Source organism: Hungatella sp. SB206 (assembly GCF_051132295.1).
Lineage (GTDB): Bacteria > Bacillota > Clostridia > Lachnospirales > Lachnospiraceae > Hungatella > Hungatella effluvii.
This window is the reverse complement of the sequence record NZ_CP096603.1, coordinates 572844-630514: the sequence shown is the minus strand read 5'-3', so window position 1 is coordinate 630514 and position 57671 is coordinate 572844. Positions and strand designations below refer to the sequence as shown.

Sequence of the window (57671 nt, the reverse complement as noted above, 5' to 3'; positions counted from 1 at the left end):
CATGATCGCCTTGACGGCCAGATTCGTATTATGAGCCAGATGGCCGGCAAAATCATCGGTACAGAGCTGTTCTCCCGGGTCCGCTCCGTAGGTGAGCAGATACTCCGTCCACGTCTTAAGAAGCCCCTGATACGGCTTTGCAAACTCCGCATTTTTGTCTATTTCACAGCAGGCAGCCGTCATGATCAGCATATTTCCGCATTCCTCTACGGGCATCTGAAACTTCAGATCGTAGACATCACACGGCGGATACTGGTAATAGGGCGGAAATACGGCTCCGTTGGCCTGAAGGTACTGCTTTCCCTTTTTCTCCGGATTCAGTCCGTAGACCTGTCCCCACGCATACGGATAGCGGCCCACATCATGCGGCGCGAAGTCATACTCCCACACGTCACAGGAGGCAAAGCGGAACACCGGCCGCAGCATCCCTTTTATGTAATCCGTGCTGTACATGAGGAACAGCGGCACTGACGGATAGCTGACATCGGCGGTACCGATGCATCCGTTGGAATCATTTTCCTTGGACAGAAAAATCAGATTTCCGTCCTCGTCCTCAATCAGCTTATGGGCCGCCACCGCCTGGCGGTAGCTGAGACAGCACAGGAGCTCATAGTCCTCTCCGCCCATCTCCCTTGCCCGCTCGGTCAGGCTGCGGTCCAGAGCCTCGCTCTTTTTCAGCACATCCTCCCGCTCATCAAGGCTGGCTCCGATGGCGTCGATAATCGTGGGATATTTCTTTGTCCAATAAGCCTTTCTCCACTGGCCGAAATAGTTGATGGAGACAAGGTCGTCGTAGGCCGCCACGATTCCGCCGCTCTCCGACTCCGTTCCCAGTTCGACGATTCCATCCAGCCGCTCCTTTTCGCTGTCATAAGCAAATCGGGCCTCCGGGCCACGGCCGGCCAGATATAAGTATCCCCAGTCAATGGTCGTGTGGTCTCCGCTGTGCCCCAGTGGGGTCTGGAATGCCTTTCCCATGACGCCATATCGGAATTTCTCTGTCTGCTGCACATCGCCGTTTACCGGTCCGTCCGTAAATTTCACAAGATCGGAGGAAAAGGCAAATACCACGCGGACGCCGGCCGGCTTCTTCCGGGAAACGGTGACATCAAGATACGTGCACGGACGCGATACCAGCAGCAGATCGTCAAGCAGCAGCGGGGAGGTAAACCGTACCTGCATGGTGATCCATTCATTTTCAAACTGATATTCCGTGGACGTCGGTGTGATGGACAGCCCGGTCTGGCCGATCGTCTGACTGAATTCCGGATCACCCATAAAACAGTAAGGCGTTCCGTCAATCACGACGTAACCGCGGACCGCCTGGCGTGCTCCGCTCCAGTGGGAGGTATCGCAGTTATTTAAATGGTCGCCTCCCGACCAGATGCTGAAATATGGATCGTGTACAATCAGCGGTACACTCGCTGCTCTCTCTATTTTCATAATTAAAGTTCCCCTTTCGCTATATGGTTGCGGTATGTCTGATGATTCTGTCTTCTACCCAGTGGTCCCGGTAGTAGGTATTGCTCTCAAAACGGTCTCCGACCGCCTCCATTCTGGAATACATCTGCCTCTTTAAGTCCTCCAGCCGGCCGCGGTATTCCGGATCTCCGGCCAGATTATTCCTTTCATACGGATCATTCTCCAGATCGAATAAAAACTCCTGTTGGTCGGAGCGGTATACGGCATACTTATACCTCCGGGTCCTAAATGCCCTCCATTCCTGCCCGTCGCCCCAGGCCGCGGTAGGCCCGGTACACATCATAAGCGCGCCGTCGTCTCTGACCTCCTCTCCCTTTACCGCCATGCTGAAATCCTTTCCCTCCGCCCCCAAAGGAACGGGAAGGTCCATGAGCGACAGAAGGGTCGGCATAATATCCACCGTGTTCATGACACAGTCTCTCCTGACATGTTCCTCCAGATGTCCCGGCCACCGGATCAGCATCGGCACCCGGACTGCCTCCTCATAGAAAATATTCTTCGCCCTCCTGCCATGGGCCCCAAACAGCTCTCCGTGATCGGAGGTAAAGACGATGATGGAGTTCTCTTCCAGGCCAATGCGGCTGACCGCCTCCTTCAGACGGCCGATGTTGTCATCTAAATTGGCAGTCATGGCATAGTATACCCTCATCCATTCAGGGAGGCACTTCCTCTCCTCTTCGCTTAAGCGGGCCCACTGGTCGGCGTGCGGATCGTTTTCCGGAAGGTAATTGGGCGGATAATCGAAATCCGTATGTGCAAACCGCCTTAAGCACTCCTCGGGCACATTATCCGGTTCCCACGGATCGTGGGGCGTGCCGATGGATAAAAACAGCGCAAAGGGGGAGTCCCCACGGGCCAGCCGCTCCAGCTGCTCTATGGCCATGTCGGTCTGGGCGTCCGGCTCGTATTTGTCGTAGTAAATCTTTTCCGGACTGTCCAGATGATAGTAGGCCGTCCCCACGGAATACTCATGGCGGAAATTATAGGCTGCAAAATACCCGTTAAAGCCCAGCCGGTCCCTGCCCTTTGGAATATAGGAGTTTTTCGGATCGTAATGGTTGCCCAGCTCCGACGCATACATATGCCATTTTCCGATGTATGCGGTCTCATAGCCATTTTCATTTAACACGTCCGCAAAGGTGTGATGGTTCGGATTCATCCGGATCTCATTGATCACCATCCCCGTACTCGTCGTATATTTTCCCGTAAACAGTGAGGCGCGGTACGGCGCGCACACCGGATGGCCGCTGACCATCCGGCACATATCCGTGCTCTTCGCACACAGCGCGTCAATGTTAGGAGTCTGGGCTCTTAAGTCTCCTGCATAGCCCAGGCTGGAGTAACGAAGCTGATCTGCAAAAATGTATATCAGATTTGGCTTTTTACTTTCTCTGCTCATTGGAACCTCTTTCCTGTGTCATTTTTCAGTTCTGACTCTATTTTAACAGGATTTTTTATGGAATCCAGAACACTATTTTTACTACTTTCTCTACTATTTTGCTTCCTCCGGCGAACTGCTCTATTTCACTTCCTTCGCCATATAGGCATCGAGTCCATCCTGCTTTAACTGCAGCGCTTCGTCAATTCCCATTGACTTGATGGTCACACGGAAATTATTGAAATTATCCAGCGGCTCCGCGCCCGTGATAAATTTAAGTGTCATCTCATCGATATAGGTATTGACCGGAGTCATAATTTCACCCAGTCTCTGCTGCTCATCCTCCTCCAGCTGGTATGGCGGAAGCTGAAGGCTGCTGTCGATCTTATCATCATCCGACCATTTCATACGGATTGCCAGAGCTCCCTCACTCTTTAAGAGGTTCGCATGACACTCGACATCGGGGTAGTTGATCTTCGGCGCAAAATGTACCTTGTAAATAAAACTGGCTTCCTCTGTTCCAAACTTTGGATTGTTCAGCATGGTGTCGTTATACACCCGCTTGTCTCCCTGCCAATTCCAGTTGACACCTTCCACGCCCCAGTTGTAGAGATTGGCGCCCTCCTCCGTGTAGCCGTAATTTAAAAATTTCATGGCGGCTTCTACGTTCTGACAGTCCTTGCTGATGACCACCGTGGACTCGTGCTCCCGCGTTCTCGGCCATACATTGTATTCCTCCCAGTGGAGCTGCTGTCCCTCTTCCAGCCTGATATACGGAGCCGACACGACTTCAAAGCCCTGCCTCTCGCCGCGGTTAAAGGTGGCAACGGTTGGAGCAAGATAGGTACCGATCTGATCCGTGTCAAACAGCGTATTGGCCTCCGCGTCCTTGATGCTGCTGAAATCCTTGGAGATATAACCGCTTGAATACCACTTGTTAATCAGGGTCAGATAATCCTTAAATCCGTCCTCCAGAGGCGCACACTTGACGACGCCGTCTTTCTGGAAGAAGTTATTATCTTTATTGTAATAAACATCAAACAGACCTTCCAGCTGTACCTCATATCCAAACTTATCCAGGAGGTAAGGAGTCATTCCCTTCGCCTTGATCTTTTCAAACATGGCCTCGTAATCCGCCACCGTTTTCGGTATATCACAGTCCAGCTCGCTCAATAAGTCCTTCTTGAAGACCCATCTGCGGAAAGGCGGGTCGGCAACGGGCTTGCAGTTGTTGAAGCTCACGATATGGCCGTTGTTATCGGTGGACTCCCTGTAAAACTCTTCATTTTCCGTCAATACCTTATAGTAGTCCGGCGCATACTGAGGAACCAGCTCTGTCAGATCTTTAAACACCCCGTCTCTCATTCCCTGAAATTCACCGCCCGCATAACGATCCGCATAGGCGATGATATCGGGAAGCTTATCTCCCAGGAACAGCAGGTTAAATTCTTCCTGTTCCTGTCCGATCGCCGGATGGATAAACTCAATGTTGATCCCCAGACGTTTCATGGCCTCCTGATACGCCACATTGTCATTGTCACCGGTCACGTATTTTGACGCGCTGCTGCCAAATGGAACCCAGTAAGTCAGGGTAACCGGCTCACTGCTGTCCCCGTCTTTTCCCGCTTCCGTGGTCTCCGTACTCTTCGTCCCCTCTGTTCCTTCGTTTTTCGCTTTTTCAGTTGATGCCGCGGTACCTGCGCTCTGTGCATTTCCACATGCGGTAAGACCTAACAGAGCAGCCGCCAGTGTCAAACATACGATTTGTTTCTTTCTCATTTTTGATTACCTCCCAATCAATAATTTTAACTTTTTTACTCTTTTACAGACCCCATCATCACACCCGACATAAAGTATTTCTGCGCAAACGGATAGATAAACAGAATCGGGACCGTCGCAACCACAATCGTGGAATATTTTACGATTTCCTCCAGGAACATCGCATCCGTATCCATCATGCTGTTTCCGCCGGATGAATTGGCGATCAGAATCTCCCGCATGACAAGCTGCAGGGGAAATTTGCTCTTATCTCTCAGATAAATCATGGCATTAAACCAGGAACTCCAGTGCGCCACCGCATAGAACAGCACCATAACCGCCATCGTCGCCTTGGACAGCGGCAGGATGATCTTAAACAGAATCACGAAGTCGTTGGCGCCATCCAGCCTGGCGGACTCCTCAAGGCTGACCGGGATCGACTGAAATGACGTCTTCATAACGATTAAGTTCCATGTGGAAATGGCACCGGGAAGAACTAACGCCCAGATCGTATTATAAAGGCCCAGCCCCTTCACCAGCAGGAAATTCGGTATGAGTCCCGCATTAAAATACATGGTAAATACGATCAGCAGCGTGAGCGGCTGTTTCAGCATGAACCCTTTTCTGGACAGCGCATACGCCCCCAGAATGGTGAGAAACATGTTAATGGCCGTTCCCACCAGCACATACACAATTGTATTGAAGTAGCTCGGCAGTATATTGGGGTTCTCGATCACCACCCGGTACCCCTCCAGGGAGAATCCCAACGGCTTCAGGATCACCCCCGTGTGCCTCATCAGCTCGATGGGATCACTGAAGGACGCCATGACCACGTGCCACATGGGGTAAAGGCAGATCAGCCCCATGAGTCCCATCAGGACATATACCATAGAAATAAAGATTCTGTCTCCCGGAGATTTCTGTTTCTTCATTCCTCTCTCCTTTCCGGAAGCCCGCCCTACCACAGGCTTTCTCCTGTCGCTTTTCTGCTCAGACGATTCGCCAGCACGAGAATCAATAGGTTGACCGCCGAGTTAAACAGCCCCACCGCCGTACCATAGCTGTAATTGGTCAGTTCCAGGCCCTGGCGGTAAATATAGGTGGAAATAATATCCGCCGTGTCGTATGTAAGCGGGTTGTAAAGGAGAAATACCTTTTCAAACCCCATTGTCAGGATATTTCCGACTCTCATAATCAGCTGTACGATAATAATCGGCACCAGTCCGGGAAATGATACGTAAAGCATTCGCTGGAACCGGCTGGCCCCATCGATGGTGGCGGCCTCATATAAGCCGGGATCAATGGTGGAAAGAGTGGCCAGATAGATGATGCTTCCCCAGCCCGCCTCCTGCCAGATCCCACTTAAGACATACATCGGCCGGAACAGCTTTGCATTTGCCATCAGATTGCTTCGCTCTACACCGAAGAGGGCAAGGAAGTCATTAAAGATTCCATCCGAACGGCTGAACGTCAGGAGCAGGCTGCACATGACGACAAGCGATATGAAGTGAGGCATATAGCTGACCGTTTGCACCAGCTTCTTGTAGGGGCGGCACTGTATCTCATTAATAAGAAGCGCCAGGATAATCGGCACCGGAAAGGCCAGAATAATCTGCAGTATATTCAGAAGCAGCGTATTCCGGATCAGTCTCCACGCGTACGGCCCGGTAAAGAAATCAATAAAATACTTCATGCCTACCCATTTGCTCCCGGAAATTCCAAGCGCGGGCTTAAAATTCTGGAATGCAATGACGATTTTGCTCATGGGACCGTAGCAGAATACCGCATAGTAGATGACTACCGGAAGGAGCATCAGATAGATATAGCGGTATCGGATAAAGTCCTTTTTCAGCCTTACGGCAAATGCTTCCTCCTGCTTTCGTTTCTTTTCCCTCCTCATAATACTCCCCCTCTCATTTCCTGATCTCTCACGTTTCACTCCTCCTTTCTGCCCACAGTATAGAGGATTGCCTTCTTCCTTTCAATTTGTGATTCCGTTTCCATATGTAGCCCTGTACCAGCAAGGATATGTGCTTTTTAAGCAGTATGTCATATTCTCATCTTTTCCCTGTACTGTCCCGGCGTCACGCCCTCATATCCCTTAAACTTTCTGACAAAATTAGCAACATCGATATATCCGATCTCCGCCACGATCTCCTTGATCTGTTTATTGCTGTTCACCAGCAGTTCCCTGGCCCGGTCCATCCGGATCATGGTGACATACTGAATAAAAGAGCAGCCTGTCTCCTGCTTGAAAAACCGGCTGAGGTAATTGGAGGATACGCCGAATTCGTCTGCGACGCTCTCTAATCCCATGCTGCTGTCGCCGTAATGGCAGTTGACATAATCAAGTATTTCTGATTTGCGCTCATTGTTTCTGCTGTCCTTAAATTCGGCAAACTGGCGGCACATCTCGATCGTAAGGCCGGCCATCTTTTCGCGGAATTCCGGCAGACTCTTAAAGGTGATCAGCTTCTTTAAATCCACATTCTTCAGTTCAAAGCCCTTTAGCTGGTCCAGCGTCTTGATCGTAATATTGATGATATCGAAGCAGAGGCACTGTGTGATGACAAACGATTTCAGCGGTTCGATCTCCCCGATCATATTGTCCAGCGCCTTTAAAGCCGCCTCCTCGTTAGCCTGTTTCAGACACTGGATAAACAGGGCCTGTTCCAGAATGGGATACTGGATATTCTGTTCCTCGTAACCGATCTCCTCAAACAGAATTACCTTTTGATTTCCCAGCATATGGTAATCCGAAGCGATGGCCGCGGACTCCAAGAAAGAGCGGTTTATATCCATGACATCTTCGTAGATTCTTCCCATATAAAAGGGGATGGAAATCTCATAACGGGTCTCCAGTTCACGGCATAGGTGGTCCGCCACGGACAGACGGATATCCACATTTTTCTCACCCGCGGTCCGCTCCCCGCAGTTGACAATCACCGCGCTTCCGTTGTCCTTCAGCATGTCGAGGCCGTAGACGTGGATAAATGGCTGCATAAAACCGGCCAGAACCGTCATAATACGAAGATTTTTATCTTCCTCGAAGCTGTCCTCCACGGGAATCGGAAGCAGGATCACGAAATTATAGCGGTAGCTTAAGTTAATATTCGCCGATTTCAGCGTCGCCTCCATTTCCTCCGAGGTCTTAAACTTGCCTTTTAGAATCCGCCTCAGACAGGAGGCCACCACCATGGGCCTCTGACGGTTTAAAAGTGCGCTCAGCTCTTCATTTTTATTTTGGACATCGGTCCATTTATTTGTGATGATCTCAAATTCATTAATTCCTTCCTGCTCCTGATCTGCCATGGTGTCCTGATCCACAATTTTCTGGACCAGCTTCTGAATCGGCTTGTAGTTGCTCCGTGACAGCACGAGGGATAGCAGAATTCCACCTATAAACAGGACGGCAATCAGGAAAATATACCAGGAGGCAAACTCACTGCCCGACTGATAGAATTTCTTACTGTCCGTGATCGACACCACCGACAGCCCGGAATTTGCCGAAATCTCCCTCATAATGATGAAGGAACCTCCATCCACCCGTTCTTCTACCAGCTTCCCTCCGGTTCTTCTGTACTTTATGGCCAGATTGTCAAGCGACTCCCGGCTTAACCCGGAACAGTTCTCCTGCCCGCATTGAAACAGCGTTAAATACCGTTCATTGAAAATATAGATGGCAGAATCCGCCGTATAATACGTTTTTATCAGCTCATTTAGAGAATCGGAGCCAAACCCAAAGCCAATCGTGGCAATCGGAATATTATTCATATACGGAATCGGGTACAGAAAATAAACGATGGACGATTCTTCCCCCGCCTGCTTCTCCTCCCCAATCTTGAGAGAACGGTCATCCTTAACCGAATTTATGGTTCCGAAAAACGAAGCCTCGTTTAAGTCTCCGTACTGGTTCATGTCCTTTTCAAATTCGGAGTAAGGAATCTTCCCATCCATTGTGTAAACAGATTTATCCCCTCTTAAATAGAGAATTGGCTTCACATCATTTTCCGTGTCCCCCACGATTTCTGAATATGTCATCAGCTGAGAGGCCACCAGTCCCTCATCGATCTCCGCCCGCTCGTACCTGACATCATTTAACTGTTCCTCTATCTCACTCCCTGAGAAATGATACGCGGCGCTGTTCATCTTTTCCGTCACATAATCCAGCTTCTGGAGTACCTGCGACAACATGGCCGAATTGGATTTCTCCAGTTCTTTCCTCTCCGTCATGCGGTTTCCATAATAAAAAAACGCCCCCAACACCAGAAGCGGAATCACCCCAATAAAAATATAGGAATAAAACAGTCTCTTTCTCCAGCTCATTTTTTTCATAGTTCCCCTCCTATCCCCCCACAGCCCAATATCAGGCCAATACCGACGGAATCATATGTTCAAGCATCTTCTCTTCCAGATGCGCTGCCTCTGCCTGATATTCCGGCCAGCTTACCCGGTTATCAAACTCATGAGGATCTTTCATCAAATCGATCAATTCTCTTTTCTTTCCATTTTGACGCTGCAAATGGATGTATTTTCTCAGGCAGTCGGTTTCATCGTAGGCACATATGATTTTTCCCCATAGCCCGTGATTGCCCAGCATCTCCCCGTGGTCTGCCGTAAACAGGATGACCGCGTTGTCTCCATATCTCTCCCTGACCGCGTCCTCTAAGCCAGAATGGCCGGAATCACATGTTCGATCATCTTTTCCCGAAGCGCCGCCAGGGCTTCCTGGTATTCGGGCAGTGCGATCCGGTTTTCAAACTCGTTCGGATCTTCCCGCAGATCCAGCAGCTCTCTTCCGTGTTCCCTGCCCTTCTGTACGTGGACATACTTATATCTCCCGTCCGTGACAGCCAGATACCCCTCTCCCTCCGCAAAGGTATAATCCCGTTCCCAATCCGGATCGCTGAGCGGTCTGCCGTCGCAGACCGGTATCACGGCCCCCGCCGCCTCCAGGCACGTCGGCAGGAAGTCCACGGAGTTCACGAGCCGCCGGTCCGCCGTCCCCGTCTTTTGGCCCGGGTACTTTACCAGAAGCGGAATATGCCACACCTCGTCGTACGCGCAGTTATGTTTTCCCCACAATCCATGATCTCCCAGCATCTCCCCGTGGTCAGTGGAAAACAGGATCAGGGCATTGTCCCCGTATTTCGCTTTGACGGCTTTTATAATCTCTCCGACCTGGTCGTCGATCAGCTTTACATTTCCGCAGTAGCTTCTTCTGAGCCGGTCCCAGTATTCATCGGTATAATTTTTGCACGCATGGCCGTCAGCATGGCCGCAGCCATCGATGTTGCTGTTTGGGCCTCCAAAGTAGCTGTCGTGATGAATACGGTCTTCCCCGTCCAGTTCTCCTTCCCGCTTAATAAGCGGCGGCAGCCCGGCCATGTCCACCTGACTCAAATACTCCTCCGGCGCATCGAAGGTATAATGGGGGCCGCTGAAGGATATCCAGGCAAACAGAGGCTTTTCCTCCTCATAGCTGTGAATATACTCCACCGCCTTTCTGCCGGTCCAGGCATCCGGATGCCAGTCTGCCGGTCCAGGGAACGGGAAGACCTTCCTGTAGTCCGGATTCCACACCGCATCCCGGTATGCTTTCAAATATCCGGCCTGATCCAGCTCTTTGCTGTAATCATCGCAGAACCAGACGGATACCTGTTTGTCATCCTCCAGTTCCAGATGATCGATCCCCAGACTCTCGTAATATGCTTTGAACTCCTCATACGGCAGAGTCCGGTCCGCCCGCGTCTCCGAGTAGGGAACCGGTGCAAAATGACATTTTCCAAACACGGAAGTGCGGTAGCCGCTTTCCCTCAGCGACTGGAACAGGTTGCTGATTCCCGTATCCAGCGCGCACTTGCGGAAATTGCTGTAGGCGCCGCTGTTGTGCGGATAACGGCCTGTAAGGATCGAGCATCTGGACGGCAGGCACCAGGGGCTGACGGTATAGCAGTTCTCATAGTTTGTGCCCTCTTCCGCCAGACTGTCGATATGCGGCGTGGTAATTGCTTTCCCTCCGTAACATCCCAACGTCTTCCGGTTCAGTTCATCACAGGTAATCATCACGATCGCCGGTCTGTCTTGTCTTTCGCTTTTCTCCATCTCTGCATTTTTTTCCATATCCATCGTTACCATTCCTCCAGTCATCTGACCAATTGTATTACTGTTATCTTAACAAGGAAGAATTGCGCTTACAATTTGTAACTCCCTGTCAATATGTAGGATGCCGGTCCGTGGATATGTAGTTTAATTTCAATATGTATTCTTTGTTCCCCGCCTCCTTTGCTGTTTTGTTTCTGCAGCAAGGGATTCACTGTCGGATATCTGTGCGGCAGCTCAGGATTCCAGGGATATGGGCTCCTTTTTAGCAAGACAATTTTAAGAATACCATACTATTATTTGAAAAAGTTATTTCAAATAAAATCTTTCCGTATTTTTCCTCTTTCCCCCATATCTTTCCGTTATCCACACTCTTCATTCCCTTTTTTACGTTTTCCACATACCAGTTCACACAATTTTCAGATATTAACAATTAATCCACAGACATTTCCACATTATTGTGGATAACTTTGTCCGCCATGTCGATAAGTGGCTGAAACATTTTTTTCCATCCTTTGCAACTTTTTACTTCTCTTTCACGTCTAATTCTCTGTAATAAAAAAAACATCATATGGAGGAATATTATGAAGAAGAAATTATTAATCATCGCAGCTGTCCTGGTATTCGCATTATCTGCGGCCGCATGCTCATCGAAAAAGGAAGCTGCTGCCCCGACTACATCTGCAAAGACGGAAACTTCCGCCAGCACAACCACCAGGGACGAATCCGGTGCTGCCGATTCCGGCTCCGATTCCACAGGAGATTCCCAGAACAGCGAAGGTACTGTAACCGGAGTTGTAGAGGAAAACAAAGGCTTTATGATTACCATTGTTGCGGAAGAAGGCGAGGAAGCGTACGTCTTCCCACTGGATGAAACACAGAGTGAAGAGTACAAAGATATCAAGTCAGGAGATAAAATAACCGTGAGCTATACCAACGGACTGCCCACCCCGGACAACCTCGATACCGTTGTCACCGATATTCAGCCTGCAAAATAAACGGATTTTCCAGAACAGAGTTAATGCTCCGCCAACCGGTTTTACTGCCGGAAGGGCGGAGCATTCGTTTTATTCCATGAAAAGTAAATTAATAACAGTCTTTCTCCCCGTCCTGTTAAAATCCGTAGTGACTTAATGGCCAAAAAGTATTATACTTAATTTATCATATCGAACGATACCTAAAGATCAATAAAAATGGAGAATCACAATGACTCATTCCCTTTATTACAAGTTTATTCTCGGCTACCTGGTATTCGGCCTTTTAGGTTTTGCCTCAATTGCCACCCTGTCTTCCCGAATGACGGAGCGCTACCTGATCCGCGAACAGGCTGATTCGCTGTACGATGAAGCCAATCAGATCGCCTCCACCTACAGCGGTATGTATCATGGAAAAGACATGGATCTGATCTCATCCTACCCTCAGCTGGTGGGATCCGCCCATTACCTTCACGCCCAGATCTGGATCATCGACCGCCAGGGAAAGATTGTGGTGGACAGCGACCAGTCAGAGCGGACCGGCCGGGTCATCGACCGCTTCGATCCCACGGCGGCCGGCAACAAGTCGTATACCATCGGCACATTCTATGACCAGTTCACCTATGATGTACTGAGTGTCCACGCCCCCATTACCGGGAATTACACGACTTACGGCTATGTGGTCATCCATATGCCGCTCTCTGTTCTGCAGAATACGAGAGATGGCATTTTGAATATTGTATACATTACACTCGCCGTGGTATTCGGCCTCTCCCTGATCATCCTTCTCGTCTTTACAAAGACGGTATACTTCCCGCTGAAAAAGATCACGGCGGGCGCCAACGAATACGCTCAGGGGAATTTAACGTACCACATTGATGTGAATACCAGAGACGAGATGGGATATTTAGCGGCCACCTTAAACTATATGTCGGATGAGCTGAACAAGATGGAGGAATACCAGAAGACATTTATCGCCAATGTGTCTCATGATTTCCGCTCCCCGCTGACATCCATCAAAGGGTACTTGGAGGCCATTCTGGATGGCACCATCCCTCCTGAGATGTATGAAAAGTATTTAACACGGGTGATTACAGAGACCGAGCGGTTAAACAAGCTGACGCAGGGAATGCTGACGCTGAACACGCTGGACAGCAAGGGCTATTTAAACCGGACGAATTTCGACATCAACCGGGTAATCAAGGATACGGCGGCATCCTTTGAGGGAACGTGTGAGGAGAAGAATATCAACTTCGACCTGACCTTCTCCAACAATATTCAGATGGTTTACGCCGATCTCGGAAAGATTCAGCAGGTCATGTACAACCTGATCGACAATGCCATCAAATTCAGCCACCATGATTCCACCATCTACATCCAGGCTTCCGGGAAATACGAAAAGATCTTTATCTCCGTAAAGGACACCGGAATCGGTATCCCGAAGGACAGCATAAAGAAAATATGGGAACGTTTTTACAAATCTGATTTATCACGCGGAAAAGATAAGAAGGGAACCGGCCTTGGCCTGGCGATCGTAAAGGAGATCATCCAGTCTCACGGTGAAAACATTGATGTAGTCAGCACAGAGGGCGTTGGAACAGAATTTATATTCAGCCTTCCGAAATCTACTATTCTTTAATAAAACAGAAAAAAAGGAGGGCTGAATGACTCAGCCTTCCTTTCTGTTTATCTTACCTGTTCTTATCCTGTACACGCTGTCATACTTACTCTTTCCAATGCAGATGGTGCAGCTGCCCCCGCATGGTCATCTTCTCAAAACCGTTCTGTCTAAGCGCCTCATACAGCACAATCGACACCGAGTTTGACAGGTTCAGCGAACGTATGTCTCCCCACATGGGAATCCTCACACACTGCTCCTGATTCTCCAGGAGAATATCCTCCGGAATTCCAGCGCTCTCTTTCCCGAACATCAGGAAACAGTCCGGCTCATACTCCACATCTGAATAAACATGAAGCCCCTTCGTCGTAGCCATATAAATCTTTGCTCCCGGATTCCTGTCCAGGAAATCCTGGTAATCACAGTAAACCGTCACATCCAGCTTATCCCAGTAGTCCAGTCCGGCCCTCTTGATCAGCTTGTCATTCAGTTTAAATCCCAGCGGCTCGATGAGATGAAGCTTCGTCCCCGTGGCCACACAGGTTCTTCCGATATTGCCGGTATTGGCCGGCATCTCTGGTTCCAGTAATACAACGTTCATAATGATTCTATGCCTTTCCGTCCAGTCTCTTTACAAAGCGTTCCATACGTCCCAGCGCCTCTTTTAAGCTCTTTAAGGAGTATGCATAGGAAACACGCAGATATCCCTCGCCGCAGTCGCCGAACGCCGTTCCGGGAACGACGGCCACCTTCTCCTCCTGGAGAAGCCTTGTAGCGAACTCATCGGAGGTCATGCCGAAACGCTTAATGCTGGGGAATGCGTAAAATGCGCCGTTTGGCTCAAAGCATTCCAGTCCCATCTCCTTAAACGCGTTCATGAGAAAACGGCGTCTCTGGTCGTATGACTCTCTCATCATCTGCACGTCCTTGTCCCCGTCCCGCAGAGCCGCGATGGCAGCATACTGGCTGGTGGTCGGCGCGCACATGATGGCGAACTGGTGAATCTTCAACATCTGTTCCAGAATAACAGCCGGTGCAGCCAGATAGCCGAGACGCCAGCCCGTCATGGCATAAGCCTTTGAAAATCCGTTAATCAGCACAGTACGCTCTTTAAGGCCCGGGAAGGAGGCGATGGTGGTATGCTCCATTCCATACGTCAGCTCCCCGTATATCTCATCTGTCAGTACAAAAAGATCCTTCTCGATGACGATCTCCGCGATAACAGCCAGCTCCTCCGCTGTCATTACCGCGCCGGTTGGATTGTTCGGGAACGGCAGAACGAGAATCTTAGACTTCGGGGTGATATACGAAAGCAGTTTTTCCTTTGTCAGCTTAAAGTTATCCTTTTCCTCCAGCGGAATCGGAACCGGCACACCGCCCGCCAGAATGGTGCACGGCACATAGGAGACGAAACAGGGCTGCGGAATCAGCACTTCGTCGCCCGGATCCAGCATAGCGCGCAGAGCCACGTCAATGGCTTCGCTGCCGCCCACCGTCACCAACACCTCATGGTCCGGATCGTATGTAACATCAAAGCGTCTCTTTAAGTAGCTGCTGATCTCAACCTTCAATTCCCTCAAACCGGCGTTGGACGTATAGAATGTGCGCCCTTTCTCCAGAGAATAGATTCCCTCTTCCCTGATATGCCACGGAGTCTCGAAGTCCGGTTCACCGACGCCCAGGGAGATCGCGTCTTTCATTTCACTTACAATGTCAAAAAATTTACGGATTCCTGATGGCGGAATTTCTACGATTTTTTCAGATAATGGGTTTCTCACGGGGTAATCAACATCCTTTCATCCTGCGTCTCTTCAGCGAGTACGGTGCCATGATCCTTGTATTTTTTAAGTACAAAGTGAGTTGCTGTGCTTAATACGGAATCCATCGGGGAGAGCTTCTCCGAGACAAACTGCGCTACCTGTCTCATGGTCCTTCCCTCGATAAACACGGTAAAGTCATACGCGCCTGACATCAGATAAACCGCTTCCACCTCGCTGTACTGATAGATGCGCTCCGCAATCTTGTCGAATCCCATGCCTCTCTGCGGTGTTACCTTAACTTCGATTAAGGCAACCACTTTTTCATCACTGGTATTGTCCCAGTTAATCAGGGTATGGTAACCGCAGATGATATGCTCTTTTTCCATCTCGGCGATCTCATTGGCGACCGCGGCCTCACTTTCCCCTAAAAGAACCGCCAGATCCTTCAAGTCGATTCTGCTGTTTTTTTCAATAACCGCCAATATCTTCTCTCTCATAACCTTACCTCCTGATTAAAATGATTTATTATAATGATTGCTTATAATACTTTATGAATCTCATCCTCCGCGGGCCGGTCTAAGTAACCGGAGCTTTCTCCGTGGCGGATAATTCTTCCGATTCCTTCCGTCACCCGTCCAATCACCGCGGCGTGGATTCCTTCCCGTTCCAGGGCCAGAACCATCTCACCGCCGTTGTCTGTGACAAAGAGCAGGCAGCCATCTGAATAAAGCCGATACGGGTTTAAATCGTACCGCTCGCAGACCTCAATTGTCTCCTGTTTGACAGGAATCTGGCGCAGTGAAAATTCGATGCCCGTCATGTATGCCCCGGATAAATTCCAGAGGGCGGAAAGTATTCCGCCCTCCCCTGCCGGTTCACACTCCGTGGCTCCCAATGCTTTCCACCGTTCCAGATTCCCACTCAGTATTCCATCTTCATTTTCCATAATCCGATCTAAGTAGCCTTTTGTAAACCACTGAAGCAGCTCTTCGCGCTTCTGCCTCACGATCGCAATCGTACCGGCATATCCCGCGTACCCTGCCACCACCAGATTCTGTCCCGGCCGCATAAGGCCGGTGTTATCTCTTTCAATTTTTCTCATACCGGACTCCCGTTACCCGGCAGGAGCCGGATCAACTGCTTCAGGTACTGGTACAGGGGCTGCCGCTGCTTCTGGCGCCGGAGATGAATCTGGAGCCGGAGACGGACTCTGCGTCCCTGCTTCCGGCAGAGTCACGCCCGGTCCTCCGTCCTCGCCTTCCACCGGTGCCGGCGGCGTCTCTGGTGTCGGTGTCTCCACCGGCACTGTCGTCTCCTCCGGAAGCGGTACCGTCACAGCAGGAGCTGCCGGACCGACCTTCACAATCGCCTTGGACGCATTATATGTGTCTGTATGCAGAATCTCCTTGCTCTGCTCTACTCCGTCAATATAGACGTATTTCCACAGTCTGGACTTATAGCCCCTGTGAGCAGACTGCACCTGTTTTCTGGCGCCCGGCGCCATGGTCGGATCCACCTCTTCCTTTGGCGGTCCCGGATCCACCGTTCCAAGGGTCTCGGACACAAACTTAAATGTCCGGTTGGCAGGTCTCGTCTCTTTCCCATAGATGGTAAAGGTCAGCGTTTTCCCTGACGTATAGCCCTCCACGTAAATCGGAGTGCCGTAGTTATTTGTAATCTTCAAATCCTTATAAGTACCGGCGATAGCCGCGTCTTCCGAGGGTTTTACATACGTAACGATCATCGAGTGGTTCTGTCTCTGCGTAATCTCCAGTTCTGCGCGGAGAGACGCGTTGTAAAGCGTCGTGGAAATCTGGCATACGCCGCCTCCCACACTGTCAACCACCTGACCGTTTTCATAAGCGGCCGCAGTGGCATAGCCGTTGGCTGTCGTAAACGGATGCATGCATTCGTAACCGGACAGCGTCTCGCCCGGCATCAGCACATGGCCATTGATCTTGCCCGCTCCCACCCGTAGATTGGTGGCACGGGAATTACCGCTGCTGGAGAAATCCGTGGAAAAGGTTCCCAACACATCCTGAATCGTTGAAAGCGCTTCCGTTGTAATGTTGGGCTGAGCCTCCGTCACTGCTGCAGTCACTGTCACCGGTTCCTTAAGGCCTCCGGAGATCGCCTCATCGAGGGCTGCTTTCGTCGCCCCTGCATCCACACTCTTTCCAACCACGGCGGGAGTTACGACAAACGCCCCATTCTCTCTCGTGATCGACGCATCCTTTGGCTCTGCTACGACAGAAGCACATTTTTCCTCTACGAATGCCGCCACCTTACCATCGTCAAAAGCTGTCTCCAATGGAATAACGACATGGTTATGTTCGATGTCTTTCAAGTTTAAATAACGGTGGATTAAATTCCCTCCTGTTACGGATGCCGCGGCCTGGTTTACTGCGTCGGTATTGGACCAGTGAAAGCCCAGTTCCTTCGCCGTAGTATCCACGGACTCTCCATCCACTACCAGCGTAATCTTCTGATTCTCCATCTCGCCCACAAGGCTCTGGATCTTTTCGCTGGCTTCCTCTTCTGTCATTCCCCCCAGACTGTATTCTCCTACATAGAGACCCTCCGGAAGGGTATCAGCCCGCGACGGTGCCGGAAAGGCCAATGTAAGTCCCACCGCCAGCGCCATGGCCGCAAGGCCTGTTGCCAAGTTTTCGTTTTTCATAATCATTCCTCAATTTTCAAGTTACTGCCTGCTGCTTCCTTCTCCTAGCGGACCAGCATCATCGGCAGTACCATAGCTACGATCAGCAGAATTACCACTGCGATAAGGACTATGGAAACTACCTTCCTGTTTTTTTTATCGTTAAAGTTAATCATGATATTCACCTCTCTTATATTCTTCCGTACTGTGCTATGATTTTATCCGTAATTCTGGAGATTTCATTGCGGGTTAAGTGGTCAATTTGCACAGTTAAGCCTATTTTATGATATTTTATTAAATCCTGCAAGTGTTCTTTTTGCCTTTTTGAGGCTGGCTGCTCCTTTTTTACCCTATAAATAAGATTTTCTTCGGAAAATACGTCCGGGCGCTCCTTTCCGTACCTCTTTTTCATCGCCTGATAAAGCTGGTGCGCCGCCATGGCGTCGGCCATGGCGCGGTGCGTTTCCTTCTGTTCCACCCCAAACCACCCGCAGGCCGCCTTTAAATTCTTCTTCTCATCCTCCGGCATAAACAGCCGGGCAAGTGTCAGCGTATCGATGCCGGCCCGGGCAAATTCTTCTCCCTGATTGACCGCCGCCCTCTTTAAGAAACTGTAATCGAAAATAATCCGGTGCCCCAGAAGCGGCAGTTCCCCTGCAAAGTTCAAAAAGCCGGGAAGCACCGCATCGATTCCCCGTGCATCTGCGACATCCCGGTCACGGATTCCCGTCAGTGACTTCGTCCTCGCCTCCAGCAGACGGTACGGGTTTACAAACGACTCAAAATCCGCCGTTATCTCGCCCGCCTCGACCCGCACAGCCCCTATTTCTATAATTTTATCCCGTTTCGGATCCAGCCCTGTCGTCTCCAAATCCACTGCCACATAGGAATTTACCATCTTATCCCCCTACTGATCCGCACTGGGACAGTACTCCCGAAGGAAGCATTCCTTACACTTCGGGCTTCGCGCAAAACAGATACTCCGTCCCAGCGTGATAATCTGGATATTCCAGAGAATCCAGTGCTCTTTCGGCAGTACCTTCATAAGCTCCATCTCGATCTTCTCCGGATCCTCCGCCTTCGCAAATCCCAGCTTTCTGGATATCCGCTTTACATGAGTATCCACCACGATACTCGGCTCATTGTAAATATTTCCCCGGATGACGTTCGCCGTCTTCCTGCCCACGCCCGCCAGGCTGGTCAGTTCCTCCATGGTTCCCGGCACCTCGCCGCCAAACCGCGTAACCAGATCCCGGCAGCAGGAGATAATATTCTTCGCCTTCATGTGGTAAAAGCCGATGGAGTGGATATCATTCTCCAGCTCCTTTAAATCCGCATTCGCAAATTTCTCTATGGAATCATACTTTTTAAATAAATCCGCCGTCACGATATTTACTCTGGCGTCCGTGCACTGCGCACTCATAATAACCGCAATCAACAGCTGCCACGGGGTCTCGTGGTTCAAATAGCAGACGTATTCCGTTCCGTATTCCTGGTCAAGGGCCGCCAGCACATGATCCACACGCGCCTTAAGTTCCGCTTTTGTCTCTCTCTTTGCCATATTCATCTCCTTTTTGCATCAATACACGGTCAGTTAAAGAAATCCTCAATTACATAAGCCGCCGCATTATAGCTCAGTGGATCCCGTTTCCTATAGTCAAACAGCACCGCGGTCTTCCCCGCAAATACCTCAAGATGAGCCATTTTAATCAGCTGTCTCGCCTCAAAGCCCTCGTATCCGTCGCTTAAATAGCGGTGCTTCACCGCCTCTTCTGCGAAGAATTCCCGCACCTGCTCCTTGAACGGAGTCTGATCTTCAGCGAAATCCGGGCGGCTCTTTAAATTCTCCCTGAGATACAGGTCATATACCATGAGCCGTCTGTACACTGCCGCTTTCCCCGGAATGTGTTCCGCCACAAAGCCGTCTAAAATCTCATATCTTGCCATACGGCTGTGGCTGGCCCCCGTCAGCGTGTGCGTCTCATAATACTCCGCCAGATCAGAGAACAAGTCAAAGGTTGTATTAAATTCCTTCACCAGTTCCTTCATGGTGACGGTAAACTGTCCGCTGTTCTTATAGACCTCCACCATCTCTTCCACGCCCTTTAGTTTAAGCAGGCTCCCATAATCGAGCCATTTCGTGCCCAGCACCTCGTAGGGCTGCTTAGCGCTGTAGACCAGGCCGTAGGCTTTTGCATTTTCAGCCATAAAAGAACCCTTCAGGACCTTTAAAAAGCCCAGCTGCAGCTGATCCGGCTTCATCTCATAGACCTCGTTAAAGGAATTCCGGAAGCTCTCATAGCCCTCGTAAGGCAGACCCGCGATCAGATCGAGGTGGCAGTGGATATTGCCAAACCCGTGTATGCGTTCCACCACCGATTTGAGGCGGTTTAAATCCGTCTTCCGCCTGATCTCGCGGATGGTATCCGGATTCGTACTCTGTACGCCGATTTCCAGCTGAATTAATCCGGGACGCATCCCCGCCATCAGCTCCAGTTCCTCCTCATCGAGCAGATCCGCGGATATCTCAAAATGGAAGTTTGTCACCCCATTATCATGCTCTGTAATGTGGCGCCAGATCTCCATGGTATGCTTCTTGCTGCAGTTAAAGGTTCTGTCCACAAACTTCACCTGGGGAACCCTGCGCTCCAAAAAGAAATCCAGTTCCCGTTTCACCAGCTCCATGCTTCGGAACCTGACCGACTTGTCCAGAGAGGATAAACAGTAGCTGCAGGAAAACGGGCACCCCCTGCTGCTCTCATAATAAACAATCTTATGCTCAAAATCATCTAAATCTTCATACGGAAATGGAATAGCGCTCATGTCCACCGCTTTTTTCAGGGGCCGGATAACCGGCTCCCCCTTCTCATTCCGGCAGGCCACTCCGTCGATCGAAGAAAAATCCCTCCTGCCGTCCGCGTAAAGCTTAAGCACCTCCAGAAAGGTTTCCTCCCCTTCTCCCATCATAATACCGGTAACTCCCGGCTCCCTCCGAAGGACATCTGCCGCATCATAAGAAACCTCAGGACCTCCCAGCCAGATCTCCACTTCGGGGAGAACTAACGGAAGGTCCCGCACCAGCTCCATAACCCAGGATATATTCCAGATATAGCAGGAGAAGCCGACCATATCCGGCTTTCTTAAGTAGATGTCCTTTAAGATATCCCCCATCTGGTTGTTGATCGTATACTCTCCCAGCTCCACCGAGATTTCCCGCTTCCTTAAGGCGTCAGAGGGATCGCGCTCCATCTGTCTCTCCGCATAGGCCTTCAGGCTGTAAATCCCGGGGTTGGAATGAATATATTTGGCATTCAGCGCCGCTAGCAAAAACTTCATAGTTAATCTAAACCTCGATTTCTATCTTCCGGCCTGTCGGCTGATACTGGTAATACCGCACCCCCGCCGCGTTCAGCATGCGCTTGGAGGCATTGACCGCCGGCGTCCCGTCGTACTTATCACTGCCGTAGACGATCGTCTTTATTCCCGACTGGATGATGGCCTTTGCACATTCATTGCACGGAAACAGTGTGACATACAGCTTGGATCCCTCCAGACTGCCGCCTCTGTAGTTTAAGATGGCATTTAACTCGCTGTGGGTGGAGTAAAAATATTTTGCGTTATACGGATCGTCCTTCTCGTGTTCCTTTCCCCAGGGAAATTCATCGTCGGAGCATCCCTTCGGAAATCCATTGTATCCCATGGACAGGATCTTGTTGTCCTGGCTTACGATACACGCTCCCACCTGTGTGCTGGGGTCCTTGGAACGCTTTCCGGATAAAATGGCAACTCCCATAAAATATTCATCCCATGTAATATAATCTTCTCTCTTCTCAGTCACTGACATGATCTCCTCCTTGTAATGAGCACTTAGCGGACGTCTTTTGGCCGCTTACGTGCGATACATGTCACTGGCACTTAGTGAGGTCTTTTCGAGCTTAGTGCAGTGACTTTAATCATATGGTATCCCGCCGCCTTCTTCAGACGGTTCATAATCGCCTGTCCCAGATGGTCGGCCGAAAAACTCTCTGAATAGATGTAATCCGCCTCCAGATCATCAAATTCCCTTAAAACAGCGTATAAATTATGGGCAATGGTCTCCTCCCTGGCGCGCAGCCCCAGGCTTCTCACCATGCCATCCGGGTACAGCTCCATGGTCTCGTCCGTGCAGATAATTCCCACGCGGTACCCCGCCTCCAGCTTCTTCCCGGCCAGATGGTTGATGGTGCGGACCACATCGGCGGGCGTCCCCTCAACCAAGGTCAAATCAGCCTTCGGCGCATAGTGCTTATACTTCATCCCAGGCGCCTTGGGCTTCACATCGGCGTTCATCGGGCCGTCACCGGTAATCGCCGGATCGAGGCCGATCTCCATGCCCAGCACCTCGCCGGCCATCTCCTGTGTGATGGCTCCCGGGCGCAGAATCACCGGATACTCCCCGGACACATCGATAATCGTGGATTCCACACCGATTCCCACAGGTCCGCCATCCACGATCATGTCGATCTTTCCGTTCATGTCCTGCCATACGTGATCCGCCGTCGTAGGGCTGGGCCGTCCAGACGTATTGGCGCTGGGGGCCGCTACCGGTACACCGGCAAGACGTATGAGCGTCATGGCCACCGGATCGCTGGGCATGCGGACCGCCACGGTATCCAGACCTCCTGTCGTGCCGTATGGAACGGCGTCACTCTTAGGAAATATCAAGGTCAGCGGCCCCGGCCAGAATGCCTCCATCAGCTTCCCCGCCGCCGCCGGAATCTCCGCCACCAGGGGCTTCAAATCAGAAAAATCCGCGATATGTGCAATCAGCGGATTGTCCGAAGGTCTTCCTTTTGCTGCGTAAATCTTCTTTGCCGCTTCCTCATCGAGGGCATTTGCCCCGAGCCCATACACGGTCTCTGTGGGAAATGCCACCAGACCGCCCTCCCTTAAAATCTCCGCTGCTCTCTCCAGCTTTCCCGCATCTATCCTGTGCGTATCTTCTATTATAATTCGTTCCGTAACCATCTTTCTACGCTCTCTTTTCTCCAGTACTGCGCTGCGTAATTAACGGTGAATAGCGGGTGCTATATTCACTGTTAATTGCGCAATGCAGTACTGGCTTCTCTCAGACAGGGGCTTTCCCCCTGCATACTTACTGCTTATCATAGCACAACCCTAAGTCGCATGCAACTTTTTACTTGACTTTACAGCTTTGGTTCAAATTTACTTTTTACTGCAATTCATCCTTGTAATACTTGCGGAATCTCTGTAATAATGATACCATAAAAGGGATATTATACCGGGAGGACAATGAAATGGCACTCATCATACCAGAAAACTATGACCCCCATCTCACCGTACGTGAGACGCAGGAGGCCATCAAATACATACGTGACACCTTTCAGAAGGAATTTGGAAGGGAAATGAACCTGGAGAGAATCTCCGCCCCCCTCTTCGTGGAGAAGAGCAGCGGTTTGAACGACAACCTAAACGGCGTAGAGCGCCCCGTCCAGTTTGACATAGCTGGAATTCCGGGCGAAACCGTCGAAGTCGTACACTCTCTTGCAAAATGGAAACGAATGGCTCTTCACGAATACGGCTTTCTGCCGGGCGAGGGCCTCTATACAAACATGAACGCGATACGGCGCGACGAGGACCTGGATAATCTTCATTCCTGCTATGTAGACCAGTGGGACTGGGAAAAGGTCATTACGAAAGAGGACCGCACCATCAAAACATTAAAAGAGACGGTCCGCACTATTTTCAAGATTATCAAGCACATGCAGCATGAGGTCTGGTATAAGTACCCGAACGCTGTCAACCATCTTCCAAAGGAGATCACCTTCATCACGTCCCAGGAGCTTGAGGACCGTTATCCCGACAAGACTCCGAAGGAGCGGGAGAATTTAATCACCAAAGAGTACGGCTGCGTCTTTTTAATGCAGATCGGTGATAAGCTGGCCAGCGGCGAGCCCCACGACGGGAGAGCCCCTGACTACGATGACTGGCAGTTAAACGGAGATATTCTCTTCTGGTTCGAGAACTTAAACTGCGCCCTGGAGATCTCCAGCATGGGCATCCGTGTAGATGAGAAATCCCTGGAAGATCAGCTCCAGAAGGCGGGCTGCGAGGACCGCCGTTCTCTGCCCTACCACCGCATGCTCTTAGAGGGACAGCTGCCTTACACCATCGGCGGCGGTATCGGCCAGTCCCGTCTGTGCATGCTTCTCCTAAACCGCGCCCATGTAGGCGAGGTACAGGCAAGCATCTGGCCAAACGACATGATCGAGGAGTGCCGGCAGCATAAGATATTCCTGCTGTAACCGGATACATACGCTTTCACTCCCTGCCAAACAGGAAGAGCGGGCGACAAGGAAGGAAATTGGCTCACGGATATAATGGAGTCTCCTTCCGGTTGCCGGCCCTTCTTTTTTTTGGAGCCATATTTCCAGGCTCTAAAACAGGGCTTGTGTCAAAAAACCTCTCCGCTGAATATTATGATATTGTAAGTAAATATTTTAGGGGCGTAATTTTATCATGAATCTACAGGGACAAGATTTAGAAGTATTGAAAGAAGAGGTATTAAGATCTCTTGAAGGAAAATCCGACTATGAGAAACTCGAACTGTTACGAAAAAATTTTAATATTGATTGGGACATGCCCAGATGTGGAGAGCGCAGATCGTGCAAAACGTGGTATGCTCAGGTTTTCACTTATTGCAGTACAAGCGAGTTAGAGGAAGAACTGAATTTTTTCTTATTCCTGATCAACCTTTTTGGCCGTATCTTCGGTTTTTGCTTCAACCATGAGAGTACCGTATATTTGGGCTGTATCTGCCCATGTGGAAATAAACAGACCATCTTGTATTATACAATTGCATTTAGAGACTGATCCTTTTCCGTCATTGGACAGACATTTAAAGCGGGTTCAAACTATCTGAACCCGCTCTTTTCCATGACCAATTTCAATTACCATTATCTTCCGTTCAAATACTCCATAATCCCCATATGTATCGTCCAGGCCAGCCGGTCCTGATACTCCTCGGAATTCAGCATGGCCGACTCATTCCAGTTCGACAGGAAACCGCACTCCACAATGACAATCGGTGTCTTCACATGGAGCAGGAGGAAATAGTTGTCGTTGGCCTTGGCTACTCTCGTATTCTTGTCACCCAGGACGAAGTCAAACCGCTTCTGCAGCGTCTCCGCCAGCTTCTTTCCTTTCTCTGATCCCTTGTAGTAGAACACCTGGCCGCCTGAGATTCCCTCCTGATGATAGCTGTTCTGATGGATGCTCACCGTCAGCGCCGGACTCGTCTCATTGATAATCTGACAGCGCCGGTTCATGTCCGCCATCTTTTTCTTGCTGTCCTTTTCCGTATAGAGCCCCTGGTCGTCTTCACGTGTCAGGACCACCTGGACATCGGAGGATTCCAGATAGGCCTTCACCTTCCTGGCAATCTTTAGATTAATGTCCTTCTCGAGGCTGCCATCCACTCCGATCTTCCCGGGGTCATTGCCTCCATGGCCCGCATCGATCACCACAACCGGCCGCTCTTTCCCGGAGATTACGTTGACTCCCGCCGCCATCCGGCCTGCCTGGCGGGATACGACATAGACCATAACCAGCAGCAGTACCGCCAGATACGGTTCCAATTTTGATAGTTTCACTTTGCCTGCCTGATTCGTATTCTTATTGAATTATATCTCCCGGCAAAATAAAAAAGAACCAACTTTATTCCACTTCCAGCGAATTATAGTCTTTTGTGGCATCCCTGACGATCGATTCTAAGTACTGGCTTAAGATACTGGGGTATCCATTCTCCCCCCACAGCTTGTATCCGGCCTTTTCCGTAGCCTTATCCTTTATCTCCACGGCCTTTCCCGCATAGCAGGCAGCGTTGATCTCCGCGTATACCTTTGCCATCTGATCCTTCTGGTGCTTCGTGAGGCCGTCAAAATTATTCATGCGTTCAAATTCATCCTGAGCCTGATTGTAGAATACCCGGTTCAGGAACTCTTCCGAGTACGCTTTAAAATTCAGCAGGTTCTTATCCGTACTCCCCTGCTCCTTCGCCCAGGCTTCCATATCGAGGGGCACTGTATGATACTTAAAGCTTCCGTCATCACCGTAATCCAGCATTCCATACTGGCACGGCGGTGTCGCCAGCGAGCTGGTGACGATCTCATAGATCCCGTAGTCCTCATCTTCACGCATAAAATGCTGCACATGGAGATGGCCGCTTAAAAATAAAGGCACATCCCAGCTGTCCAGCTGGTCGATCAGCTGCTCGCTGTGCTCGATGGTACAGTCCTCCACATAGACCTCGCTCTCATCCAGCAGATTATGGTGCCCCACAGGTATCACATTCATGCCCAGGTCCCAGGCATCCTCCATCTGATCTTCAATCCAGTCGTACGTCTCCTCCTGAATCATGCCGCCGACCTGATTATATGGCGTATACTGACACGTATCCAGCATCAGCGCCCGGTTATAGTCATCAATCTGATATACATAGCTGAGCGACGCAGAATCGCGGCTCACCGCTTCATCATATCCGAAATCCTGGTAAATCTCCGCGAAGTCCTCCGGGCCGATATGCGCCGTTCCCAGAGCCTGCGCTCCTGTAAACTGCGCCGCCGCGGTGTTGTTGATATCGTGATTCCCCGGGATCACAATGACGGGGATCCCCGCGTCCTCGATCTCCTTCAGCTTCCTGGCGAAATCGAGATGGCTGTCCCTCTCCCCGTTCAGTGTTAAGTCCCCTGACAGGATCACGAGATCCGGATCCTCTTTCTTCACCGCTTCAATGAACGCATCTGTGATCTCCCATATGTAGTTTACGACTTTTCCGTCCCCATGTTCCACCTTATACTTGAATCCGTCTCCAAAATCCGTCAGTCCGCGGGAGAGATAATGGATGTCTGAAGCCAGAAGAATCCGGCAGCCTTCCTCAAATTTCTGCTCCGGAGGTTTTGCAGTGGGGTCATCCACTTCGTGGGGAAATTCCTCAATGGTAGGAGGCACCGTCGTCTCGGCCGGTGTCTGAGGAATCTCCTCACTTTCCGTCTCTGTCGTACTCTCCGGTTCCGTCACCGTCTCCGACACCGGGCTTTTTAAGGAACACCCGGTCATAATCGTACAGATCAGCGCCGCATACAATGCTGTTCTCTTTTTCATAACTCTGAACCTTCCTGTCTCTTTGCGATGTTCTACTCCTGATCCATCCGTATCTCATCCCACAGTTCGGCGGGCTCGAAGCCAAGCTTCCAGCAGGCAACTCCAGCCAGATCATACTTCCTGATCAGGTCCATCTTAAGCCCTATGGAACGTTCTTCCTCCATCCAGACTTTTTTCGTCCCCTCCTCAGTTTTCAGTTCCCCATAATATTGTCCCAGCTCCTCCTGCCAGTACAGTTCCACGTTGTTCTCCACGGCCCATTCTTTGGCTTTGGCGATGCCAAGAGCCACTGATGATGTCTTTCCATCCGCAGCCTCAGTCCAGACTCTCGTATACAGCGGAATGGCATTGATCAGCTTTTCCTTCGGAACCTGTTTTAACGTATTGGCAATGCCATCATTCACATAGCCGACCGAAGCTACCGAACCCGGCTCGCCGCCGGCGTAATGCTCGTCGTATCCCATAACGATGACATAATCGGCCACAATTCCCTGTTCCTTCCGGTTATAGAACTCATTGCCGGCATAGGGAACGTAATTATCCACGGACAGCACGATCCCCTCTTTCCTGCAGGATACAGAGAGTTCTCTGATAAACTGGATATAGTGAACTCCGGCTTCCTTCTTAATTCCCTCGAAATCCAGATTCAGCCCGTCCAAATCATACTTCTCCACCTCGGCCATCAGCTTCTCAATCAGCTTCTGCCGCGTGGAGGTCTTCGAAAGCAGAACCTCCGTCTGCACGTTGCCGCTGAAATTATTGATAAGGGCCCACACCTGGAGCCCCATGTCATGGGCTTTCTGTACATACGAAGCATCTGCATAGGAATTGAATCCGCCTTCGTTGTCGGTCAGCTCATACCAGGTCGGAGAAATAACATTCAGTCCCTTTGTATTGGCGATCAGATTATCAAAGGAGGCGTTCCCCTCCGGTTTCGTAACCTGGTGCCATGCCATGCATACCGGCTCATCGAGAGAAATATTCTTATAGACCGGAGCCACAAATGTGCTCACCGGCGCCTCGCTCCGGCTCTCGCCCAGACGCTTATGCTCCACGTACCCGATATAGCCGTCCGGAGTCCGCACCTTATCCCACTTCTCCATGGTCTCCAGCACGGTCACCTCAGACCCTTTCTCAACCCTGGTAACGATCGGGCTCTTGATTCCGCCCTTTTCCCGGACATTCCCCTTGCCGTCCGCCACGGCCTTCGTCTCCTCCGACCAATCGTTATTTACGAAAACGCGCTTGTAATCGGCCAGATCGAAGACGTCAAGCCGAATATCCGTATAGTTGGCAATGAGTCCCAGCGACAGATAGACGCCCTCATCATTCACCCAGATCAAAGGCTTTCCCGTGCTTCCCTTTGTCGAATGATCCGCATAGACAATGGACTCCGGAAGCGCGTAAACCAACAGCTTTTCATGATTATCCCAGTAAAATCTTTCGTTGAGTTTTTCATTTACCCATTCGATCGGAAGATACGTCTGTTCTTCTATATAGATTCCTTTTGCTTCCTGAAGCTCATTATTCAGAAACACCGCCACATTGTCACCGCTTACACCCAGCAGCTTTCCGATGTCGGCCTGTTCCTTTGATGGTGTATATCGTTCAACCAGCCGGATGCCAAAAAAACCGGCAATTACCAGAACAATCAGTCCCAGTGCCACTAGAAATGGCACCACTCTCCTTTTCATTTGCATTCCTCCTGTAATGGATGTAAGTCATAAAAACCCCTTTGGAATATACTATACCACACTTCAACGGGAAATTGCTTACATTTTCATTACATTGCAAAAATTCCCCTGTCCCGCCCTGGCGCGCCGTTTCCCTGGCTGATGGCTGAAGATGGTATCCGCGCGCCCCATGTTTGATTCATTTGTGGTAGACCCTGTCAAACCGGATCTCGGTCAGTCTTCCCGTCTTGTCATCTGAGACAAAATCGGCCATATAAAAGGAATTGTCCTCCCTCGCCTCAAAAATACGGTTCCAGTCCGGCTCGGTGCATACCTCGCCGTCTATTACGATGGGAATTCCCCGTTCACGGTAACGTTTCAGGCCTGCTATGTAACTGTCTTTTCCATTTTCATTCATACCGCCCTCCGTGTGCAGAAGCGGCAGGTTAAGCTTCCACAAGGCTTCTGTTCGTGACACATCCTCCTCCTGCCGCTATAAAATCTGCTGATAAAATTCCATGACAGTTTCTGTGACAGTAAAGGCATCTACTGAAACCGGAACCCGCCGGATTGAAAGTCCAAGCTCCTTTTCCATATTTTTTCTGGTCTCCTCGCTTCCAAACACTGCAAGAGTCTCCCAGCCCGTACCGGCCCTCTTCCATGCTCCGGCGGTTTCCAGAAATGCTCCTGTCTGCCACTCACTTAAGCCTGCGAGAAGAAATTGCCTGTCACATCTGAAAAATTCCTCCTGATTTCCTCCGGCAGCGGCCCCATAATCCACAATTACCTCCTGATAACGGAGTTTTTTGCACAATACCAGGGTCTCTGTCCCCGCATTCCGATAGTAATCCACGTCCAGAATGCGGAAGCTTCCGCGGCAGCTGCTGTTCTTTTTTCCAAGACAGCTCTCCTCCAGCCGTTCAAACGCCCCATGGTCATTCCACTCGAGCACCGCACAGCGCCTGCGGCAGATACCGGTCAAGTACCCGGCCATCGTGACCGCAGTGTGGGTCACCCCCACAGCCGGTCCTGCCCCGATCAGCCCAATCAGACGCTGTTCTGCGAATGCCGCGCCTTTTCGGGACGCCTTTGTACGAATGAAATGTTTTTTATGACTCGTTCTCATGTGCTTTCCCCCTGGCTTTTCCGGCTGCAGTCCGCAGAAAATCGACTGTTTTCCGCAGCTCCCCACATACATGGTTCCATGAAGAAACCAGCAGACTTCTCCGTCTCCCCGCCGCGTACTCTCCTACATCCAGCGCGAGTTTCAGCGATTCCAGCACCTGGCAGTAAAATCCTCTCGTGCCTTCATACGCTCTAAACGGGTCTGCAAAATACGGCGCCCGGAAGCAGCGGCTCCGTTCGATCGCCTCCGGCGGCTTTACCCTCGCAGATTCTGCCAGGTGATTATAGACCGCCGCATAAGGTATCCGGCATTCCGACACGCGCTTCAGAGCAGACGATGCCGCTTCCCGGCTCCACTCCCGGCCGTCGCAGACCAGGATCAGCGCGTCCGGTTCCGCAGCCAGAGCCGCCTCCACCTCATGCCCATAGTCGGCAATCATAAGGCCGCAGGAGGGCATGGAAAGCTTGACACTCGGTCCGTAGGCCGGCTTCCACACAAAGCCATGGTACTGCATCAGGCCGCAGCGGTCTCTCAAAGCACCCGTAAAGGTACCGAGCTCCGCTCCCATGCCGGATCCGTTTCTTTCTTCATACAGATTGGGATAACCAAGATTTCTAAGACAGACTGACAGGCCGACGGCTATATGAGTCGTTCCGGCCCCCGCTTTGCTTCCCGCAAGCGCGATCATAAGAGGTGATGGTTGTAGACAGGCGTTTGCAGCGGCTCCCCTTTGCTCCAGCTGCTTTAACCGTTTGTTCAGTTCTGATGCCGAGGAAAAACGCCGTTCCCGCTTTTCTTCCAGGCAGGTCCGGATGATGGCGGCAAGCTCCGGCTTCATCGCAGGCACCGGTTCATAGGGCACCGCTGGAAATGCACCGGTATAAAGATAATGGAGGATCACACCAATGGCATATAAGTCTGTCCGTTCATCCAGCTTTCCGTTTTTTTCGTACTGCTCCGGCGCGGCGCATCCGACGGTTCCATACCGGTCCGCGGCCGCATTCGCCTCATCCGTAAAGGCAGCATGGTCAAAGTCGATCAGCTTCACGCTTCCATGGCACACCAATAGATTCCTCGGCTGTAAATCCAAATATAACAGGGGGGTTGTTCCTGCGAGATGCAGGTAATTCATGATGTCAGTAAGCTGGATTCCATAATGGATGACCAGCCTCTGCGGCAGATAACCCTGGCTCTTTACCAGGTCATAGAGAGATTCTCCTTCCAGATACTCTTCGATTAAATAACTGTAATTCTCGTCTTCTTCTACATCGTATACAATGGGGATTCCCGGATGGCGCAGCTCCTTCAGAATTAATGCTTCACGCCTGAACTGATCATATTCCAAAAAACTCTTCGGCACGCGCTTGATTGCGCGGTATTCGGAAAGTCCAAGATGAACCGCCAGAAAAACGGTTCCAAGACGGCCGGTCCCAAGGATACGGTATAGCTGATATTTTCCAAACAAAACGGTGTTTAATTTTACCACCTCCTCTTTGCCTGTCCAATATCGCCTCTTAAAGCCTATTCTAATCTATCATACCCAATTTTTCAACCATTTTTCATAAATCCCTTAAATTTATATAAATTTTTTCACATAGTAATTGCCTTTTGGTTATATTATATAGTATAGTTATGTTGAGGAAGTATGTAAACAATCATTCAACATTTTTAAAAGAACAGGAAGTGATCCTATGAAGATAGAACGTATTAATGAAAATCAGATTCGCTGTACACTGACCAGTTTCGATTTAAGTGTCCGAAACTTGAATTTGGGCGAACTGGCTTACGGCAGTGAAAAGGCCCGCAGTCTGTTCCGCGAGATGATTCAGAAAGCATCTAACGAAGTGGGATTTGAAGCCGAAGACATTCCTCTCATGGTGGAAGCGATTCCGCTGTCCAACGAAAGCGTCATGCTCGTCATCACCAAGATTGAAGACCCCGAGGAGCTGGATACCCGTTTTGCCAAGTTCTCCCCTATGACCGACGATGATCAGGACTCCATGTTAAACGATCTGGCGAGCGAGCTCTTAGAAGGTGCTGACGGTCTCCTGGGACTTTTAAGCGCAGACAAGAAAGATAAGGAAGAAGCTCCCGCTCCAAAAGAGGAGGCAGCAGCCAGGACCATGAGGATTTACTGTTTCCAGAGCCTGGACCAGATATCGGAGGCGGCCCGTGCCGTTGGACAGGTCTATGATGGAGAGAATACATTATATAAGAAACCGGAAGTGAGACAGTATTACCTCGTCGTAAAGAATACATCGGAGAGCTCACTCGACTTCAGCCGTGTCTGTAATATTCTTGCAGAATACGGTACCAAGATCCGGCAGGATTACGCTTCTGAAGCGTACTACAGGGAACATTACGAGGTGCTGATTGAAGGCCATGCCCTTCAGTCTCTTGCAAAGCTCTGACCCGTCCCCTTTGATTCATAGTACTTCATCACACAAAGAATAACCCGGAGGCACATCGTGTCTCCGGGTTTTCTTTTATTCAGCCTCCAACGCCTCCTGGAAGAAGCCGGCTATGAGATCCAGTGTCACATCGGTTTCCCTGCACGGAATCAGAATCCAGTCGTGGCACATGCCTGCCGCCTTCCGATAGACGAACTCCGTACCGCTTACCTTCTCCATCTTCTCTGTGAGCAGTTCGCAGTCAGGCGTCAGTATCTCCTCCTCGCCGGAAAACATCAGAACCGGTCCCAATCCATCCATGGTCCCGTAGATGGGGGATACGAACGGGTCCTCTATATCGAGGCCCCCGCAGTAGCGTTTTCCGGTCTCCATCAGCTCTTCCACCGGGAGTATATGCTCCGTCTTTCTGGCGATCTTGATCTTCGGGTTCGTCAGGCTGATATCCAGCCAGGGAGACACCACCGCTGTTCGTAACGGCATGGGGCAGCCGCCCCGATCGCGCAGCTCCTGTAAAAATGCCAGGGCCAGTCCGCCTCCGGAAGAGTCCCCAAACAGGAAAAACAGATCGTCCGGATATTCACTCACCAGCCTCTCATAGGCTTCCATGAGAATGATCCGGACATCCACCGCCGTATATTCCGGACAGAGGGGATACTGGAAAACAGATACCTTCATGTGATCGAGAATCGCGAAACGCTCCGCGATTCTCCGGTGGTGTTTCCCCGGTTCCAGGGAATACGCACCGCCCGGAAGCATCAGGATATGACCCCTTCCCGGGTAGCTCCCATTGATGGTAACGCCCTTAAATCCCCTGATATCCCAGTTTTTCACCCGCACCTTCTTCGTAAAGCGTACTATGTCCAAAGCCCCCGTGTTTCTGGGTGGATTATGAAGATTTTCCGCCATATTTCTGTCCGCCTTACAAAGCCGTGCCAGAAATCCCGCCATCGATGCCTTAAAACTCATGTTCTTCGTCTCCTTCGTAAACGCGCGTCCGTCACGCTTCCGACGCGCTGCACACCTTGTTCAACTTTCTCAGCTCATAGACAACAAACAGGCTCACAATCACCGCTGATGCAACGTCTGCGATTGGTCCCGCATAAAGGATTCCGTCCAGGCTGAAGGTCAGCGGAAGAATCAGGATCAGCGGAATCAGCAGAAGCAGCTGGCGCAGCATGGACAGGACCGAGGCCTTGAGCGGCTGTCCCGTAGACTGGAAATAGCTGGTGGATACAACCTGAAATCCAGCCGTAAAGATACCCAGCATGTATATCTTCAGGCACTTAATTGCAAACTGTGTAAATTCTATATCCTGTGTTCCAAAAAGACTCAGAATCTGACCGGGGAATATCTGACAGGCCAGCCAGCCAAGTATGGAGACCACGGTTGCCGCTGATATTGCCAGTAAGTACGTTTTTCTCACACGCTTCGGCTGGTTCGCCCCCTTGTTAAAGCCGAGAATTGGCTGGGATCCGATACCGATACCGATACAGATGGAAATCAGGATCATGCTGATCTTGTTGACGATACCCATAGCGCTTAAGGCCACGTCACCGCCGACTGTCGTCTGGTTTCCATAATACACCAGTGAATTATTCATGACAACCTGTAAAATAGTGGATGCCACCTGAGTGATTCCACTGGAAATTCCCAATGGAAGAGCCCGGACACAGATTTCACGGTCGAGGCGGAAGGTCTTCCTGCGCAGGCGCATATTTTTCCCCTTTTTAAGGAAATAAACGACCAGAACGACTGCGGAAATAATCTGCGAAGTGATCGTTGCTACTGCCGCGCCGCTGACTCCCCAGTGGAAAACGAAGATGTAGATCGGATCAAGGATCGTATTTAAAACAGCTCCCACCAGGAGGGCATACATGGAAAGCGCCGGACTGCCATCCGTTCTGGACATATTGCTCAAGACAACGGAAAGCATGTTAAACGGAGTACCGATCAGGATGATAGAGGTGTACTGTCTCGCATACTCCATTGTATTGACCGTAGCGCCGAAGATCTTCAGCATCGGTGTCATGAACAGGAATCCCAGCGCCATGACAACCGCACTGGATATCAGGGTCAGGATAAAGACTGTTCCCAGCGTCTTTTCTGCATCCTCTTCCCTCCTCTCACCCAGCTTGATAGCCGCGTACGCACTGCCGCCGGCCCCCAGAAGAGTGGACAAGGCTAAAACGATCGTTACAATCGGGAAGGCGATGGTTGTCGCCGCATTGCCGAGATAACCGATTCCCTGTCCGATAAATATCTGGTCTACAATATTATAAATGGAGTTTACCAGCATCGAAATGATGGCGGGCAGCGCAAACTGCCCAAGAAGCGCTCCAATTGGGCGGTATCCCAGTGGATTGCCCTTTTTTTCTACTTTAGTCTGTTCCATAAAATTAAATCATTCCTTTCCTTTGTTCGCGATAATATGCCTGTATGAATTATCCGCCATGCGGATCAAAAATGCCTCAGCCGAGTCGCGTTCCTCTTCTGTAAATCCCTCCAGCATAACCTCCGTCAGAGAATCCACGCTGTTTCTGGTTATATCCACGACCGTTCTCGCCTTTTCGGTCGCGTAAATATGGCGGACACGCTTGTCCTCACCATCGGTTTCCGTCCGCACGTACGCCTCTTCTTCCAGCTTCTTCACCGCCCTGGTCGCAGTCGCCTTGTCGAAGCTTCCGTTGGAAGCCAGCTCCTGCAGGCTGATTCCGGGATTTTTAAAAATCTGCAATAAAAAAAACTGTTGTCCACAGCCTATTTGATAAGAGGATAATTCATTTGCAAAATAAATGTTGCTTAACCTCTGGAGAATCGAGATATACTTCCCGATTTCCCGGTGCTTGTTCAAGTCTTCCACCCCCATATTCCGCCTGGTTCTCTTTCTACCGGACGGAGTTATTTCGCTTTCAGCGCTGCTGTATATGGTAACATAAAATAGTTGCGTATGCAACTATTTTTTTCAGCGTTGTTTCTTCATCCTTGTTTTTAAATAACTGATGTCATTCAGCCAAATAAAAAAACAGGCGGGTACTGGCTGCCTCCGCCTGTTTTCAATGATCATAGCTGATTTTTCAACTGATAACAGCTAAGCTTCCTCAGCCATCTCCACAGAAAAATAATGCATGTTCCAAACTGCCAGGGATAAGATTAAGATCATCAGGCCCGCCTGCAATGCTTATACGCAGCAGCGTACGGCTTTGCAAAGATCCGATGTCCACAGCCCCTACTTCCGATAAAGCGTCCGTTCTCTGCAACCAGCATCCCCCTTAGATAAACCTGTTCCGGGCGCCCTGTTATTTCAAAGCCTTCAAACGTCTCATAGTCAATGCCTTCCAGATTATCCTTCTGCGTTATAATTCCGTGATAATCCGGATCATATATCACGAGATCCGCATCAAATCCGGGAGCAATCTGTCCTTTATTTACAAGTCCTGCGTTTTTTGCCGGGGTGCTGGCAATCAGATCCACAAACCGCTGTTTAGATATACGCCCTTTGGCCACTCCCTGACTCCATAGCACTGAAATCCGGTTTTGAACGCCAGGGATTCCATTTGGTATTTTTGTGAAATCCTCCAGTCCCTCTTTTTTCTTTTCAAAGCCTCCGGCCAAAGCACAGTGGTCCGAGCTGACTGCATTCAGCCAGCCTCTGTCTATTCCTTCCCACAATGCCTCCTGATGCTCTTTTGTTCTAAGGGGCGGCGCACAGACGTATTTTGCGCCTTCAAAATCCGGCAGAGCAAGATAAGAGGTATCCAGCACCAGATAATGGGTACATGTTTCCCCAAACACAGACTGTCCTCCGGCATAGGCCTCCCTGACCGCTTCCATAGCTCCTTTTGTAGATACGTGAACAATAAAAAGAGGAACATCCGCCACTTGCGCCATGGCAATTGCATGACGAACCGCATCTTCTTCCGTAACCGGCGGTCTGGAGTAGGAATGGTTGACCGGTGCAAGATGCCCTTCCGCCTTTAATCGCTCCGTATAAAATGATATCATATCCGGATTTTCCGCATGAACCATCATGGTAATTCCGTGGCGTTTACTCTCATTCATCACCTTAAGGATTGAAATGTCTTCCATGAAGAAGGGAGTTCCTTTGTATGCCATAAACATCTTCACACAGGATACACCATGTTTGGGAAGCTCTTTTATCTGATCCGGCGTATCCGGCTGCATATCCATCACCATGGAATGAAAACCAAAATCCACGCAGGATATGCCGGTGGCCTTAGCCGCATGTTTTTCAACTGCTGTTCCCAGAGAATCACCTTTCTCCTGAGGAACAAAGTCAACAATGGTTGTCGTCCCTCCGACTGCTGCCGCCTCTGTTGTTTCAAACAGTCTTCCCCCGAAAGAGCCAAAATGAGTATGCTCATCCACGCCTCCTGGGAAAATGTACTTGCCGGATGCATCAATCATATCATCGGCCAATTGATCCAGGTTCTTCCCAACGGCCACTATGGTTTCCCCATCAATCAGAATGTCTCCCTTAAATTCGGATTCCGCAGTCAAAACTGTACCATTTTTTATCAGCTTCATAGCATGTCCTTATGAAATCGAACGATTTGCTCTTTTCCTGCTTCCATGGAAGACTGAATAAGATCTTCACTGTCGTCAGAATTCATACGTCGGAAAATCAGTTCCACCAGCATTGGCACATTCGTCCCTGAAATAACATTCAGCCTCTCATCCGAAACAGCGTAAGTAACTGCCGATTTAAACGGAGAACCGCCGGTAATATCCGTCATAATTACTATTTTTTCACAGTCCTTCAGATTATCCAGCTTTTCCCTGTAGTCATCCTCCAGAGCTTCCTGTGATTCTCCCTGCAGAAAATCAATATACTCATAGTTTTCCGGTTTTCCAACTACCAGCTCCAGCATGCTGGTAATACCCGACGCGAAATTTCCGTGCCCTGCAACAATGATTCCTATCATAATTTCTCCTCATCTCTGCTGTTTTCACGCAGTTTCCGAGCTGTCTTCACACCTTCCATGAACTGTCCAGCCCGTTCCGGGTCAATTGGATTTCTCATGTTTCCATTTTTTACCCATGTTCCCACACTGACGCCATCGTAATACTGCAGAATCTCGCTGATATTATCCCCAGTTGCGCCGGAACTTAAGAAAATAGGAATTTTGCTGCCCAGACGTTTTCGTACACTCTTAATAATTTCAATACTCTCTTCGCAGCTCTGTCCCCCCAAAAAGAGCCCGTCTGCAAATGCATTCATCACTGTGTCCCATGCATTGTCAACAATGCTCTTTCCCGCCAGCTGTTCATAGTGAACTTCCTGTACATCCGCGTAAACCGGAATATGGGACCCGATTCTTTTCTTAAACTGGCAGATGTCCACGCACTGTGCTTCCAGCATACCGGCATACCCGACTTCCACTCCGGTATAGGTGTGCTCCACCCGGATAAAATCTGAGCCTGCCGCAGCTGCCACTGCCAACGAAGCTACGCCATCCCAGTTGACCAGAATCCCCTGTATCATATCCGGGTATTTTCTTCTGCACTCCATTGCCAGAGCGGTCATATAAGCAACCGTCTCCGGGAGTGCCTGCTGCCGGACAGGCGCATCGTTCCGGTTCTGAATAATATATCCGTCAAAACCATTGGCCTGAATCATCTCAATTTCTTTTAATGACACAGCCACAATCTCTTCAAACGGCATTCCATCATGCCGAAAACTTCCCGGAAACGGCTCTGGCTGTATCATGGCCAGTGCCACTGGAAATTCTTTACCACACATCATACCGCTCTCACACCTCCTCTAAAAAACGCGCATATTCCATCGCCTCATGAAAGAAGGCAGAAGACGGAATAATCCCCTTCTCGGTAATTAATGACCGGATGTACTCCGGAGCAATTTCCAATAGCTTAATCCCTCTAAAATCTACCCTTTCCTTCGCCTCCGTATCCCACGCTCCTGCCAATCGGGGACCGTAGTCAAACGGCATGGGCGACAACCTGTTATATCCATAGACAGGCCGTGTATCCACCTTAATCATCGGAGTCAGTACATAAAGAGGTATCCCGATCTGACGGCACAGAATGGCCAGTATATCCGACCCTACTGTGTTAAAAACCGTACCATCAGGATAAACGGTTTCCGCCCCCATAAATGCTGCCTGACACTTTTTTAAAGCTACCAGCATCGTTGTATCAGGAATAAAATGAACCTCGTGCCCCGCTTCTACCGCGGTTTTTACGAAAGGCCTCCCCCCATCAAGCGCCCGGCTCTCCGGTATATAGATGGTACGTTTTCTTCCCAGTTCCGCAACAAAACGATCCACTGTACTGGAATAGTCAAAAATCATAATCGTATCCAAGTTTTCCGCAATATGAACACCATAAGAGATCAGTGTGTCCATATCCTTTGCGGCCTCCGCTCCGTAAGCGTTAATCCGATTTGCAATACGCTCCCGTATCTCCCGTTCCCCTGCGTTCTCAAGGTCATCCAGGCCTTTTATATAATAGCATATCGCGTTATAAATCGCCCGGCTCTGCTGCCCTCTTGTTTCCATAAAGAAGCGGGCTATTTCTCTCACCTTATAGAGAACGCTTTTTCCATTCTCCGACTCGTCCTCAGCAGTCAAAAGCATAATTTCCCCTATCATACGAATATGATTATTAGCACCGAGGACGCGGCTGTTTACGATATCGTCAAACAGTTTGGACGACTGGTTATTCAACAGTTGTCGCACTTCTTCTTTATTCATGATACTCCCTCTTCCCTATTTATATTGTAGCCAGCTACTCAGCCGTGCCTCCTCCTGCCTTCGAAAAACAGGAAAGCAAGCGCTCTGCGTTCTTGCAGAACATGCACTCCTTCAGTTCTTCAGGAAGCTTAAGTAAATCAAAGGTATGAACCGAACATACCGTCAGTTTATCCGGATAGTGGCTTCCAAAGAGAAAACGTTCCTTCGGTATCTGACTGAAAGCCTTTCTCAAAATAGGAAATTCGTACATACAGGAGGTTTCCACCATCAGATTCTCATATTGGGGAACCAGCTCCACGCAGCCATAGCCAAAGTCCGTGGTTCCCATATGAAGAAGAACCATCGTCATATCGGGATGGCGTTTGGCATAATACGCCCATTGCGCCGGCATGGTACGGCAGCCCCAGCCCGTGAATACATTCACAGGCATGTGGTTTGCCGCCGCTATTTCGATAATCGTGTCAAGAACCGGCATAGTCTCCGGATAGTAACAGTGTTCCATGGAATCCAGCTCGATGGTTTTAAAGTATCCGGAAGCCGCAATTCGTTCCATCTCTTCAACACAGCCGCGTTCCTTCGGATTAATCACTGCAGACCCAATGATCCGATCCGGATTGGCTTTTACCAGCTCTGCCACTGCGCTGTTCTGCTCTCTCGTGGAAAATCCGGCAAGCGCGGATACCACACGTTTATCAATCTGGTTTTCCTCCATGTCCTGAAGCAATGCAGCCGTATCATATTGATTTGTATCCCGATCCCATTTTATATGGGAATGATAATCAATAATCATCTTTTACTCCTTAACTATCCTAAAATTCCAACCGCATATCCGGCAATACCTACCAGCATGGTAACCAGCATCAGAACTACCGGATTCATTTTCTTCTTGTCCATCAGCCACAGCATCAGAAGCGTATACAAAAGCGGAAGAATGCCCGGAACGATCCCATCAAGAGTGGACTGAAGGCTTACCACCGTCTCTCCGGCTTTGTAAGTCCACGGAACGTTAATCGTTACAAACTTGTACACAAAACCACCAATAACTGCGTAAGCAGCAATTCCTGCCAGTCTCGTCATCTTGTCGATCAGACCGGAACTCTGCATGGCACCGACAAATTCAACACCCTTCTCGTAACCTTTAAAAATGCCAAAGTAACGGAGAAGCTGACCTACACCTGCCATAACAAGGACAAAGAGCAGCGGCCCCACCATACTGCTGTATCCGCTGGCAATCACCATGGATACTGCCAGGCCTGCAATAATAGGGCGCAGTGTTCCATGGTAAAGGGAGTCACCGATTCCCGCCAATGGCCCCATGAGCGCTGCCTTTATGGCGTTGATGCTGACCGGATCAATATCATGCTCATTTGCGTTGCGCTCCTCCATAGCTGCCGTTACACCGATGACGAAATGGGAAAGTCTCGCCTCTGTCAGGAAAAGCTCTGTATGACGCCTGTATGCTTCTTTCTTATCTTCTTCATTCTTATATACCTTTTCAATCACCGGCATCATGGAAAACGCAAAGCCCGGCGCCTCCTGCTTTTCGTAGTTAAAGCCGCTTACGAATGCCTGGGAATAGATATACATCTTCAGCAGATCTTTTTTGTTAAGTTTTGTTAAATCGGTATTTACAGTCTGATTTCCTGCCATTATGCTACCTCCCTGTCCATTTCGCGATAATAGGCCACAGCCACACATACAACTGCAATCAGTGTGATTCCAATCGGATTAATATTCAAAAAGCTGGAGAAGAAAAATCCAATCAGGAAATAGTACCAGATATGTTTCACATTAATACACTTCAGCAGCAATGCAAGTCCGACAGCACCAATCATTCCGCCGCCTACAGCCAGACCGTCGATAATAACCTTTGGAATTGCATTGATAATTGCCTGGACCGGTCCTGCGCCTAAATAGATTGCCAGGAAAACAGGTACAGAGAACAGTACGAAATTGAATACATTCGGCAGAATAAGGCAGTTCATGGTAATCCCCGTTCTGCTCCCCCGCTCGACAGCGGCCTCAAGCCTGTGCTGAGTCCATACACAGAGCACCATATTTCTGAAGTACATGCCCATCTGCCCTAAAATTGCAAGCGGCAGCGCGGTTGCCAGTGCGACCTCGGTACTGCCTGAAATACAGGCAAATGCAGTTGCAATAATCGTGCTGAATGTCTCCTCCGGCGGAAGCGCCGTACCGACAAATACCTGCCCCAAAAACATCAGCTCAATCGTACAGCCTACCATCAGACCCATCTTCAAATCCCCCATGATCAGTCCGATAATCGGTCCTATTACAATTGGTCTGTATGTAAAGAACTGTGTACAATACTTATCAAAAAATGTCAGCCATGTAACCAGCGCTACAAGGACAGCTTTCACTAACAAACTCATACGTTTCTCCCTTCTCCTATTTGGAAATGAGTGCAAGTCCGTCTATGGACTTATCATTTGGTACCGCCCTCACATCAAGTCTTATATTTTTTTCTGCAATCGCCGTTAAATTTGCTATATCCTCAGGCTCTACGTAAATATAAGGCAAAAGGCGTTTTCTCCCCACCGTTGAACGGGCATTGCTGATATTCCCCACATTAACACTCTCAATATAAAAGCCCCGTTCAAATAAATCTAATGCCGTTTTCGGGTTCCTTACGATCAGCAGTACTTTTGTATCCGACTGATCTGTCTTTAAAAGCTCAGCCGCTTTTTCAACTGATACAATTGTCAGTTTGATTTTCGCAGGAACTGCCAGCTTCAAAAGCATCTGCTGAGTCGGGTCCTTTGCCGCCATATCGTCGGCCACAAGGATCTCTCCAGCTTTCGAGTCCGATATCCACGCTGTCACAATCTGTCCGTGAATCAGCCGGTCATCAATTCTCATGTGTGATACAACCATGATGCTGCTCCTTCCTTTTCCATAACTTCTCGGCGTTCCTGTAAAATACTAACTCCAACTCCGATTCGTTAAGCCCCAAATGATACAACTTCTCGATTTCAATATTGGTCGGTTTATATGGCCAGTCGGTTCCAAACAGAATTCGTTCCGGTCCCAGAACCTCCACTGCTTTTCTAAGTATGTCAATTTCCATATTCGCTGACGTCTCTACCCAGAAGTTATCCAGATCCCGGATTGCCTCTATACAGCTGTATCCAAACTCCCGGCCGCAGACATGGGTAAATACAAACCGCATATCCGGCCTTCGCTTCGCATGTTCGATCCAGACAAACGGTGTACACAAAGGGCTTGCGCCTCCATGAATCTGAATATGAACTCCATATTTTCCGATCTCATCAATTACAGGACCCAGACTCGGGCAGTTCTCCACTGCGTAGCCGTGCTTCCATGACATGAACTTTACTCCGTTCATCTTCATGTCTCCCAGCGTCCGGTGAATCTCTAAAAACGCATCCGGAGCCTTGGGATCAATATCCGCGTAACCTTCAACAATACCCGGATACTGGCACATGGCTTCATAAACAAGGTCGTTCTGCGGCCTCATACCGTTTCCTGATAAAGAACAGATACCCACTTTTGTGATTCCAAACTCCCCCAGCTCCTTTACCAGCTGATCCGCGTTGTTCGCGTCTCCTGATCTGGTCTTCCCCAGATGTGAATGGAAATCATACCTTTTCACCCGTATTTCCCTCCCCTCTTACATTGGTAATATGAATATAGTATTTGTAAGAATCCGACAAGTAGGAATTCTCCGAAAATTCCACCGGTCTTCCGTTCATGTCATATGTAACCCGTTCCTTGTAGACCAGAGGCTTGCTTTCCTCCAAAAACAGCTCCCTTCGAATCTCAGAAGTCGCCATCTTTGCTTCCAGGGTCTCATCCGCGCTGCCAAGTACAATTCCATGCTGTTCTAAGTACTCATACAGCGACGTCGTAGAATCAAAGTCCTCTCCCCTGAGTGCAAATCCCAGACGGCCGCTGACATACGTCTCGTTCAGAGCAATAATACGCCCATTAAGCAGCCTGAGCCGCTTTAGGAAGTAAACCTTTTCCCCAGTTTCCACCTGAAGCATCTCTGCAATCTTAACGCTCGCCTCCACTTCCTTGCAGTGCAGAATGATAGAACCCGGTTTATCCCCCTTGACCTTAGCATCACCGCTGAAGCTGTTGAATACAGACATATCACGTTCCTTTTTCTGCGGGCATACAATCGTTCCACGCCCTTTCCGCTTAATCAGATAGCCATCATGTTCCAAATCTGATATCGCTCTGCGAACTGTAATCCTGCTCACTTCAAACATCTCCTGCATTTCTTTCTCTGACGGAATGATCTCATTCTCTTTATAAAAGCCCTCTGCTATCCTTTCTTTTATATAAGAGTACAACTGCTGGTGAATCGGTACCTTAGAATCCTTATCAAGCCTGATGGATTGTTCCATATGCTCCTCCTTGTCTGTGATGTTATAATAACATGTTATAACATGTTTGTCAACATCTTTATCTATTTCGTATATTTTTTATGATATCATTTTATCATATATGGAAAATAATTACAAATGCGTTAAACTTATCATAACAGGCAACCCACCCCACTATCTTGTTATAACGTATAAATGTTTTTTTGCAAAATAAAAAGCACCGGCCATCTCAAAGAAAACGGCCGGTGCTCCTATAAAGTTTTTCTATCTATCAGCAAGAACTTCATTAATCTGATTAACCAGTGTTTCACAGTCAATTCCATGAACCATACATGCTTCTTCTAAAGACTCACCCTGAGAAGCCGGGCAGCCAAGACAGTGCATGCCAGCGCGCATTAAAATCGGTGCAATGCAATCATCCATCTGGATCAGAGCGCCAATTAACATATCTTTACTAATCTGCATCGTGTATTCCTCCTTTAAAAATGTACATACTGTTTCTATAATATAATACTTTTCTTCCGAAATAGCAAGGGATTGTCCAGCCATTTTTGTAAAAATTTTATCATGACTAGGACTTGACGTGTATACAGTATTCAACTATAATATATTCATACAAAAGTTGTATGAATTATAACTTTTGGCAGCACTCGTTCATTATTTTTACTTATAAATAAGCAATCAACGGAGGTACAACATTATGAGACCAGAGTGGAGAGATTTTAGCGGCGGCGTCTGGGAAAGAGAAATCAATGTCAGAGACTTTATACAGAAGAACTACACCCCCTATGACGGCGATGACACCTTCCTCGCAGGTCCGACCCAGGCTACAAAGGATTTGTGGGCCCAGGTTATGGATTTGACCGCAAAAGAAAGAGAAGCTGGCGGTGTGCTGGATATGGATACGAAAATTGTTTCCACCATCACCTCCCACGGCCCAGGCTACCTGGATAAAGATAAGGAGCAAATTGTAGGTTTTCAGACAGATAAGCCATTTAAGCGTTCCTTACAGCCATACGGCGGTATCCGAATGGCCGAGAAGGCATGCGTGGACAACGGCTATACCATTGATCCGGAAATCAAGGAATTTTTTACCGTTCACAGAAAGACACATAATGCAGGCGTATTCGACGCTTATACCGACGAGATGCGCGCCTGCCGTTCCAACCACATCATCACCGGCCTTCCGGATGCGTATGGCCGCGGCCGTATCATCGGTGACTACCGCCGTATCGCTTTATACGGCATCGACCGCCTGATCGAGAACAAGGAAGAGCAGAAATCTACCACACGTACCATCATGTACTCCGACGTAATCCGTGAGCGCGAGGAGCTGTCTGAGCAGCTGCGCGCACTGGGTGAGTTAAAGAAGCTGGGCGCTATCTACGGTTTCGATATCTCCAAACCGGCGGCTAATGTTAAGGAAGCGATCCAGTGGACATACCTGGGCTATTTAGCGGCTGTCAAGGAGCAGAACGGAGCGGCGATGTCCCTGGGACGTACCTCCACCTTCATCGATATCTACGCACAGAGAGATTTGGCAGAAGGCACCTTCACAGAAGAAGAGATTCAGGAATTTGTGGATCATTTTGTTATGAAGCTTCGTCTCGTAAAATTTGCCCGTACACCGGAATACAACGAACTGTTCTCCGGAGACCCGACCTGGGTGACAGAGTCCATCGGCGGTGTCGGCATCGACGGACGCCACATGGTCACAAAAATGTCCTACCGTTATTTACACACCTTACAGAACTTAGGAACCGCTCCGGAGCCGAACTTAACGGTTCTCTGGTCCACCAGACTTCCGGAAAACTTCAAGAGATTCTGTGCCAAGACCTCCATCGAATCCTCATCCATCCAGTATGAGAACGATGACCTGATGAGAGTCACACACGGTGACGATTACGCCATCGCCTGCTGTGTTTCTTCCATGCGTGTCGGCAAGGAAATGCAGTTCTTCGGCGCCCGCGCCAACTTAGCGAAGTGCCTGTTATACGCGATTAATGGCGGTATCGATGAGGTAACGAAGAAGCAGGTAGGTCCGAAGTACCGTCCGATCACTTCCGAATATCTCGATTACGATGAGGTAATGGAGGCATACAGAGACATGATGAGATGGCTGGCCCGCGTTTACGTCAACACCTTAAATATCATTCACTATATGCATGACAAATACTCCTACGAGCGCGTACAGATGGCGCTCCATGACAAGAAGGTAACCCGCTGGTTTGCAACCGGTATCGCCGGCTTATCCGTAGTGGCCGACTCCTTATCCGCCATCAAATACGCAAAGGTCAAGACCGTGCGTGATGAAAACGGCATCGTCGTGGATTATATCGTAGAAGGTGATTTCCCGAAATACGGCAACAATGACGACCGCGTTGACCAGCTGGCCAGCGAGCTTGTACACACCTTCATGAACTACGTAAAGGGCAATCACACCTACCGCGGTGGTATCCCGACCACATCGATCTTAACCATCACCTCCAACGTCGTATACGGCAAGAACACCGGCGCGACACCGGATGGCAGAAAGGCGGGCGAGGCATTTGCGCCAGGCGCCAACCCGATGCACCACCGCGACAGCCACGGAGCCGTTGCTTCTCTGGCTTCCGTTGCAAAGCTTCCATTTAAGGATGCGCAGGATGGTATTTCCAATACCTTCTCCATCGTGCCCGGCGCGCTCGGCAAGGAAGATCAGATCTTTACCGGCGATCTGGAAGTGGATTTAGACAACATTTAACTGAAAACCTGTTAAGGAAGGAAGTGCTTTTATGGCAGCCCCTGACGAAAAAAAGATTGACGATATCGTCGCCATGCTGGATGCGTTTGTATCCGGCGGCGGCGGTCATATGAACATCCGCACGGCCTCAGACGGAACGGTCAGCGCGGATACCACCACCTCAAAGACCGTCACCACCATGAATTCCTTAGACTGTGCCGCCGGCAATCTGGCCTGCAACGTGCCCACCCTGTTCGAGGGTATGGACACCGATGAGGAGGACCCGGAAAACAGTGCGACGGATTTCTCAGACAACTATTAAATACACCATTACAGGAGGAAAAAAACATGGCAAATACAAACATCAGTGACTCTCAGATCGACAACTTAGTATCCCTGTTAGACGGCTATGTACAGGAAGGCGGACACCACTTAAACGTCAACGTGTTCACCCGTGAAACCTTACTGGACGCTCAGAAGCATCCGGAAAACTATCCGCAGCTGACCGTGCGTGTATCCGGCTATGCGGTTAACTTCATTAAGCTTACAAAGGAACAGCAGGACGAGGTTATCTCCCGTACGTTCCACGACGCGATTTAGAACCAGAGGACACATTACGCTCCCTGTTTCAGTTCCGTCAGACTGCTATATATCTTCCATCAGAAAGGCAGGCGCTCTCCGCATGATGACAGGTCAGATACATTCTATTGAAAGCTTCGGCACCGTTGACGGGCCGGGCATCCGCATGGTAGTCTTTACGAAAGGCTGTCCCATGCGCTGCCAGTACTGTCACAACCCTGACACCTGGTCGTCAGGCGGGGGCACCTCCATGACGGTCTCTGAGATCCTGGGCCAGTATGAGGCTTCCCGCCCATTCTACCGCGGCGGAGGCATCACGGTAACCGGCGGAGAACCCCTGCTTCAGATGGAATTTGTGACGGAATTATTTGAGGAGGCACGTCGGCGGGATATCCATACGTGTCTTGACACCTCCGGCGTCACCTTCCGGGACGCAGATACGGCATACTTAGAGCAGCTGGACCGCTTACTCGCCTCCACCTGCCTCGTTATGCTCGACTTAAAGCAGATTGACGACGAAAAGCACCGTCTGCTTACAGGCCGCCCGAACCGAAATATTCTGCATTTTGCAGAGTATCTCGATCAAAAACAGATCCCCATGTGGATTCGCCACGTAGTGGTACCGGGGATCACGGACAACGAAAAAGACTTATACCATCTGGGCCGTTTTATCGGAACACTGAAATACGTGAAGGCCCTGGATGTCCTTCCTTACCACGATATGGGCAAGGTAAAATATAAGAATCTCGGCATGATTTATCCTTTGGAGGATGTGCCGCCGATGTCAAAAGAAGGCGCCGTAGCTGCAAAGAAAATCATACTTCACGGCATTAAGGATGTGCGGACTGGAGCACCAGATCTTTTCTGCTCCTAATTTTGAACAAAAACTACATCATTTTCCACTTGAATAATTTACATTTATAGTATAGAATATAGGCAAATGTATAGAATATAAGGAGGTAATTTATTATGGCATATGTTATTAGTGATGCATGCGTAAGCTGCGGAACATGTGAAGGCGAATGTCCAGTAAACGCGATTGCTGAGGGCGACGGACAGTACGTTATCGACGCTGATACCTGTATCAGCTGCGGAACTTGTGCTGGTGTATGTCCTACAGGCGCTATTTCTGAGGAATAATTAAATACATAAAGGAGCATGATCGATACCAATCCGGTATTTGGCCATGCTCCTTTTTGTTTTGCAGATTTATATTTCGATATGCAGAGAAAATCCGCCCCGTTCCGCCGTCTCCCGGAACCATCTTCCCGATTTCTTTACCGTAAGCCGGCAATTGTCCTTTCTATCCACTCTTATCATGCCATACCGGTTCTTATATGCATTCTTCCAGGACCAGCAGTCAAAGGGCGCCCATAAGTGGTATCCGAAGCAGTTACAGCCCTCCACGATGGCCTTATGAAGCCAGATTAAATGATCCCGTATGAATACAATTCTGTAATCGTCCTCCACGACGCCATCCACTCCAATGAACTGCTCTTCGTTCTGCACGCCCATACCATTTTCCGATAAGTACCAGGGAATATTGCCGTAATTGTCGCGCAGTTGGATAGCGATTTCATAGACGGCAGGCTCATATATCTCCCATCCTCTGGAAAAATTCATCTTCTGTCCTTTATAAGTATATTCCTCAAAATACTTTTCCGGCATGAGAGGACCAGTAAACGGACTGCTCCTTCTCGTGACCCGCCTCGGATGGTAGTAATTCACTCCGAGAAAATCTACCGTATTGGCGCGGATCACCTCTAAGTCCTCCGCCCGGGCTTCCGGACAGATTCCCTCCTTCTTTAAAAGCTCCACCAGGGCGTTTGGAAACTCTCCTTTTAAAGAAGGATCCAGAAAGGATTTGTTGAACAGCAGGTCTGCAATTTCCGCACTTCTTCTGTCTTCTGCATTCTCCGGCTCTTTGCAGTAGGAAGGCGTTAGATTCAGTACAATACCGATCTGTCCCTCCCCTCCTCTCTTCCGAAACTCCTTAACCGCCATACTGCTGGCAAGCTGAAGATGGTACGATACCAGGGCCGCCCTTTTCGCATCACAGACAGCCGGATAATGATTCTTATAAAGATAGCCGCCCTCCGTTATAACAATCGGTTCGTTAAAGGTAAGCCACCGTTTCACCCTGTCTCCGAACAATTCAAAGCATTTTGCCGCGTATGCCGCAAATGCCTCCGCCGTTTCCCTGTTCTCAAAGCCGCCCTTCTCCACCCAGTACATGGGCAGATCAAAGTGATGGAGACAGAGAATCGGCTCGATCCCGCGGCTTAACAGCTCGTCAATTACCGAATTGTAAAACTCCACGCCCGCCTCATTTATGGTTCCCTCACGGTCTTTTATGAGCCGGCTCCACTGAATTGAGGTGCGGTAGGAGTTCATGCCGATCTCCTTCATAAGTCCGGCATAATCTTTATATTTGTGATAGAAATCCGAAGTCACGGCTGGTCCCACACCGTCGTAAAATAACTCCGGGGCCTGTTTAAACCAGTAATCCCATTCCATCTCCGCTTTTCCGTCTCCCGGAAAGCTGCCCTCCGACTGAGGCCCGGAACAGGCCGCGCCCCATAGAAAATCTTTACTGAACTGATACTCCATTGAAACCTCCTGCAATACTGTATTATCACCTATATAAATGGCAGTACAAAGCCCCATACAGGTTCGCCTTATTCCCAAACCGGCAGGGGACGATCTCCGGCATCAGAAATCCGAACTCCGCCTCCTCCGCCAGCCGTTCCATCCGCTTATAGATTTCGAGAATGACAAAGGGCGCCTCGCTGATACCGCCGCCCAGCACGATCAGCTCTGTGTCCAGCGTAAACTGGATCTGGAACAGTCCGACAGCCATGGCCTCGTAAAATTCCTCCACCAGCCGGACCGCATCGCCGTCCCCAGCTTCGGCCAGACGGAAGAGTTCCCTGCCATCGGCACTTCTTCCCGTCAGCGCCTCGTATCTTTTTGCCTGATTCACCATCGTACAGGAACTCCACGTCCGCCTCTGTTCCCCTTCCCGGTTCACCAGATAGTTGCCAAACTCGCCTGCATTATTGGACTTTCCCCGGTATACACGTCCATCCAGAACGATGGAACCGCCGATTCCGGTGCCGCACACCACAGAGACCATATTCCGCCTGCCGGCCGCCGCCCCCTTCCACAGTTCACCGAGCGCGGCGCAGTTGCCGTCATTTTCAATAGAGACCGGAAGCCCGTTTAAGCGGCGGCTGACCGCTTCGGTAAATGGGAAACCATGGATATACGGGATCGCACTGATCCCCCCTACCACGCCCGTGCGGATGTCCACGGCTCCGGGAGAACTGACAGCAATCCCCGCAATGCGTGAATCTGCCGCTTTAAGTTCCGCCTGCACCGTCTCATACACCCGCCCCATCTCCTCAAGCATTCTCTCCATGCCTTCCTTCGGCGTCGGAAAGGAACCCGTACTGTCAAATTTCCCTTCTTTATCCGAAACGGCAAATTTGACAGAAGTCCCTCCCAGATCAAAAATCAGGTAAAGATCCATTTTATCTTCGCTCCCTCAAATAATCTCCATACCACACTATGATCTCCTGAATCCTTCCAAGCTCCGATTCCCGGCTCACACTGCGGTACAGCTCCTTATAATGGTACAGCCACACCTCCAGACGCTCTGAAAGCGCCCAGCTATCCGGCATAACGTCATACTCCGCGCCGTAATCCCATTTTGTGATTACCTTTCCCAGCTCGTTAAACAGGCCGATTCCTTCAACTGCTATGACATATTTCTTCACCATTTTCCGGCTTCTCCTGTCCATGTGGGGCAGAAGTCCGTACAGCTCTCCTGTAATTTCTTCGAGACGCCGGTTCTTTTCACCGACTCCATCCATGGATTCCATGTGTTCCTGTAAATACTGCCTGTGGTCGGCGTCATATTCCGGCGCGGCGCCTGTCTTAAGCTCCTTAAACCGGACCGCCATCTCCCATGTGAAGCCATGAAGCTCCTGGGTCTTTGCCAGCATACCCACCAGCTGCCCGGTGGAATCATCGTATTCCAGGATTGAAATCTGGCGGTTCATCTCTTCCCATGCAGGGGGCTGTACATTCCAGGAGCACGCGGCCCCGTAAATCATCCCCGGTATGCTGAATTCCGGATGATTGATATGCAGGAAATCTCCCCAATCCGTATTCAGCACTCCGACCGCCTCGTATTTCCGGGCGTAATCACACATGATTTTTATATTGCAGTACGCGTTCTCATACAAAGGAATCAGATGGTTCCAGCCGCATACACCCGGGCAGAGATACTGGACCGCTCCGGCCGCATCGAGCGCCCTCGTCTCATCCTCCCTCTGGTTTTTCGCGTATCCCCAGTTTAAGCAGATGGTCTCCGCTGGAAGCTCCTTTAGAAGCTCCGGCTCTCCGGCAATGACGTCGCCCCAGAACATGGGCCGCTTTCCGCAGGAAATCACGCATTCACACAAATCCTTTACGTAATTAATATAGAGCCTGTGAACTCCCAGCCTCTCTTTCAGACCGCTGCTCCTTCCTTTTCCCAGATCAAAGGTCTCATCGGCACAGATATTGAATTGACCAGAAGAGAACAGGGCCGCGAATTCTCTGATCTTTCCTTTGATGAACTCCAGGCTTTCCGGCGACGACACGTTGATCGTATGGTGGTGCATCCGTCCCCTCAGCGAGAACGGCATGGATTCTGAGCCTTCCAGCTCACACAGATGGCTGTAATGCTTCGAGCCCAGGATTTTGTACAGGTGCCCGAAGGTGGACAGGGAAGGGACCAGCTCGATCCCGCGGTCGAGACAGTACCGGTCCAGCTCCAGTATATCTTCTGCGGTCAGCGGCGTGTCATCTCTCCATATTTCGCTGAAATCACGAAACAGGAATGTGTGCTCAATATAGAGCTGCATCTGGTTCAGCTTATAACGCGCCATCCGGTCGGCCAGCTTTTTCAGCCAGTCAAGCTTTGGCACTCTTCCTCTTGTGACATCGTGGTAAAAGCCGCGGTTCCTAATGTCCGGCCTGTCGTGAATACTCATTGCCGGAAGTACGGCGCCCTGCTGCCCTGCCATCTGCAGGATCGTCTGCATTCCATGCCACAGCCCTTTCTCACCGCCGGTGAGAATGATCCCTTCCGGCCGTATTTCCAGAGTATACCCCTGTCCCAGTACGTCCTCCGGCCCCAGCGCCTCCTCCCGGCGCAGAATGATATCTCCGTCTCTTCCTTTTCCCCTGGTCAGAGCTGGCCGATAGCCGGTCTCTTCCTCCAACGCATCTAAAAATAGCATTGCCTGCTTTGTCAGAAGCGGTCCGCAGGACTCATCCAGCACCAGATAGCTTCCATAGCCTATCGTAAACTCTCCATCTCTTCTTTCAGCCTTTTTCGGCTGCGGTATTAAAATCATCGGTTTTCTCCCCTTATTCCTGTCCCTCAAACGCTTCCCTGTACTGTTCCTTAAGAAGCGGGATCCCGTACGCTCTCCCCGTCTCCTCCAGCCGCTTTTCATACGCTTCCAGGCGGCCTCTGCAGTGCTCCGGCCCGCCTTCCCGCATCACAGTCCACATGGGATCACGGTCTGAATCTGACTGCTTCATCATCCGCTCCGTCCAGTCTAAAAGCAGCCGTGCCCCGCGGCCGCAAAGCTCCGGACGCTCTTCCGCCAGATTATGCAGCTGATGGGGATCGCAGTCCAGATCAAACACCATCTCCTCCGGCAGGAGATGGTATCCTCCGTGGATGGTGCGGATATAGATATAGTGGTCAAACCGGACGCTTCGCTGACATACGTGGGCGCACTGAGTCAGCACCGCCGCGGTTCTCCCGCACTCATTTCCGCCCAACAGCGGTTCCTTGAAGGAGACGCCGTCGTACCGGTAGTCCCCAAAAGTCTCCGTGCCTAAAAGCGCCTTCACCGTGGGGAGCAGATCCGTATTGTCATAAAAGCCCTTGATACGTCGTCCGCCTTCGGCCCCCGGCCATTTGATGATTAGCGGAATATGGCATACCGGCTCATCGGCCATGCCGTGTTCTCCATAGACCCCGAATTCTCCCAAATCCTCTCCGTGGTCCGCGGTAATGATAATGGCCAGATCGTCTCCGTAATGCCCGTGCTCCTTAAGCCACGCCACGATCAGTCCAATATTGTCATCAGTGAACCGCACACTGTCATCATAAAGGTCAATAAAATGCTTCGCATCCCCCCTTGTCTTCAAGCTGCCGGGATGCTTCGGCCAACGGCTGAAAGTCTCATCATTCCACATATTGATTTCATTGGCGCCGTGAGGGCCGATGTGCCGCAGATGTTCCTCAAAAATTTCATCCGTAATCCAGTCGTCCGGAAGAGGCTCATCCTGAAATCTGCTCTTCACCCCCTCCGGAGTGCGGTACGGCGTATGCGGATCCCAGTAATGGACGTGAAGAAACCAGTCCTCCATCTCCCGGTTCCTTTCTAACCAATTAAGGATTGCCGGTGTGACCATGTCAGCCGACTCCCCGCCCCGGAGTCCCGGATTATAATACTCATCCAGGCCGGAGAGAAACCACCAGGCCGAGTGGCGCTCTGCAAAGCTGGAAAATGAGACTGTGTGAAGTCCGGCCCTCTTAAACTGCATGAAAAGCCCATTCTCCGACGCCAGATCCGTAAAGCTCCGCGACTCGCCCTGAAGCCGTAAATCCGCCGCCGTACCACCGTGTCCCACAATGCCGTTATGTATTCCGTAAAGCCCGGTCACCATCGACGCTCTGGAGGGAAGGCAGGGGGCATTGGGACAGTAGTACCGGTCAAAGCACACGCCTTCTTTCGCAATCCCATCCATAACAGGCGTAGTATCCCTCCCGTAGCCATAGCAGCCCATATGATCGGCCCTGAGTGTATCAATGTCAAACAGAATTACTTTCATTGCTTAAAACACCACCTTATACGTCTTAATCTCATACGGCTTAATGACAAAGGAAAAGCCATCCTCGTCAATCATAAGGCCGCCTGCCTCTTCAACAGGTTCCTCCAGCAGGTTGCATTCCGTCACTGTCACCGGTGCACAGGAAAGGTTCACTTTCGCGTTCACCCTTTTATTCCGGCTCTCGTAGAGACGCAGGATGATGCCGTCTCCATCCTCGCTCTTCTTCACGGTCTCCAGGACCACGGAATCCCCCTTTACACCTGCAAATCCATAGGATTCCCCGGGCATTCCGCCGTTTACCGCCGAAAGCGGCTGGTTTAAATCCGCAGCTTCCTTCTGGGTATCCGCCTCCCTCCACGTTCCCTGATGAGGATACAGCGAATACGTAAATACGTGCTCCTCGTTGTCCGTGTCAGGATTCGGTTCGATGCCCGATTTGATCAGCGTCAGCTCTATACAGCCCTCACGGACAGAATGGCCGTACTTGCAGTCATTTAACAGACTGACCCCATATCCGCTCTCCGATACGTCCATCCACTTATGGCCGCAGCTCTCAAAACGGGCTCTGTCCCAGCTCGTATTGGTATGGGTCTTTCGCACCACGTTGCCGAACTGGATGTCAAACGCCGCCTCGTCCGTATGGACATCTACCGGGAAGCCAGCCTTTAACAGGTACTGGTGCTCCTTCCAGTCCACCCAGGTGTTAAAATCAATTCTGGGGCTGTGGGCATAGAATCGGATGTCCTGTATCATGCGGGAATGCATGAAGCTTCGATTCACTGTGATCTGCAGACACAGCGGCCCCTCTGACGTAACTGCAATCGACGCCGGCTCATCCAAATCCCAGTATTTCTCCGTATAGAACACATCGATATCCCAGTTATCATAATAAATCGGCTTATCCTCGTAAATCCTCAGACGGTTCCCCGCCTCGCCCGCCTTCCATACCTGACGGTCCTCCGAAAGGTCAAGAAGACTCGTAAAGCTTCCATCCGCCGCCATATCCACTTTTGCAAACGGCGTAGTAATCACGAAGCCATCCGCGGTCTTTAAGACGGAAAACGGCGTATCCACGACGCCCCCGGCCGCCTCACCAGCCGTACCGCCGTCCGCTTCCCGCACCGCGCCATACACGGAATATCCCTTGGAGGGAATCTCCCCCGTCAGTGAATACCGAAGGCCGCCGATCTCTTGGCTGGGAAGCGGCTCCCCTTTATCTGTCAATGATGTCACCCCATCCGGAAGAACCGTCAGGCTGCTGCGTGTAAATCCCAGCGTATTGAATACGGTCACGCCGTTTCCGACACCCGCCACGGCTTCCTTCCGCTCTTTGAGCAGACGGCCGCCTTCCTCCGCAAGCTGCTCATACTCACGCTTCGTCACCTCATAGACTTCCTTAATTGATGATCCCGGGAGAATATCGTGGAACTGGTTTAGCAGCACCATTTTCCACAGCCTCTCCAAATCCTCCGCCGGATAGGCCGCCCCCCTTTTCTCTGCCAGTACGGACAACAGCTCTAAGTCCATGAGAAGCAGCTCGCTCTTTCTGTTTGACCGCTTATTCCTGGCCATGGACGTATACGTTCCCCTGTGATACTCAAAGTAAAATTCTCCGGTCCACGTGTGGAGCCGCCTGCTGTCCTTCACCCGCTCGGAAAGCTCCGTAAAGTAAGTGAGGGAACTCTCCTGGCGCACCTTTGGTATGCCGCGGATTCCCTTTTCCATCCTCCTGCCCGTCTCCAGCATCTCCCTGGTTGGGCCGCCGCCTCCGTCGCCGTAGCCGAAAGCAATCAGAATGTCATTGTTCATCTCCTTATTCTGATAGCGCTGCCAGCCGCCCATAATCGCGTCCGGATGCAGAATTCCGTTATAGGTGGTAAAGAAGCGATCCACGCTCTGCCCGACTCCCAAGGTCGAGATGAGATGGGTCAAAACCTTCGTCCCGTCGATTCCTTCCCACAAAAGCGTGTCGTCCGGCACCTTGTTAAACTGGTTCCAGGAGAGCTTCGTCGTCATAAAATAGTCGATCCCGCATTTCTTCATGATCTGGGGCAGGGCGCCGGAATAACCGAATACATCCGGAAGCCACAGCACCCGGCTGTCCACGCCGAATTCCTCTTGAAAGAACCGTTTGCCGTATAAAAACTGGCGCACCAGACTCTCTCCGCTGGTTAAGTTGCAGTCGGCCTCCAGCCACATGCCGCCTTCCGGCTCCCAGCGGCCTTCTGCCGCCCTTCTCTTAATCTCCTCATAAAGCTCCGGGTACCGTTCCTTCACAAATGTATAGAGGACCGGCTGGCTCGACATGAACCGGTATTCGGGATATTCGTCCATCAGCTCCAATACCGTGGCGAAGCTGCGGGCCGCCTTCTCCCGGGACTGGGCAACTGTCCACCACCACGCCACGTCGATGTGGGTATGCCCGATGCAGGTGGCAATCACCGTATCGTCGCCCGCCAGGTCCTCATACAGCGCCTTTGCGATATAGGCCCGCGCCGCCTCCACCGAACGGTAGAAATCGTTGGAGTAGACGTCCCGTAAGTCCAGAAGGCTGATCGTGTCATTTAACACAGTCAGGATATCAATGGCCGTCTTTCCCTCCTGATCCATCCGGTCCATGGCCCATAACGGCATCTGGATATCATAATAAAGATCCTTAACCGGTTCTGACACTTCCTCCACATCCGCCATCAGACGAAATTCCGGATGAAGGGTGCCTGAATACGCCTGCAAATCAACCGTCACCGTCTCTCCCGCCGTCGCCGCACGAGAAAGCAGGACCTCCCTGTGGTTCATATCGGCGCCCTGTACCACCTCTCCGTTCAGGAACACGAGAAACTGCGGATTCTTGGCGTCATCCCACTCCTCAATCTGGGTACGGATGCGAAGCCATAAGCCCTTCCCGTCATACTCTTCCGGTACCGTAAATACGGTTCGGAACCAGTAATGGCGGTCCGGCCCGTACCAGTGCATCAGGCGGCTGTCAAACGGTTCCCAGCCTTCCTCCGCCAGGTCGGCCTCCTCCGGCCGTAAAAAGAAGCCTTCCTTCACCTTCCAGTCGGACAGCTGATATTTCCGGACAACCATTAATTTTTTTAGTTTATTGGCGATTACCTCCGCCCTCTCCCTTGCAAAAATCATATGTCAATTCCTTTCTGAGCCCCGTATTCTCATCTCGGACGGGGTGGTATGGTAATATTGGTTGAATTGCTGGTAAAAATAATTCATATTCGTGTAGCCCACAGAGGCCGCGATCACCGCGATCTTCTCATCACTGTTTACGATCTGCTCCCTGGCCATACAGAGCCGGTAGCACATCAGGTATTCCGAAAACTTCATTCCTGTTTCCTTGATAAATATCTGTCCCAGATACGTGGAATTCATGCGAAACTTATCGGCTATGATCTTCAGCGAAATATGGCCGCCGTACTCAGCCGCCACCATCAGGACAATCTTATGGATCAGAGGCGACATGGCCTCATATTCTATCTTCAGGATGGGATCACCGTTCTTCTGCTCCGCTTCCGGCAGCGTGCCGTGAAGCTGTTCCATGATGACCTTGCGGATACACGCTTCCAGCTCCTCTGCTCCCACCGGCTTCAGTAAGTAATCCAGCGCTCCGCAGCGAAGGGCCTCCCTCACATAGTGAAAGTCATCGTATCCGCTCATCATGATGTAATTCGAATGAATGCCAAGGCCGCTTAAGCACTCGATCAGCTCATATCCCATGTCATTGCCGATTCTGACATCTACCAGACAAATATCCGGATTCCAGTCTATGATGTGTGACATGACCTCCAGAGATGTTTTTGCAGTCCAGATCCGCCCCACGCCTAATTTCTCCCAGTCCAGAAGGCGCTTTACGCCCTCCAGTACATTGGGCTCATCATCTACAATCAGAATCGTATACATGCGGCCTACTCCTTTCCCGGCAGCGCCGGAAGGAAAATATCGATTTTCAATCCGCCTGCCGCCTGATTTTCAATATTCATCGAGAACGCTTCCCCATAGAAATAGCTGAGCCTCATATAGACGTTGCGCAGCCCGATATCCGCCCCGGGGTCGTCCCCGCCTTCCACCATATTCTTCCTGATCTCCAAAAGGCGGTCCTCCAAAATCCCCCGGCCGTTATCCGACATGGTAACCAGGATTCCCTCCTCTTTCTTAACCGCCTCCAGCATCAACAGATTAAATTCGCTCTCCTGGTCCATACCGTGGTTGAAGAAATTTTCCGCCAGAGGCTGAAGCCAGAAGGCGATG

55 protein-coding genes (2 of these 55 cut by a window edge) are annotated in these 57671 nt (G+C 50.3%); 9 read left to right on the top strand and 46 right to left on the bottom strand.

Features of this window, described 5'->3' with window-relative positions:
• The 8 genes from M1L66_RS02935 to M1L66_RS02900 all read right to left on the bottom strand — a co-directional run.
• A protein-coding gene (locus M1L66_RS02935; protein WP_434690710.1) for a glutaminase domain-containing protein crosses the window boundary here: on the bottom strand, positions 1 to 1443 show its 5' portion. 516 nt of this gene lie to the left of the window's left edge; 1443 of the gene's 1959 nt are visible here — the first part of the coding sequence; the start codon lies at positions 1441 to 1443; the stop codon falls past the left edge of the window.
• Between the two features lie 19 nt (positions 1444 to 1462).
• Positions 1463 to 2881: a sulfatase-like hydrolase/transferase gene (locus tag M1L66_RS02930; RefSeq protein WP_434690707.1), complete on the bottom strand. Its 1419-nt coding sequence runs from the start codon at positions 2879 to 2881 to the stop codon at positions 1463 to 1465.
• 120 nt (positions 2882 to 3001) lie between these two features.
• On the bottom strand, positions 3002 to 4639 hold the full coding sequence (locus tag M1L66_RS02925; protein ID WP_434690704.1) for an extracellular solute-binding protein: 1638 nt from the start codon (positions 4637 to 4639) through the stop codon (positions 3002 to 3004).
• 35 nt (positions 4640 to 4674) lie between these two features.
• Positions 4675 to 5550 (bottom strand): carbohydrate ABC transporter permease, encoded by an 876-nt coding sequence (locus tag M1L66_RS02920; RefSeq protein WP_434690702.1) that lies wholly within the window; start codon positions 5548 to 5550, stop codon positions 4675 to 4677.
• 26 nt (positions 5551 to 5576) lie between these two features.
• Entirely contained in the window at positions 5577 to 6518 is a 942-nt protein-coding gene (locus M1L66_RS02915; RefSeq protein WP_002601943.1) for an ABC transporter permease, read from the bottom strand.
• A 149-nt stretch (positions 6519 to 6667) separates the two neighbouring features.
• Positions 6668 to 8953 carry a helix-turn-helix domain-containing protein gene (locus tag M1L66_RS02910; protein WP_434690699.1) on the bottom strand — a complete coding sequence of 762 codons (2286 nt, stop codon included), beginning with the start codon at positions 8951 to 8953 and terminating at the stop codon, positions 6668 to 6670.
• A gap of 31 nt (positions 8954 to 8984) precedes the next feature.
• Positions 8985 to 9218 carry a hypothetical protein gene (locus M1L66_RS02905; RefSeq protein WP_434690696.1) on the bottom strand — a complete coding sequence of 78 codons (234 nt, stop codon included), beginning with the start codon at positions 9216 to 9218 and terminating at the stop codon, positions 8985 to 8987.
• 65 nt (positions 9219 to 9283) lie between these two features.
• The gene (locus M1L66_RS02900; protein ID WP_434690694.1) at positions 9284 to 10747 is read right to left on the bottom strand and encodes a sulfatase family protein; all 1464 of its coding nucleotides are present in this window, start codon (positions 10745 to 10747) and stop codon (positions 9284 to 9286) included.
• A gap of 557 nt (positions 10748 to 11304) precedes the next feature.
• On the opposite strand from M1L66_RS02900, the gene M1L66_RS02895 reads away from it, so the two are divergent.
• Together M1L66_RS02895 and M1L66_RS02890 are read left to right on the top strand one after the other, a co-directional pair.
• Entirely contained in the window at positions 11305 to 11718 is a 414-nt protein-coding gene (locus tag M1L66_RS02895) for an entericidin EcnAB (RefSeq protein WP_187022703.1), read from the top strand.
• Positions 11719 to 11926: 208 nt separating this feature from the next.
• Positions 11927 to 13333, top strand: coding sequence for an ATP-binding protein (locus M1L66_RS02890; protein ID WP_434690690.1), 1407 nt, complete (start codon positions 11927 to 11929; stop codon positions 13331 to 13333).
• Positions 13334 to 13418: 85 nt separating this feature from the next.
• On the opposite strand, the gene trmL is transcribed toward M1L66_RS02890, so the two are convergent.
• From trmL to M1L66_RS02835, 11 genes are all read right to left on the bottom strand, one after another.
• Positions 13419 to 13916 carry a tRNA (uridine(34)/cytosine(34)/5-carboxymethylaminomethyluridine(34)-2'-O)-methyltransferase TrmL gene (gene trmL / locus M1L66_RS02885; RefSeq protein WP_187022725.1) on the bottom strand — a complete coding sequence of 166 codons (498 nt, stop codon included), beginning with the start codon at positions 13914 to 13916 and terminating at the stop codon, positions 13419 to 13421.
• Positions 13917 to 13920: 4 nt separating this feature from the next.
• Positions 13921 to 15090 carry an aminotransferase class I/II-fold pyridoxal phosphate-dependent enzyme gene (locus M1L66_RS02880; protein WP_187022704.1) on the bottom strand — a complete coding sequence of 390 codons (1170 nt, stop codon included), beginning with the start codon at positions 15088 to 15090 and terminating at the stop codon, positions 13921 to 13923.
• A complete protein-coding gene (locus M1L66_RS02875) occupies positions 15087 to 15569 on the bottom strand; it encodes an Lrp/AsnC family transcriptional regulator (RefSeq protein ID WP_187022705.1) in 483 nt (160 codons plus the stop codon). Before M1L66_RS02875 ends, M1L66_RS02880 begins: the two co-directional genes overlap by 4 nt.
• Before the next feature lie 41 nt (positions 15570 to 15610).
• Positions 15611 to 16174, bottom strand: a complete 564-nt coding sequence (locus M1L66_RS02870) for an AIR synthase-related protein (RefSeq protein ID WP_434690688.1) — start codon at positions 16172 to 16174, stop codon at positions 15611 to 15613.
• Positions 16175 to 16186: 12 nt separating this feature from the next.
• Positions 16187 to 17752: a VanW family protein gene (locus M1L66_RS02865; protein ID WP_434690685.1), complete on the bottom strand. Its 1566-nt coding sequence runs from the start codon at positions 17750 to 17752 to the stop codon at positions 16187 to 16189.
• Positions 17753 to 17796: 44 nt separating this feature from the next.
• Positions 17797 to 17907 carry a hypothetical protein gene (locus M1L66_RS02860; protein ID WP_002601954.1) on the bottom strand — a complete coding sequence of 37 codons (111 nt, stop codon included), beginning with the start codon at positions 17905 to 17907 and terminating at the stop codon, positions 17797 to 17799.
• A 14-nt stretch (positions 17908 to 17921) separates the two neighbouring features.
• Positions 17922 to 18629, bottom strand: coding sequence for a 3'-5' exonuclease (locus tag M1L66_RS02855; RefSeq protein WP_002601955.1), 708 nt, complete (start codon positions 18627 to 18629; stop codon positions 17922 to 17924).
• Between the two features lie 9 nt (positions 18630 to 18638).
• Complete coding sequence (gene nth / locus M1L66_RS02850) at positions 18639 to 19292, bottom strand: endonuclease III (RefSeq protein ID WP_187022707.1); 654 nt, start codon at positions 19290 to 19292, stop codon at positions 18639 to 18641.
• A gap of 29 nt (positions 19293 to 19321) precedes the next feature.
• Entirely contained in the window at positions 19322 to 21067 is a 1746-nt protein-coding gene (locus M1L66_RS02845) for a B12-binding domain-containing radical SAM protein (RefSeq protein ID WP_187022708.1), read from the bottom strand.
• A 7-nt stretch (positions 21068 to 21074) separates the two neighbouring features.
• The gene (locus M1L66_RS02840; protein ID WP_025529060.1) at positions 21075 to 21569 is read right to left on the bottom strand and encodes a deoxycytidylate deaminase; all 495 of its coding nucleotides are present in this window, start codon (positions 21567 to 21569) and stop codon (positions 21075 to 21077) included.
• Positions 21570 to 21646: 77 nt separating this feature from the next.
• Positions 21647 to 22738: an L-threonylcarbamoyladenylate synthase gene (locus M1L66_RS02835; protein ID WP_187022709.1), complete on the bottom strand. Its 1092-nt coding sequence runs from the start codon at positions 22736 to 22738 to the stop codon at positions 21647 to 21649.
• A 290-nt stretch (positions 22739 to 23028) separates the two neighbouring features.
• Here M1L66_RS02835 and asnA point away from each other — a divergent pair, with 290 nt between their 5' ends.
• Positions 23029 to 24036, top strand: coding sequence for an aspartate--ammonia ligase (gene asnA / locus M1L66_RS02830; protein WP_187022710.1), 1008 nt, complete (start codon positions 23029 to 23031; stop codon positions 24034 to 24036).
• A gap of 651 nt (positions 24037 to 24687) precedes the next feature.
• Here the strand turns inward: asnA and M1L66_RS02825 are convergent.
• From M1L66_RS02825 to M1L66_RS02800, 6 genes are all read right to left on the bottom strand, one after another.
• Positions 24688 to 25383, bottom strand: a complete 696-nt coding sequence (locus M1L66_RS02825) for an N-acetylmuramoyl-L-alanine amidase (RefSeq protein ID WP_349768977.1) — start codon at positions 25381 to 25383, stop codon at positions 24688 to 24690.
• A 64-nt stretch (positions 25384 to 25447) separates the two neighbouring features.
• Positions 25448 to 26893, bottom strand: a complete 1446-nt coding sequence (locus M1L66_RS02820; RefSeq protein WP_434690679.1) for a metallophosphoesterase — start codon at positions 26891 to 26893, stop codon at positions 25448 to 25450.
• Positions 26894 to 26925: 32 nt separating this feature from the next.
• Complete coding sequence (locus M1L66_RS02815; RefSeq protein ID WP_187023663.1) at positions 26926 to 28587, bottom strand: glycosyl hydrolase family 18 protein; 1662 nt, start codon at positions 28585 to 28587, stop codon at positions 26926 to 26928.
• Positions 28588 to 28765: 178 nt separating this feature from the next.
• Positions 28766 to 29044: a hypothetical protein gene (locus M1L66_RS02810; RefSeq protein WP_349768976.1), complete on the bottom strand. Its 279-nt coding sequence runs from the start codon at positions 29042 to 29044 to the stop codon at positions 28766 to 28768.
• 15 nt (positions 29045 to 29059) lie between these two features.
• Positions 29060 to 29692: a hypothetical protein gene (locus M1L66_RS02805; RefSeq protein WP_434690677.1), complete on the bottom strand. Its 633-nt coding sequence runs from the start codon at positions 29690 to 29692 to the stop codon at positions 29060 to 29062.
• Positions 29676 to 31178 (bottom strand): serine/threonine protein kinase, encoded by a 1503-nt coding sequence (locus tag M1L66_RS02800; protein ID WP_434690674.1) that lies wholly within the window; start codon positions 31176 to 31178, stop codon positions 29676 to 29678. Before M1L66_RS02800 ends, M1L66_RS02805 begins: the two co-directional genes overlap by 17 nt.
• Before the next feature lie 205 nt (positions 31179 to 31383).
• Between M1L66_RS02800 and M1L66_RS02795 the strand changes: the two genes are divergently transcribed.
• Entirely contained in the window at positions 31384 to 32103 is a 720-nt protein-coding gene (locus M1L66_RS02795) for an adaptor protein MecA (protein WP_055657846.1), read from the top strand.
• A 75-nt stretch (positions 32104 to 32178) separates the two neighbouring features.
• Here the strand turns inward: M1L66_RS02795 and M1L66_RS02790 are convergent, their stop codons facing one another.
• From M1L66_RS02790 to M1L66_RS02725, 14 genes are all read right to left on the bottom strand, one after another.
• On the bottom strand, positions 32179 to 33069 hold the full coding sequence (locus tag M1L66_RS02790) for an alpha/beta hydrolase fold domain-containing protein (protein ID WP_434690672.1): 891 nt from the start codon (positions 33067 to 33069) through the stop codon (positions 32179 to 32181).
• 31 nt (positions 33070 to 33100) lie between these two features.
• On the bottom strand, positions 33101 to 34495 hold the full coding sequence (locus tag M1L66_RS02785; RefSeq protein WP_187023658.1) for an MATE family efflux transporter: 1395 nt from the start codon (positions 34493 to 34495) through the stop codon (positions 33101 to 33103).
• A 9-nt stretch (positions 34496 to 34504) separates the two neighbouring features.
• Positions 34505 to 34969, bottom strand: coding sequence for a MarR family winged helix-turn-helix transcriptional regulator (locus tag M1L66_RS02780; RefSeq protein ID WP_434690669.1), 465 nt, complete (start codon positions 34967 to 34969; stop codon positions 34505 to 34507).
• Positions 34970 to 35262: 293 nt separating this feature from the next.
• Positions 35263 to 36648 carry a dihydropyrimidinase gene (hydA, locus tag M1L66_RS02775; RefSeq protein WP_434690667.1) on the bottom strand — a complete coding sequence of 462 codons (1386 nt, stop codon included), beginning with the start codon at positions 36646 to 36648 and terminating at the stop codon, positions 35263 to 35265.
• Positions 36645 to 37046, bottom strand: coding sequence for a PTS galactosamine/N-acetylgalactosamine transporter subunit IIA (agaF, locus tag M1L66_RS02770; RefSeq protein ID WP_187023656.1), 402 nt, complete (start codon positions 37044 to 37046; stop codon positions 36645 to 36647). Before agaF ends, hydA begins: the two co-directional genes overlap by 4 nt.
• Entirely contained in the window at positions 37043 to 37867 is an 825-nt protein-coding gene (locus M1L66_RS02765; protein WP_187023655.1) for a BtpA/SgcQ family protein, read from the bottom strand. The genes agaF and M1L66_RS02765 overlap by 4 nt, the downstream gene beginning before the upstream one ends.
• A gap of 7 nt (positions 37868 to 37874) precedes the next feature.
• Positions 37875 to 38834 (bottom strand): initiation factor 2, encoded by a 960-nt coding sequence (locus M1L66_RS02760; protein WP_434690664.1) that lies wholly within the window; start codon positions 38832 to 38834, stop codon positions 37875 to 37877.
• A gap of 34 nt (positions 38835 to 38868) precedes the next feature.
• Entirely contained in the window at positions 38869 to 39624 is a 756-nt protein-coding gene (locus M1L66_RS02755) for an amidohydrolase family protein (RefSeq protein ID WP_187023653.1), read from the bottom strand.
• A gap of 14 nt (positions 39625 to 39638) precedes the next feature.
• Positions 39639 to 40484: a PTS system mannose/fructose/sorbose family transporter subunit IID gene (locus M1L66_RS02750; RefSeq protein WP_055657860.1), complete on the bottom strand. Its 846-nt coding sequence runs from the start codon at positions 40482 to 40484 to the stop codon at positions 39639 to 39641.
• Positions 40484 to 41227, bottom strand: a complete 744-nt coding sequence (locus tag M1L66_RS02745; protein ID WP_187023652.1) for a PTS mannose/fructose/sorbose/N-acetylgalactosamine transporter subunit IIC — start codon at positions 41225 to 41227, stop codon at positions 40484 to 40486. Before M1L66_RS02745 ends, M1L66_RS02750 begins: the two co-directional genes overlap by 1 nt.
• Positions 41228 to 41243: 16 nt before the next feature.
• Entirely contained in the window at positions 41244 to 41729 is a 486-nt protein-coding gene (locus M1L66_RS02740; RefSeq protein ID WP_002601980.1) for a PTS sugar transporter subunit IIB, read from the bottom strand.
• A complete protein-coding gene (locus M1L66_RS02735) occupies positions 41704 to 42468 on the bottom strand; it encodes an amidohydrolase family protein (protein ID WP_187023651.1) in 765 nt (254 codons plus the stop codon). The genes M1L66_RS02740 and M1L66_RS02735 overlap by 26 nt, the downstream gene beginning before the upstream one ends.
• Complete coding sequence (locus M1L66_RS02730; RefSeq protein WP_187023650.1) at positions 42455 to 43228, bottom strand: GntR family transcriptional regulator; 774 nt, start codon at positions 43226 to 43228, stop codon at positions 42455 to 42457. Before M1L66_RS02730 ends, M1L66_RS02735 begins: the two co-directional genes overlap by 14 nt.
• A gap of 243 nt (positions 43229 to 43471) precedes the next feature.
• The gene (locus tag M1L66_RS02725; RefSeq protein WP_002601983.1) at positions 43472 to 43672 is read right to left on the bottom strand and encodes a DUF1858 domain-containing protein; all 201 of its coding nucleotides are present in this window, start codon (positions 43670 to 43672) and stop codon (positions 43472 to 43474) included.
• A 235-nt stretch (positions 43673 to 43907) separates the two neighbouring features.
• Between M1L66_RS02725 and pflB the strand changes: the two genes are divergently transcribed.
• The 5 genes from pflB (at position 43908) to M1L66_RS02700 (ending at position 47648) form a co-directional block, all read left to right on the top strand.
• Entirely contained in the window at positions 43908 to 45950 is a 2043-nt protein-coding gene (gene pflB, locus M1L66_RS02720; RefSeq protein ID WP_434690658.1) for a formate C-acetyltransferase, read from the top strand.
• A 31-nt stretch (positions 45951 to 45981) separates the two neighbouring features.
• A complete protein-coding gene (locus M1L66_RS02715; RefSeq protein WP_002601985.1) occupies positions 45982 to 46251 on the top strand; it encodes a hypothetical protein in 270 nt (89 codons plus the stop codon).
• Positions 46252 to 46277: 26 nt separating this feature from the next.
• Positions 46278 to 46529 carry an autonomous glycyl radical cofactor GrcA3 gene (gene grcA3 / locus M1L66_RS02710; RefSeq protein ID WP_002601986.1) on the top strand — a complete coding sequence of 84 codons (252 nt, stop codon included), beginning with the start codon at positions 46278 to 46280 and terminating at the stop codon, positions 46527 to 46529.
• Positions 46530 to 46614: 85 nt separating this feature from the next.
• Entirely contained in the window at positions 46615 to 47382 is a 768-nt protein-coding gene (gene pflA / locus M1L66_RS02705) for a pyruvate formate-lyase-activating protein (protein ID WP_434694185.1), read from the top strand.
• 95 nt (positions 47383 to 47477) lie between these two features.
• Positions 47478 to 47648, top strand: coding sequence for a DUF362 domain-containing protein (locus M1L66_RS02700; protein ID WP_002601988.1), 171 nt, complete (start codon positions 47478 to 47480; stop codon positions 47646 to 47648).
• Between the two features lie 69 nt (positions 47649 to 47717).
• Here M1L66_RS02700 and M1L66_RS02695 read toward each other — a convergent pair whose 3' ends face one another.
• The 7 genes in view from M1L66_RS02695 to M1L66_RS02665 are tightly spaced (at most 25 nt apart) and all read right to left on the bottom strand, a layout consistent with a single transcriptional unit that may run on beyond the window.
• On the bottom strand, positions 47718 to 49118 hold the full coding sequence (locus tag M1L66_RS02695) for a glycoside hydrolase family 1 protein (RefSeq protein ID WP_434690653.1): 1401 nt from the start codon (positions 49116 to 49118) through the stop codon (positions 47718 to 47720).
• A 25-nt stretch (positions 49119 to 49143) separates the two neighbouring features.
• A complete protein-coding gene (locus M1L66_RS02690) occupies positions 49144 to 50040 on the bottom strand; it encodes an ROK family protein (RefSeq protein ID WP_434690650.1) in 897 nt (298 codons plus the stop codon).
• A gap of 1 nt (position 50041) precedes the next feature.
• Complete coding sequence (locus M1L66_RS02685; protein WP_434690648.1) at positions 50042 to 51916, bottom strand: beta-N-acetylhexosaminidase; 1875 nt, start codon at positions 51914 to 51916, stop codon at positions 50042 to 50044.
• Between the two features lie 13 nt (positions 51917 to 51929).
• Positions 51930 to 53411, bottom strand: a complete 1482-nt coding sequence (locus M1L66_RS02680) for a sulfatase (RefSeq protein ID WP_434690646.1) — start codon at positions 53409 to 53411, stop codon at positions 51930 to 51932.
• Between the two features lie 3 nt (positions 53412 to 53414).
• Entirely contained in the window at positions 53415 to 56552 is a 3138-nt protein-coding gene (locus M1L66_RS02675; protein ID WP_434690643.1) for a glycoside hydrolase family 38 C-terminal domain-containing protein, read from the bottom strand.
• Between the two features lie 3 nt (positions 56553 to 56555).
• Entirely contained in the window at positions 56556 to 57323 is a 768-nt protein-coding gene (locus M1L66_RS02670; RefSeq protein ID WP_187023643.1) for a response regulator transcription factor, read from the bottom strand.
• A 5-nt stretch (positions 57324 to 57328) separates the two neighbouring features.
• Positions 57329 to 57671: the final stretch of a sensor histidine kinase gene (locus tag M1L66_RS02665; RefSeq protein WP_434690639.1), read on the bottom strand. It continues 1418 nt past the right edge of the window; only the last 343 of its 1761 coding nucleotides appear in the window; the start codon falls outside the window, past its right edge — the gene reads right to left on this strand; it ends in the stop codon at positions 57329 to 57331.

Excerpts from the sequence above, each read along its gene's own strand:
- M1L66_RS02855 (WP_002601955.1), bottom strand. The coding sequence starts at position 18,629 with ATGGTAAATTCCTATGTGGCAGTGGATTTGGAGACGACAGGGCTGGAT.
- M1L66_RS02790 (WP_434690672.1), bottom strand. The coding sequence starts at position 33,069 with ATGAGTTTTAAGGCATCGATGGCGGGATTTCTGGCACGGCTTTGTAAG.
- nth (WP_187022707.1), bottom strand. The coding sequence starts at position 19,292 with ATGGCAAAGAGAGAGACAAAAGCGGAACTTAAGGCGCGTGTGGATCAT.
- M1L66_RS02725 (WP_002601983.1), bottom strand. The coding sequence starts at position 43,672 with ATGCAGATTAGTAAAGATATGTTAATTGGCGCTCTGATCCAGATGGAT.
- M1L66_RS02745 (WP_187023652.1), bottom strand. The coding sequence starts at position 41,227 with ATGAGTTTGTTAGTGAAAGCTGTCCTTGTAGCGCTGGTTACATGGCTG.
- M1L66_RS02685 (WP_434690648.1), bottom strand. The coding sequence starts at position 51,916 with ATGATTTTAATACCGCAGCCGAAAAAGGCTGAAAGAAGAGATGGAGAG.
- agaF (WP_187023656.1), bottom strand. The coding sequence starts at position 37,046 with ATGATAGGAATCATTGTTGCAGGGCACGGAAATTTCGCGTCGGGTATT.
- M1L66_RS02785 (WP_187023658.1), bottom strand. The coding sequence starts at position 34,495 with ATGGAACAGACTAAAGTAGAAAAAAAGGGCAATCCACTGGGATACCGC.
- M1L66_RS02750 (WP_055657860.1), bottom strand. The coding sequence starts at position 40,484 with ATGGCAGGAAATCAGACTGTAAATACCGATTTAACAAAACTTAACAAA.
- M1L66_RS02890 (WP_434690690.1), top strand. The coding sequence starts at position 11,927 with ATGACTCATTCCCTTTATTACAAGTTTATTCTCGGCTACCTGGTATTC.
- M1L66_RS02915 (WP_002601943.1), bottom strand. The coding sequence starts at position 6,518 with ATGAGGAGGGAAAAGAAACGAAAGCAGGAGGAAGCATTTGCCGTAAGG.
- M1L66_RS02740 (WP_002601980.1), bottom strand. The coding sequence starts at position 41,729 with ATGGTTGTATCACACATGAGAATTGATGACCGGCTGATTCACGGACAG.
- M1L66_RS02835 (WP_187022709.1), bottom strand. The coding sequence starts at position 22,738 with ATGGTTACGGAACGAATTATAATAGAAGATACGCACAGGATAGATGCG.
- M1L66_RS02755 (WP_187023653.1), bottom strand. The coding sequence starts at position 39,624 with ATGATTATTGATTATCATTCCCATATAAAATGGGATCGGGATACAAAT.
- M1L66_RS02670 (WP_187023643.1), bottom strand. The coding sequence starts at position 57,323 with ATGTATACGATTCTGATTGTAGATGATGAGCCCAATGTACTGGAGGGC.
- M1L66_RS02815 (WP_187023663.1), bottom strand. The coding sequence starts at position 28,587 with ATGAAAAGGAGAGTGGTGCCATTTCTAGTGGCACTGGGACTGATTGTT.
- M1L66_RS02700 (WP_002601988.1), top strand. The coding sequence starts at position 47,478 with ATGGCATATGTTATTAGTGATGCATGCGTAAGCTGCGGAACATGTGAA.
- M1L66_RS02820 (WP_434690679.1), bottom strand. The coding sequence starts at position 26,893 with ATGAAAAAGAGAACAGCATTGTATGCGGCGCTGATCTGTACGATTATG.
- grcA3 (WP_002601986.1), top strand. The coding sequence starts at position 46,278 with ATGGCAAATACAAACATCAGTGACTCTCAGATCGACAACTTAGTATCC.
- M1L66_RS02675 (WP_434690643.1), bottom strand. The coding sequence starts at position 56,552 with ATGATTTTTGCAAGGGAGAGGGCGGAGGTAATCGCCAATAAACTAAAA.
- M1L66_RS02730 (WP_187023650.1), bottom strand. The coding sequence starts at position 43,228 with ATGGAACAATCCATCAGGCTTGATAAGGATTCTAAGGTACCGATTCAC.
- M1L66_RS02690 (WP_434690650.1), bottom strand. The coding sequence starts at position 50,040 with ATGGATCTTTACCTGATTTTTGATCTGGGAGGGACTTCTGTCAAATTT.
- M1L66_RS02905 (WP_434690696.1), bottom strand. The coding sequence starts at position 9,218 with ATGCTGGGCAATCACGGGCTATGGGGAAAAATCATATGTGCCTACGAT.
- M1L66_RS02805 (WP_434690677.1), bottom strand. The coding sequence starts at position 29,692 with ATGAGAACGAGTCATAAAAAACATTTCATTCGTACAAAGGCGTCCCGA.
- M1L66_RS02870 (WP_434690688.1), bottom strand. The coding sequence starts at position 16,174 with ATGAGAAAAATTGAAAGAGATAACACCGGCCTTATGCGGCCGGGACAG.
- pflA (WP_434694185.1), top strand. The coding sequence starts at position 46,615 with ATGACAGGTCAGATACATTCTATTGAAAGCTTCGGCACCGTTGACGGG.
- pflB (WP_434690658.1), top strand. The coding sequence starts at position 43,908 with ATGAGACCAGAGTGGAGAGATTTTAGCGGCGGCGTCTGGGAAAGAGAA.
- M1L66_RS02865 (WP_434690685.1), bottom strand. The coding sequence starts at position 17,752 with ATGAAAAACGAAAACTTGGCAACAGGCCTTGCGGCCATGGCGCTGGCG.
- M1L66_RS02920 (WP_434690702.1), bottom strand. The coding sequence starts at position 5,550 with ATGAAGAAACAGAAATCTCCGGGAGACAGAATCTTTATTTCTATGGTA.
- asnA (WP_187022710.1), top strand. The coding sequence starts at position 23,029 with ATGGCACTCATCATACCAGAAAACTATGACCCCCATCTCACCGTACGT.
- M1L66_RS02680 (WP_434690646.1), bottom strand. The coding sequence starts at position 53,411 with ATGAAAGTAATTCTGTTTGACATTGATACACTCAGGGCCGATCATATG.
- M1L66_RS02900 (WP_434690694.1), bottom strand. The coding sequence starts at position 10,747 with ATGGATATGGAAAAAAATGCAGAGATGGAGAAAAGCGAAAGACAAGAC.
- M1L66_RS02760 (WP_434690664.1), bottom strand. The coding sequence starts at position 38,834 with ATGAATAAAGAAGAAGTGCGACAACTGTTGAATAACCAGTCGTCCAAA.
- M1L66_RS02765 (WP_187023655.1), bottom strand. The coding sequence starts at position 37,867 with ATGATGTGTGGTAAAGAATTTCCAGTGGCACTGGCCATGATACAGCCA.
- M1L66_RS02715 (WP_002601985.1), top strand. The coding sequence starts at position 45,982 with ATGGCAGCCCCTGACGAAAAAAAGATTGACGATATCGTCGCCATGCTG.
- M1L66_RS02695 (WP_434690653.1), bottom strand. The coding sequence starts at position 49,118 with ATGGAGTATCAGTTCAGTAAAGATTTTCTATGGGGCGCGGCCTGTTCC.
- M1L66_RS02925 (WP_434690704.1), bottom strand. The coding sequence starts at position 4,639 with ATGAGAAAGAAACAAATCGTATGTTTGACACTGGCGGCTGCTCTGTTA.
- hydA (WP_434690667.1), bottom strand. The coding sequence starts at position 36,648 with ATGAAGCTGATAAAAAATGGTACAGTTTTGACTGCGGAATCCGAATTT.
- M1L66_RS02795 (WP_055657846.1), top strand. The coding sequence starts at position 31,384 with ATGAAGATAGAACGTATTAATGAAAATCAGATTCGCTGTACACTGACC.
- M1L66_RS02875 (WP_187022705.1), bottom strand. The coding sequence starts at position 15,569 with ATGAGAGAGAAGATATTGGCGGTTATTGAAAAAAACAGCAGAATCGAC.
- M1L66_RS02895 (WP_187022703.1), top strand. The coding sequence starts at position 11,305 with ATGAAGAAGAAATTATTAATCATCGCAGCTGTCCTGGTATTCGCATTA.
- M1L66_RS02860 (WP_002601954.1), bottom strand. The coding sequence starts at position 17,907 with ATGATTAACTTTAACGATAAAAAAAACAGGAAGGTAGTTTCCATAGTC.
- M1L66_RS02780 (WP_434690669.1), bottom strand. The coding sequence starts at position 34,969 with ATGGGGGTGGAAGACTTGAACAAGCACCGGGAAATCGGGAAGTATATC.
- M1L66_RS02930 (WP_434690707.1), bottom strand. The coding sequence starts at position 2,881 with ATGAGCAGAGAAAGTAAAAAGCCAAATCTGATATACATTTTTGCAGAT.
- M1L66_RS02910 (WP_434690699.1), bottom strand. The coding sequence starts at position 8,953 with ATGAAAAAAATGAGCTGGAGAAAGAGACTGTTTTATTCCTATATTTTT.
- M1L66_RS02845 (WP_187022708.1), bottom strand. The coding sequence starts at position 21,067 with ATGAAGTTTTTGCTAGCGGCGCTGAATGCCAAATATATTCATTCCAAC.